The organism is Paenibacillus ginsengihumi DSM 21568 (genome assembly GCF_000380965.1).
GTDB classification, from domain to species: Bacteria; Bacillota; Bacilli; order Paenibacillales; family NBRC-103111; genus Paenibacillus_G; species Paenibacillus_G ginsengihumi.
This window is the reverse complement of sequence record NZ_KB905586.1, coordinates 1-49,030: the sequence shown is the minus strand read 5'-3', so window position 1 is coordinate 49,030 and position 49,030 is coordinate 1. Positions and strand designations below refer to the sequence as shown.

The following is a 49,030-nucleotide window of genomic DNA, read 5'->3' as shown; positions in this document are numbered from 1 at the left end:
CTATCTTGAAAATAACGCAAGGCCCGCGGCCCCTCCCAGGGCTACACCGGGCACATGAGACAACAAATCTTGCAAAAAATGCAACATTTACTGTCCTCTTCGCCCCAGAAGAAGGAGAATGTTGTATTTTGTGCAACAATTTAGGAGCGGTCGGCTTCAAATCCGGGAATATCGCCCAAATTGTTGCACTTTTTACAACATTGAGCCGCAAATAGGGGTTATCCCCCCATTTTTGTTGTACAAAATACAACATTTGCTGGCTCTCGTGGAAATAGCCCCGGTCCCGCGGCCCATTTTCATCTTCTGATGGTGCCGGACGTTTCTTTACAGCCCCGGCAAAATACCGCTGAACAGGCTCAGCACATACACTGCCGCCAGCGCGGACAGACCGGCGATAAAGCCGCCCAACGTCCACACCCGCAGCGTCTCCGTGATCGTCAGCTTGCCGAACCGGTTGACGACCCAGAAGCCGGAATCGTTCGGCAGCGACAGACCGATGCCGCCGGCGCAGATGGCCAGTCCAAGCAAAATCGGCGACACGCCCAAATCGGCGACGAGCGGCCCCATAATGCTGGAGGTCGTAACCAGCGCCACCGTCGAGGAGCCGAGGGACGCGCGCAAAATTTGCGAGAAAATAAACGCCAGGAGCAGTACCGGAATGCTCCAGCCTTGCATCGTTTCAATCAGGTAGTCGCCGATGCCGCTCTTGTTAATAACGGCCCCGAACGCCCCGCCCGCTCCGGTGATGAGAATAATCATGCCGGCCGAGCTGATCGCCTCGTTGTACAGATCGCTGTACTTTTCCGCAATGTACGGCTTGAGGAATATAACGGCGGCAAGCACGCTGATCAGCAGCGCAATATTTTTGTCGCCGACGAACTCGAAGAACGTCTGGATCGCCGTACCCGGGAACAGCATTTTGCTCACCGTATTGGCGAGGATCAGCACGATCGGCAGCAGCAGCATGCCGAACGACAGCGTCGTGCTGATCTCTTTGCGCGCGGAATTCGGCTCTGCCGCCGGCTGCTCCTCCTTATCGACATTCGCCTGAACGCGTCTGCCGATGAACATGCCGTACAGGTAGCCGCCGACGAGCGTCGCGGGAATTGCGCAGATGATGCCGTACAAGATGAACAGCCCGAGATCGGCCCCCGTATTCTCCGCCACCACCAGCGGTCCCGGCGTCGGCGCAATCATGTTGTGCGATGTAATCAGGCCGATGCCGAGAGCGGTTACAAAGGTCATCACTGCGATCCCCGTACGGGTGGCCAGACTCTTGAGCAGACCGCTCAGGATGACGAAGGCCGCGTCGAAAAAGACCGGTATCGATACAACCGTGCCGGTTATGGCGAGGCCCGCCGGCGATTTCTTGATGCCGAACAGCTTCAGCAGCGCCACGGCAATTTTCTCGACAGCGCCCGATGCTCCGAGAAACTGTCCGAAAATGACGCCAAGCCCGATCAATATGCCGACGCCGGTCAGCGTATTGCCGAATCCGGCGGTGACGACGCCCGGCACCTCCTTCAGCGGCATGCCGATGGCGATCGCCGTGCCGAAGGCGATGAAGGTGAGAGCCAGAAAAGGCTCGACCTTCCACTTGATAATGAGCAGGAACAAGAAGGCCAATGCGATAAGGAATACAACCATAAGCATAGGACCTGTCAGCATTTATGTTTCCCCCAATATGGTGTGAATAGATTTTGCAATTGACCGGCGCGGGATATTAGCGGCTTTTCTGGACAATCGTGCCGGCCAAGTTTTCATAGTATTGCACCACGCCGCAGTGGTCATCCGCCTGCTTGCCGGCTTCCTTGAGCGTCTCGAAAACATGCTTGACATGAGCGGTCAGCGGAAGCGGAACCGCGAGCGATTCGGCCGTTTCCATGACGTTCGTCAAATCTTTCAGGTTGATGTCGATGCGGCCGCCCGCCTTGAAGTTGCGTTCCACGATCATCGGCACCTTCGCGTCGAGGACGGCGCTTCCCGCCAGGCCGCCGCGAATCGCCTCATACATTTTTTCGATATCGATGCCTGCTTTAGCCGCCAGCACCAGCGCCTCGGACATCGCGGCAATGTTGACGTTGACGATAATCTGATTCGCCAGCTTGGCGGTCGCCCCGCTGCCGCTCGCGCCGACCCGGACAACGTCTTTGCCCATGCAGGCCAAAACCGGCTTCACCCGCTCGAATGCCGCTTCGTCTCCACCGACCATGATCGAAAGCGTGCCGTCGATCGCCTTCGGCTCGCCGCCGCTCACGGGAGCGTCCAGCATCGGAATTCCCTGCTCCTGCAAACGAGCGGCAATTTCCCGCACCACGACGGGAGACGTCGAGCTCATGTCCACGACGACCGACCCGGATTTTGCGCCTTGCGCAATGCCGTTATCGCCGAGAATGACACTGCGGACAATCTCGTTATTAGGCAGCATTGTAATCATAATATCGCTTTCACGGGCAACCGCTTGCGGAGAGACTTCGCTTGCCGCGCCAGCCTGCACCAGCTCGCCGACGGACTGCTCATTGATATCGTTGACGATGACAGCGTATCCATGCTTGAGCAAGTTTTTGGCCATCGGTTTTCCCATGATGCCTAGGCCAATAAAGCCTATTTTCATTTGTCGTTCCTCCCGGTATGTCAATATTGAACTGTGATCACAATCATATTGTACACAAAAACTTTAAATTTGTATACAATTTTATCGAAATTGAATACAACTTTGAAAATAACCACTTGGAACGCCTGATCTTTCGCCTTATAATTTAAGAATAGACGCCTACGACGAGCGATTCCTTTCGTTTTGTCATCGGTCGTCACCTGCGGTATTGAGATTAACCGGACTCCGGCGAGCAGCGAAGGAAGGAACGTCGAAATGAACAAACCATCGCCCCAAGCGGCGTATATTCACTGTTATGAGCAGATTCGCGATAAAATATTAAACGGCGAGCTGCCGGCCGGCATGAAGCTGGTGGAGGAGCGTTTGGCCGCGGAAATGGGAGTAAGCCGCACCCCGGTCAGGGAATCGATCCGGAGGTTGGAGCAGGAAGGGCTGATCAAGAAGAAGCGCGTAGTCAATCCGACCGACGAGGAGCTGCGGCATATTTTCCAGGTGCGTATTTTATTGGAGGGCTTCGCCGCGCGCTGCGCCGCTTCTTATATGGATGAAGCGACATTGGGCAGGCTGCAGCAGTGCATCGATATCGCCCGCAAAGGCGACGATCAAGAGACGATGCTGGCAAACAAGGAGTTTCACGACCTGATCGTGCAGTCCAGCCGCAATCCCGAAATCGTGAGCATTATCGACCGCATGCAGTCCATCATTTACTTGTTCCGCAAGGCGGTCGTCTACTACAAGCGCCCGTTCCTCATCGACGAGCACCAGAGCATTCTGGATGCGATCCGCGCCCGCGACGCAGCCAGGGCCGAACGGCTGATGCAGGAGCATTTGCAGGCGGACCTCGATTTTTATTTGCATTTGGGCCGGCGATAGGCGAATATGAAAAGACTGCTCTCGGCAGAGCGCCGCAAAGCAGTCTTAGGATAGTTTTATCAACACCACAGGCGACGACCGATGACGAGAGGTTGGTTCGTCATCGGCGCTTATCCTGGCCTGGATGACGCATGTCAACCAACGCGTATTTCGCCGAGCGAGCGGATCAATATATCCGCTTCCGGAGCCAGCGCTTCGGCCGACCCTTCATAGGTGACGATGCCGACCGCCAGGCTTCCGGCTGCCTTGGCCATCCTCAGATCGACCAAAGAATCGCCGACGACCGCAATGTCGGACGGCGCGATATCCAGCCTGTCGCACACGGCATGAACCATATCCGGGGCCGGCTTCCCGTTCTCGACCTGTTCCGGCGTAATGATGAAATCGAGCCGGTCGGCAACATCCAGCAGGCGCATGCAGGCTTGCGTACGCGGGAGCGCATCGGAGGTGACAATGCCGGCATAAATCCCCGCTTCCTTGAGCGCATGAATAACTTCCGGGGCTCCCTCCGCCCGGCGGAACGCTTGATCGAGCTCCATGTTCTTATCGGCTTCTCTGAATATTTCCTCCGCCAGCTGCTTGCACTGGACCCACGGCCAGCCTTTCAACTGGTATATCAGACCGGCGGTTATGGTGATTTCTTCCGCCGTCGTCGCGACAGCCAGCACGCCCTGATGATCGATCGATTGGTCGGTGAGCCCCATCAGACGGCTCCATGATTGCCGATGCTCGCTCCCCACCCTGGCTACGAATTCCTCTTGCCGCAAACGATCGATATAGCGCCAAAAGCAGGCCGCATCGAACAGCGTGCCGTCTTTATCGAATGCAACGCATTTGACGTTGGTTGCTTTTCCTCCAATATATACGTTCGGTTCTGTCATCCTCGTCTGCCTCCCTGTCGAAACAAAATCCGGCGGCGAATGTGCAATACCTCAGGTCAACGGCCGATGATGGGCGATTGCCCGTCACAAGAGTCTATCCATTCCATTGTACCACACATTTCAACCATGGCCATTGCGGCTTTGCCAGCAGCTTAGGCACTTCATGCGGATCAACGACCCGATCGGGAATGAAATCCATCGACAACAAGCCGTGTTCTATACATTCCAATACTTTGTTCCAAAGCGTCGGCGCGTTGGTTCGGCCATAGATCGTTACATTTTTCAAAATCACTTCTTGATGCGGAAAAGCCTTCGATTCGGCTTCCTGTAAGCCGTATAAAATGATTCTCCCGCCGACTCGCACCATGGCGACGGCTTGCCTGACCGTTTCCGAGCCGCCTACGGCATCGATGACAAGATCAAAGCCGCCATGGGCGCGGCCGGCTTTCGTACCGGCCAACTCCTGAATGCCGCCGCTTTCGGCAAAATACGCTGCGCCGCATTGTCTCAGGGCCGGTATCCGCGAGTCCAGTTTATAGGAAACCGACACCGATGCCGCCCCCATCATCCGGGCAATTTGCACGAAGTACATGGCGGCCGGTCCATCGCCGATGACGAGCACATGGTCCCCGGTCTCCACGCCAGCCGCATGAACGGCGCCGAACGGACAGACCAACGGTTCAATCACCGCCGCGGATCTATCGCTGATCGCATCAGGGATGGGGTATACGCATCGCGCAGGAGCTTTCACAAACTGGGCCCATCCTCCATCTTCATTGATGCCGAGCTCGCGGTAATGCCGGCAAAATTCCGAACGCCCGCTGCGGCAAGCGCTGCATGTCTCGCATGGAATGGCCGGGTCGATCACGACCCGGTTTCCCGCTTGCAAATGCTCGACGCCGGTACCAACCCGGTGTATCGTTCCGAATATTTCATGTCCTAAAATGTAACTGGGAGGGAACGGATATTGTCCGTTGAAAATTTCCCGGTCGGTGGCGCAAATCCCCGCATACTGCACCTTCACCAGCACTTCCTGTGCCCCGATTCGCGGAACCGGAACGTCCTCTATTCGCAAATCGCCGGCACCGTGCCACACAAGAGCCTGCATCGTTCTGGGCATCGCTTGTCACCTTTCTGCGCATCGTTCAGGCTGCAGCCATTGTCGCCTGCGAACTCCGCATCCTGCCGATCCTTAAAGGATCATGCCGATGCGCGGCTGATACGCCGTCGCCGACTCGTCATCATAGAACACCATCTCCCGGATCTCTTGTTTGGCCAGCCCGTTAAAGTCGGGAGCAAGCTCGATGCCGAGGCCGGGCTGTTCCGTCATGGACAATTTCCCGTTCGCGAACTGCAGTCTGCTGCGCAGCACATCCGAGGAGTACCATTCGTAATGAGTATCGCTGGCAAAGACAAAGTTGCGGGAGGAGGCAATGAGATGGGCATTGGCCATGGTCGCGATACCGGTTTCGGCCCAGGACCCCGTCACGCACCATATTCCGTAGCTGTTGGCCAGCTCAACAATTTGCTTCGCTTTCAACAAGCCGCCTGCCTCGGACGGGTACACGGTGAACGCCGATACGGCCCCCTTCTCGATCAGCTTGAGCGCCGAATCGAAATTGGTGCAGGATTCGTCTGCCGTGATCGGGACCGGCACGGCGCGGCTGACTGCGGCCAACCCGTCGATATCGTAATACGGCACCGGCTGCTCGACCAGCTGCAGGTCGTATTCCGCCATTTGCTTGATCGCGCGGATGGCCGTCGGCACGCTCCAGATTTGATTGGCGTCGATTCTCAACTTGACATGCGGGCCGACGGCTCGGCGAATTTCTTTGATTCGCTGCGTGTCGTAGTCCACCTCGCGGCCTACCTTGATCTTGATCTCGTCGTATCCTTGAGCCGCCAACGCTTCCGCTTCCTTGGCATTGACAAGAGGATCGTCGATGAATAAGTAGCCCGCGAAACGAACCTCCTCTCTATAAAGTCCGCCAAGAAGATTATACAGCGGCGTATTCAATATTTTCGCCTTGAGATCCAGCAGCGCGATATCGATGCCGGCGAGAGCGTAATAGCCGATTTGAGACCAATTCAAAATATACTCTTCCAGTTGGTGCAGGATCAATTCGGTTTGCATAGGATCTTTGCCGATCAAGAAGGGCTTGAATTCTTTCTCGACGACGGTTTGAATGGTCGGAATCGTCGGGCCGACGCATTCGCCGTATCCGATCAAGCCTTCGTCCGTTTTCAGCTGGATGATGAGCGCAGGCGCATTTCTACGCGTGCCGCCAGACCATTTCGCAGGCTTCTTGAACGGAATCAACACAGGCGTCGTGATCACATCGATAATTTTCATAAAAACGCTCCTTTATATCATGATGATTGTACAGCTGCGCACCTTTAGATTAATCCAGCTCATTGTAATTGTCAACAATAACAATTTTGTTTACACATTTTTGTGATTGTTGACATCAGATGTTTGGTCCGTTATTGTATTTATAGTTATGAATTCATGGAGAGTGGAGGATCGCGATGAGCTCCGAATTTCGGTTTTCGATAAAAAAGACAGATACCTTGCGCAATCAAATCTATCAGGATATTAAAGACGCCGTTATCAGCGGCAAGCTGAAGCCCGGCCAGCGGCTGCGCGAACAGGACTTATCCAGAGATATGGGCGTCAGCCGCGGCCCTATTCGCGAAGCGATTTTGCTGCTTGAACGCGAAGGACTGCTCGTCACCCAGACGCACCGCGAAACGACGGTAGCCCATGTGGAGAAGGTCGAGGTCGACCAATTGCTCAACCCGCTCCGCGTCTTGCTGGAATCTTACTGCATTCAGACGATTCTCCCCCGTCTCAATGAAGCTCATTTCAGCGATTTGGACAACATCTTGAACGAGCTGATCGAAGCATGCAAAAATTCGGACTTGAGCGCCATCGTGAAGAAAGATTTGCAAATTCACGAATACCTGGTCGCTTTGACGGAGGAGCCTTACCTCATCTCCCTCTGGTCCGGCGTCTCTTCCCGAATCGTGTTTCATTTCATCAACAATTCGCATGTTCACCAGCAGAATGACTTCTCGCAGCTGATTGATGAGCATCGCGAACTGCTGGATGCCATTAAGACCAAGGACTGGGCGATCATTGAACCGGTCTTGAGGCGGCATATCTACTAAACGAAAGCGCCCCCGAATTTCATCGGGCGGGCGCTTTGTTTTGGCATTGCCGGGAGCGCTCCTAGGTTAAGGCAGCAAGGACGCTCCCCCCATTACCGGATACATGGGAAGGCTGCGGAATGCTTCCGCATGCTGGACCCCTATTGCCATGCCCCTCATCGCGCTCGTCTTGGAGACGAATTCGATGTAATCCATGCCATATTGGTACTGAAGCCATTGATCCTGGCTCGCATGGGCGCGAATCATGCTGTTTTTCCGTTCATAGACGTCCGATATATCCACATAAAATTCAGGCTCAAAGCCAATGCCGCCCAAATTGTCCATCACAAACACATGAGGAATCCGGGCCATGGGCGGATATTCCGTCTCGATCAGCGGGACCGTCACCGGGATTCTGCAGTCCACGGCAATCTCGCCGCATATGCGGTGGTCGGGATGATAATCGTTATTCCCGTGCACGAACATCACGTCGGGGGCCGCCTTGCGAATCGCATTGATAAAGACCAGTCTCGTCTCCCTGGTATGGAACAGAAACTCGTCGTCATACCCCAGCCAGATCAAGTCCGCGCCAATGCAAGCCGCCGACGCTTCGGCCTCATTCCGGCGAACTGCAGCGATCTCCTCCTGCGACAAGACGGGAGAGCCGACATTGCCGTTCGTGGCAATCATGATGGTTACCTGGTCACCCCGCGCCGCATATTTGGCCAGCGTTCCTCCGCACAAAATCTCCACATCGTCAGGATGAGCTCCAATCGCAAGCACACGCATCCTATCTCCTCCTGCTTCTGCTTTATCCTTTATCCTTTATCCTTTGACCGATCCGCTCGTCATTCCTTCGATCATAAACCGTTGACCGAACAAATAGATTACAAGCACCGGCAATGCCGTTAAAAAAATATTGCCGAAGATATAGTTCCAATCCGTGCTGAAATAGCCATAAAACCGGTAAATATTCAGAGGCATCGTCCAATATCGGTTATCGTTCAAGAAAAACAGGGGGATTTGCGAATCGTTCCAGACATTCATGAACACTAAGATGGCAGCCGTAAACGTGATCGGTTTCATCAGTGGAAAAATGATCACGGCGAACATCCGGTATGGCCCGCATCCGTCGATCGTTGCCGCTTCGTCCATTTCTCTCGGAATGGTTCTGATAAATCCGACATAAATAAACATGGCGAACGGAATCAAAATACCGGCAAAGATCATCATAATCCCGGTTCGCGTATTCAGAAGGCTGAGCGCTTTGAGAACATTAAACGTAGTGACCAGGCTGATCGGCGCAACCATGCCCAGCAGGAAGAAGCGATACAGCGCTGACGATATCCATCCGCGCGTCCGGGCGATATAGAAGCTGAGAAGCGCAGAACAAATCAGCACAATCAAGACCGAACCGGCTGTCACAATGATGCTGTTGACGAAGCCTGGAACAACCAATCCCCGCTCAAAGACGACGCGGTAATTGTCCAGCAGGTGCAGCTCCGAAGGAAGCGTAAGGCGAAATAAACCTGCTTCCTTACTGCTTTTGACCGATGTCAGCAGCACCATGAAATAGGGAACGAGAATCGTGACGCTCATCGCCCACAAGCACACTTCCGCGATAACGCCCCATCGTCTTCGCCGGCGTTCCATTACCCGCCCACCTCCTTTTTGGTCAAATAAGAGAGCAGCGGCATCGATATGAGAATAATGAGCAGCACGAGAATCAGGTTCAAAGCCGTGCTATAACCGTAAAGTCCCTGGCCCATATATTTGTAGACCAGCGTCATTAACACTTCGGATGAATTGCCCGGCCCGCCCTGCGTCAGGAAATATACGCCTTCGAACATGCGGGCGCCGTAAATCACAGACAGCAGAACATTAATCGTAATGGCAGGCATCAACAGAGGAAGCGTTACATGCACGAATTTCGCCCAAGCGGTCGCTCCGTCGATCTCTGCAGCTTCATAATAATCGGCAGAAATATTTTGAATGCCGGCAATGTAGATCGCCATCGTAATTCCGGATGCGCGCCAAATCTCCATAAGGCAGGCAGCGTATATGGAAAGGGAGGGATCTCCAATCCAGCCGAGCGCCAAAAAATCAAGCTTCATCGAGCGCAGCAGGTTGTTGACAAAGCCGGTATGCGGATTCAGCAGCCCTTGAAAAATTAGTCCTACCGCCACAATATTAAGAATGGCCGGCGAAAAATAAACCGCGCGCAGCGCATTGCGCGACCGCATTCCCATCGTCAGGAGCACGGCCAATAGGAGCGGTATGACATTTTTTCCGATAGTAGTGATCGCTGCATACAGAAACGTATTTTTCAGTGCGATGACAAAATCGGGATTGCGCATAACCTCAGTGAACTGGGCGAGCCCGACAAACCGTATCGTTGTCTCCGTCGCGTTCCAGTCGGTGAACGAATAATAGAATCCCAGCACCGTCGGATAAATGAAAAACACGGCATAAATAACGAATGCGGGAACGACGAACATGACGGGATAATATAATGGAAGTTTTCGCCTACGCAGCGCGCGCCCTGTCTTTACTTCAGCAACGCTTGACATGCAGCCTCCCTCCGATCTCGGCCATCCGGATTTCACGGGTTCCATCCGGGAAGATTTTTCCCTTTGGCCACAATTTCCATTTTGGCATTGAGCTCCGTGAGCACCTGGGACGGAGTTTTTCTGCCCAGCATCATTTCCTGCATCATTTTCCTGGCGTCCATATCGTTCCAGGCGGCGTATCTTCCGAACATCCCCATAAAGGCTTTTCCTTCATCGATGTAACGCTGCAAATCTCCGCTGAGCATATTCGGCTTGGCATCCACATCGGCGAAGACCGAGATACCCGGAGACTTCTGCAGGTAGATCTCCTGCTGCTCCTTTGCAGCGAAGAAGCGGATAAAATTCAGCGCCTCTTCCTTGTGCGCCGCTTTCGAGTTGACCGAGACGCCTACCCCTGCGTAGAGCGAAATGGCGCCGGGCGTATCGCCGAAAGGCAAGGAGAAGAATCCCAGCTCCAGCTCCGGATATTTCGCAAGCAGCGGCTCGAGGATAAAATCGCCGGCCGGATGCATCGCGACTCGCCCGGTGCCCAGATTTTCCTGAGACATCTCAAATGTCGTAGAAATGAAATCCTCGTTGATATACCCTTGCTCCTTCAATTCCACCATTTGCTCCAGCGCCTGCTCGTATTCCTTGACCTCCGTTATTTTCAATCTGTGTGTATTCAGGTCGTGCCAGAATCGATCGGCTTCCTTGCTTCGATTCAGCTCGGCATTCGCGAACAGCTGGTGCATCATATGCGTCGTGCCGAATTCGCTTCCGTTAGCCAGCTGAATATTGACCGGAATGATCCCCGCCTGCCTGAGCTTCCCGCAGACTGCCAAAAAATCGTCCCACGTCTTCGGCACCTCGAGCCCGAGCTTGGCAAATATCGCCTTGTTGTACAACATCCCCATACCACCCGGATTCGTAACGGGCAGTCCGGTTATTCGGCCATCATTCCACTGAATCATCGTTCTTCCGCTTTCCGACAGCCGACTTGCCCAAGGCTCTCCGGTGAGATCCTCGAACCATTCCTGGGGAACGTTGAATTGGGACATGGCGATATCGTCGGTTACGAACAAATCGGGCCCTTCATCGGAAAGCATCTTGATCTTTAAAATATTTTCGTACTCGGTCGCAGGGAAGAGCTGGACATCGACCTGGTTGCCGCTGCTGAATTCGTACTGCGCGATGAAATCCTTGAGCCTATTGCTGTAATTTTCCGAAGTAATCATAAATTTCAACGTCTTCGATGCTCCCCCGCTTTCGCTGCGCTCCGAATTCCCGCCGCCGGTACAAGCGGTCAGAAGCGATGTCGCAACCAGGCCGGAAAGCACAAGCAGCTTGTTGGTACCGACTTTCATCTTGCCTACCTCCCCGTAATAATTGGAATACCGGATCATACGCTTACCAATCCAACCTTTGTCATCCCTTCGGAACCGATTATTACATGGGCCATATCCCCCCTGAATTGGCTGCGCTTTCATCCGCTTTGAACATAGTATAATTTGTCACTACTCAAATTGTCAATGTTATTGTTGACAATTAAAAAGACGAGGTGATACTATTTATGACATAGCGCTGACAGAGTCAATATAGCGCCGAATGCAACCATGCAAAACCAATTTTACTCAGGAGGTTGGGGTATGAAGAAAAGAAGCATTTACGGGCTGTTAGGCCTGGCACTGGTGCTTGCGATCACGGGATGCACCGGGACAGGAAGCTCCGGCGAAGTGGAGAGCTCCATTTTGACGAAAGTGGTTCAATCCAAAAAACTGAAGGTGGGAGTGATCCTCTCCTACCCGCCATTCGGATTCAAAGACGAGCAAAATAATCCGCAGGGCTACGATGTGGACATTGCCAAAGAATTGGCGAAATCGCTAAATGCGGAGCTGGAGATCATCGATCTGGACTCTTCCTCGCGCATCCCGGCGATAGAAACAGGGAAGGTCGATGCAGTGATAGGCAGCTTTTCGCGCACCTACGAACGCTTGCAGAAGGTCAATGTTTCCGATCCTTACTCCGCTGCCAGCGAGAAAATGCTGGTCAAGAAGGACAGCGGCATTGAACAAGTGCAGGATCTTAACAACAGGAAGGTCGCTGTCGTCAAGGGATCGACCAATCAGGCAGTGACCGAGCTGGCGCCGCAGGCTCAGCTTGCCTATTTTTCCAATTCAGCGGAATGCGTGCTGGCCGTCAAGAACGGCCAAGCGGATGCGTTCGTCGAGGATGAAAGCTTCCTCGCTTACCAGGCCAAGCTGCATCCCGAGCTCAAAGTCGCCGGCGACCCGCTCATTGCCCCGCTCTATCAAGGGATAGCCGTGCGCAAAGGAGACCAGGAATGGTTAAATTACTTGAACTTTTTTGTTTTTCAGATGAATACTCAAGGAACGAACAAGAGCCTGTACACGAAGTGGTTCGGCATTGACCCTCCTTACAAGTTGAATCCTCAGTATTAAACGATCGAGGCGGGATCTGCCGTCAACAAGGCTTGCTTCATGGCAAGGAGGTATACGGATGATTATAGACTGGTCGACTCCACTCCGGCATTGGGACTACTTCGCTGGCGGTGCTATCATGACTTTATGGCTGACCGTCGTTATTTTTCTTCTGTCATCGATCATCGGCGTGCTGCTGGCGGTGCTGCGCTATAACAAGCGCATCTACCCTCTCTATGCGATCTCGACCGTGTATGTGGAGCTGATCCGAAATACGCCTGCTCTGGTCCAGGTGTTCCTGATCTATTTCGGCCTTCCTCAATTCGGCATCAGCTTTACGCCGCTTCAAGCCGGGATTATTGCCCTGACCATAAACAACTCGGCCTATATGTCAGAAATTATCAGGGCGGGCATTGCGTCGATCCCCAGAGGACAGTGGGATGCAGGCAAGGCGCTCGGCCTGACTTATGCCCAAATGTTCAGGCATATTATTTTTCCGCAAGCGTTCAAGCATATTTTCCCGGTATCTGCGAATCAATTCATTATGGTGATCTTCAATACCAGTCTGCTGGCAATTCTCGACGTCAAAGAATTAACCGACCGCGCTTTGATCTTAAACGGACAAACTTTCCGAACCTTGGAAATATTCGTGTTCGTCACAGGACTTTATTACGCGATTTATTTTGTAGTTTCCACGTTTTCCCACTGGGTAAATCGCCGATTGTTTACATCACACGCGAAGTAAGGTGACAGCCATGGACTGGAGTGTAATCTACGAATACCGATACTTGTTGTGGAATGGATTCATTGTGACATGCAAGCTCTCGATTACAGCGATCCTCTTGGGAACGCTCGCGGGAATTGCGGTCAGCATGGCGAGAACGAGCCGGATCGCGTGGCTGAAGATACCGCTTACGGCGTATGTGCAACTGTTTCGCGGGTCGCCCCTGCTCATCCAATTGTTTATGTTTTATTTTGGCTTGTCGTACATCGGGGTCAATATCGACATTTTCAAGGCAACAGCGCTGGTGTTTACCTTATATGCCGGCGCCTACATCTCCGAAATCATCAGGGCGGGCATTGAATCGATCCCCAAGGGGCAATTCGAAGCGGCCAAAGCGCTTGGCTTCTCTTATGTTCTGCTGATGTTCAGAATCGTGTTGCCGCAAACCTTGAAGGTTTCCTTGCCGCCGCTGATCGGCTTCAACCTTACGCTGATCAAAGATAGCTCTATCGCCTCGGTCGTCGGCTATGCCGAGTTATTGCATCAAGGCAAAACGATCATGAATATGTCCGGCAAGCCTTTTGAAGTGCTGCTTTTCATCTCGCTCATTTATTTTGTCATTTGTTACCCGCTTTCCATGTTTGTAGCCTGGATGGAAAGGAGAATCTATATCCGATGATTTCGCTTCGGCATCTGAACAAATCTTTCGGTTCGCTGCAAATTCTTCATGATGTGTCGCTTCATGTCGGCAAAGGGGAGGTCGTGGTCGTCATCGGCCCAAGCGGCTCGGGCAAGAGCACGATGCTCCGCTGCATCAACCAGTTGGAAACGATGGATTCCGGCGAAATCTACCTGGACGGCCAGCCCCTTGCCGCCGCTCACAAAAATGCCGCGCGCAAGATCGGAACCGAAATCGGCATGGTGTTTCAATCGTTCAACTTGTTTCCCCATTTGACCGTTTTTCAAAATATTGCCCTCGGTCCCCGGCATGTGCGCAAGCTGAATCAACAGCAGGTCAAAGACATCGTGGAGACGCTGCTGGCGAAGGTAGGGCTGCTTGACAAGAAGGACCGCTACCCGGAGCAGCTGTCAGGTGGCCAGCAGCAGCGGATCGCGATTGCCCGCGCTTTGGCGATGCAGCCGAAAATCATGCTGTTCGATGAGCCGACATCCGCCCTTGATCCCGAGCTTGTCGGAGAAGTGTTAGCTGTGATGAAGGATTTGGCCAAAGAAGGGATGACGATGATCGTCGTCACGCATGAGATGAATTTCGCCCGCGAGGTGGCTGATCGCATTGTGGTGATGGCGGATGGCCGCATCATTGAAGAGGGCCAGCCGAACGATATTTTTACCGCCCCGCAAAACCCGCGAACCCGGGAATTTCTCAAAGCCGTTATTCAGGAATAAGACGTCCGGTGTTCGCTGATGGCAGCGCCGCAGTTGCAGCCCCTAAGCTGCGGCGCTATCCTGTTGCCCGGTGCGGCATCTTGTCTATAAGCTTGGCTCGACACGCAGCATCTTGTCGATATGCCCGGTTTGACACGCAGCATCTTGTCGATATGCCTGCTTGACACGCAGCATCTTGTCGATATGCCTGCTTGACACGCGGCATCTTGTCGATATGCCCGGTTTGACACGCAGCATCTTATTCGCCGCCCCGCTTGCCGTCGAGAAGCGAATCGTCTTCAGACGAATCGCCTTCAGACGCGGGCTTTGCGCTGCCGACCTGGCCGAAATCGGGCGCCGAAGGAAGCAGTTCTTTCAATCGATCCTGCAGATGGTCCATAAGCTCTTGAAACTGCCGCGCTTGCCTGGAGGACGGATCGGCCTTGGCCGCCTCGGCCGCTGCCGCCATCATGTAGATGACTTCAGACCATTCCTTCATCAATCCGCGCAAATGCCGCTTGCTATACTCGCCGCCGCGCGGACGTTGTCGTCCATCGTATGCCCAGCGGCGCTCCGGCCGCTCCATGTCCGACCTTCCCTGTTCGCGAAGATAGGCCCGCCCCGCTTCTGTGATATGGTACAGCTTCTTCCCGTCCGCTTCGCTGGAGCCAATCAGCTGCAGATCTTCAAGCAGCTGCAGATTAGGGTACACGGAGCCAGGGCTTGGCGAATACAGACCGCCCGTCTTCTCCTCCATCGCCTTGATCAACTGATAGCCGTGCATCGGCTCTGCCGCCAACAGCTCAAGCAGCGCGAACTTGAACCGGCCGCGTTCGAAGAAGCGCCTGCCTTCGCCCCGTCCGCCAAAACCGCCGCCGCGCGGCCAGCCATGCCGGTATCTGCGCAGCAGTTCGCGGTGCATATCCTCTCTGTCCATATCTTCTTTGTCGAACCATTTTCGCTCCGGATGATTTCCCCGCCAGGCACGGTGATTGTGAAGTTTACTCAATGTGATCACTCCTCAATACGATATATCGTTATTTTATTGCGATATATCGTATTGAGTCAATATATTTTCTGCTGAGCTGCAGGTAAAGATGTTTCGGATGGGAAAGGATTAGTAACAAGGAGAATTCAGGCGGTATACGAAGATATATAGTGTTCTATTCATATAGAATACCCATACAATAATACAATCAATTTATAGAGAGCTGCGGCATTCTTACACTGAATTCTCAATACCCGCAGGCAACGACCGATGACGAAGGAATTCATCGTCATAGGCGTCTATCTTGAAAAATTGGACGGAGCCCTCCGGCGAATTATCAAGAGAGACGCCCACGAGGATTGCGCGGCCCCATCAGAAGATGAAAATGGGCAGCGCACCCTGGGCAATTTTCGGGGAGAGTCAGCAAATGTTGTATTTTGTACAACAAAAACGGGGGGATACTCCGCATTTGCGGCTCAATGTTGTAAAAAATACAACATTTCGGGCGATGTTCCCGGGTTTGAAGCCAATCTCGCCCAAATTGTTGCACGAAATACAACATTCCCCTTCCTTTGGTGCGAAGAGGCTAGAAATTGTTGCACTTTTTGCAGGATTCGCCGCCTCATGCGCCTGGGGTGTTCCCGGGGAGGGGCAGAAACGCAGGCGCTGACGTCGAGTTCGAACGCTTACGCGGCGGGCGAGCGCTGATGCGGCACGCGGACGCTGATGCGACACGCAGGCGCTGACGTCGAGTTCGAACGCTTACGCGGCACGCGGACGTTAACGCGGCGCTCGGGGGGCCGCCGGCGGAGCACCCCCGCTTGCGGGCTTCTCCCCGCATCACGCCCTCCGGCTGCTCCGCTTCTGTGCTGCTCCGCTGCGCTACAGCAGCCGCACCGTACACTCGTGATCGAACGGCGTTACAAGATTGACGTGCACGTATCGGCAGCCGGCGGGGTGCTGATCGTCCCGCAGGACGGGCAGCCAATGCTCGTAAGCGCCGCCGGCGATTTCCAGCGCCGAATCACCCGCGGTGTACAGCGCTTTGCCGCTGCGGAGCATATGCCTGCCCTCTCCGATCTCCGCTACATCGTCGCCCGTCACCGCCCCTTCGCTGCCGAGAATAAAGGTCAGCTGAGCGCATACATCCTCCCGCTCGTCGGACCGGATGCGGATGCGCCACGCGCTGCCTTCCTCGCGGCGAAGCTCCGCCTCCAGCCGCTGCTCCTGCAGATGCGTGACCGGGCGATGCTGGTGAGGCAGCAAGTACCACGGGCTGAGCGCAGCCCGATTCGCCAGCTCCGGCAGCTCGCTCAACCGCTCGCGGGGAATGGGCCCGTGATATCCTTTGGCCAGGCGGATGGCGAGCCGATACGCTCCCGCATCGGGCCCGCCGGACAGCTCCTCGAACTGCACGATTCCTGGCGAGAACGACGTCGCCAGCTTCACCCCGAGCAGCCTCGCCTGCTTGTGCCGCAGCGAGAAGAAGGAAGGCGTCCGGGCCATGATCGTTACGCTCGTCTCCCCTTCCCGAATCCGCACGACCGGAGCGCCGAAAGCAAGATGCATGCTGCTGTGCTCGATCCGCATATGATGCCCGACGCCCTCGGCGAGATGAAGATGCTCCCGAACCGGATGCCGCCCGTTCAGCGTCACATGGTACCGTTCCGGCAGCGGAGCGCGCTCCAGGCCGCTCAGATCGGCCAATTCCGGGAACGTCATGCATCCCAGGAGCGCGTTGTTGTTGACGCCTCCGGGCTCTGCGATGAACTGGGCCGAGTAGTCCGCCATGGCAGCGAACAGCGGATTGCGGTCCATGGCCGCCATCAGCCGATAGGCCAAAAAGTAGCCGGACAAATCGGCCCTCTGCCCGAAATCTTGGCGCCCCGAATAATCGGTGACGACTTCGCCGGACGGATGCACCAAATAAACCATCATGTTCAGATTGCGCCGGACCGCATCCAGCAGCGCGGGCCTGCCCAGCACCCTGGCGGTATGATACAAGGAGATATCGCTGACCGCGTTATAGATGCCGTTGCTCCGCTCCGTCCACTCTCCGTCCGCGGTAATATCGAGCCCTTCGGCCAGCCACTCCTCGGCGCGCTCCAGCAGCTGCGGGTCTGCGAAGAGTTCGTAGAGCAGCGCCAAAGCGGCCGTGATCACCCAGCGATGGTTGGGAGTATGGCAGCCGCCCGTCATGAGAGCGGGAATCGTCCGCTGCAAAAAAAGCCGCAGCTTCCCGGCAACAGGCCCGGATTCCGGCAGCTGACCGCGCCTGAGCAGCCGATATACCTGCGCCAGCCCGCCGACCACAAAGGCTGTATCCGGCGGGGAATTGAAATTCGTCGAACCGAGCGATACGGTGCCGTCGGCATGCTGCCGGTTCAGGACGAAATCGGCCGCCCGGTCCAGCGCTTGCAGCAGCTGCGCATTCCGGTAAAAGCTGGAGGCCGGATGCAGCAGCGCGCACGCCCAGACGGCCATAACGCTGGGCGTGCCCAAATGATTCGCCCGGGCGATGCCGCTCGCCGGATCGATGATGCCGCCGTCATACTTGGAGCCAGGGTCGTTCAGCTGACGCCCCAGCCCCTCCTTCGTCCATTCGTCGTTGAGCCGAACCAATCTTTCATATGCCGGGTCCATCGGATGCGCTCCTCTCTATGGGCTGCCTCTTCCGCGCCGCCAGCTTGGCCTCAAGCAGCGCATGGCTTTCTTCAATCGCCTGGGGCTCGCAGGCTGCCTTCAGCTCGTATACCTTCACCTTGGCCGCTTCGATCGCCCCGAGGAAGCGGTCGAACAGTTCCATGTCCTTGCTGTGCACATAGGGGCACCAGTGGTCGGACAGCTCCAGCGTTTCATGAATATGCACGCCGACGATATATTGGAGTACCTCCGGCAGCTCCTGCCGGTTATCGTACAGCCCCATGCGCTCCATCATCATCGCGTGGCCGATGTCGTACCATAAGCCGACCGGACTTCCCTGCAGGCCGTCGCAGATCGCCCTCGCTTCCGACAACGTCGGAATCTGGTAGCAGCGCGATCGCGTCTCGATCCCGACAAGCACGTTCCAGCCCTTGGCGGCGGCCCGGTCGCAGGCCTCCTCCAGGCTTTCCCGAATGCGGCGCACATAGGTCGGGCTCAGCCGTTCCCGGCGCTCCAGCATCTCGCTCCACAGCTTGCGGTACTCGGGCGAATCTTTGCCCCGCTCGCGGTAGATTTTCTTTAGCTCCGCATCGATATTGCGCTCGAACGGCACCTCGCCGGGGTGGACGACGACCGCTTGCGCTCCGTAGCGATGGGCGTATTCCATGGAACGGATCAGGAGCTCCACCGCGCGCCTGCGCTTCCCGGCATCGTCGAAGCCGAGCATGACGGAATCCGTATCGTAATCCGGATCGTCCACATAAGGAAAGACGTTGTGCACGCTCGATATCCCGATCGCGCCGCGCTCTATCATCGGCTCGATCGTCTGCAGCAGCCCGTCATGTACGTTATAATTCAGCTCCACATAGCGAAAGCCCAATTCCTTGATTTCCTCCACCATATCGCTGCCGACCGTATGCCGCTTGATGTTCCAGCATGTGGAGAAAGAAAACTCCCCCTTATCCGCTCCCATCATAAATCCTCCTTCGGAATCCTCCTTCTGAATTCTCTGTCTCAAGTCCCCCTTCGAGGGTCGCGCCTTACCCTTTGACCGCGCCCAGCATAATGCCCGATACAAAATACCGCTGCAGCCACGGATAGACGAGCAGTATCGGCACCGTAGCGAACATGACGCTGGCCGCCTTCAGGCTTTCCGGCAAAAACTGCACAAGCTGCGTCCCTTCCAGCTGTATCAGGTCATTCACCATATTGTTCATCACAAGCTGGTACAGCTTGAGCTGGAGCGGATATAGATTCGGATCGGTAATATAGAACAGCGTGTCCATAAACCCGTTCCAGCGGCTGACGGCATAAAACAGGCTCAGCGTGGCGATCACCGGCATCGAGAGCGGGATCACGATCTGCCACAGCACGCGAAAATGGCTCGCTCCGTCGATCTCGGCCGATTCGTGCAGACTGCTCGGAATCGACTGAAAAAAGTTGATCAGAATAATCAGGTTGAACGGGCTGATCATCGCCGGCAAGATCAACGCCCACATCGTATTCATCAAGTGCAGCTCTTTGATCAGGATATATTCCGGAATAATGCCGCCGCTGAAAAACATCGTAATGACGATCAGCAGCATAAAAAACTTTTTGCCCCACAAATAAGACTTCGTCAGCGGATAAGCGGCAATGATCGACATCGTCATGCAAATCAGCGTAAAGCTTATCGTCAGCAGCACCGTAAATCCCATGGACCTGAGCATGGTGATGTCCTGCAGCACCTTTTTATACGCTTCGAAATTGATTTCAACCGGAAAAATCGTCACATCGCCCGACATGATCGCCCGGTTCGAGCTCAGCGATATCGAAAAAATATGAAGAAACGGGGCCAAGCACAACAGCAGGGCAATGAAGATGACCGCGATCACGATCGCATCGGCGATGCGGTTTGCGGCTTTGGCATTCATGCGCGTCAGCTCCTTTCCTGCGGATTTAGATGATGCCTTGGTCGGTCGTTTTCTTGGCGATGTAATTGGCGGACAGAATGAAGATAAGCCCGACGACAGCCTGGAAGAACCCGACCCCGGTCGCCAGCGAATACTGCGCCGATTGCAGGCCCATTTTGTATACGAAGGTGCTCAGCACCTCGGAAAACTCGCTGACGGACACATTGCCCAGCACATAGGGCCGCTCGAAGCCGATCTGCACCAGCTCGCCGAGCTTCAGAATGAGCAGGACGACGATCGTCGATTGAATGCCGGGAAGCGTCACATAGCGGATTTTGGTCCATCGCCCCGCTCCGTCCACCTCCGCCGCCTCGTACAGTTCCTTGTTGATGCCGGTCATGGCGGCAAGGTAAATGATCGTGCCCCAGCCGGCGCTGTGCCATACTCCTGTCGCGATATAGGTGACGACCCAATACATCTTGTCCGACAGCCACGGAATCGGCTCCATGCCGACGTTCATCAAGACCGTATTGACGATCCCTGTTTTCGTCGCAAACACTTGATACACAATGCCCCCGACGATAACCCAGGAAATAAAATGTGGCAGATACAGAATCGTTTGCGACAGTTTTTTGTACCAGGCGTGCCGCAATTCGTTCAGCATCAGCGCCAAAATAATCGGCGCCGGAAACGAAAAGGCGAGATCGAGAAAATTGAGCATGAGGGTATTCCGAAACGCGACGTAGAACTCCCGCATGCCGAAAATTTCCTTGAACGTATCGAAGCCGCTCCAGGGGCTGGCGTTAATGCCTTCGAACATGTTGTAATCCTTGAAGGCGATCGTCACGCCGTACATCGGTCCGTATTTGAACACCAGAAAGTACGCGATCGGCAGCACAAGCAGGACATACAGCTGCCAATGCCGCCGCAGGAAGGTGATCGCCCGTTGGTGCCGGGCCGCTTCCATCCGGCGGTCCGAGTCTGTCGCAGCGGTTGTATTCAATCGCTAGACCTCCTTACGCCTCCCCGCGCCGCGCTTCATGCACGAATCGCACTGCTCTCTAATGCATGAAGCGCGGCGGACGGACCGGCCGTTATTTTTTCATCGCCTGGTAAGCGGCTTTGCGCTCTTCCGCAATCTCTCTGCCGCCGCTGTTCATGAAGTCGCTCAGCATTTGCTCGTACGTCTTGTCGAAATCTTCCGGCTTCGCCAGCACCGATTTCACCAGCAGCTCATGATATTTGTCCAGCAGGCTGCTGCCGTACTTCACCTCGGCTTGAATCGGCTTCGGGAAGCGGACCATCGGAACCGTGTCGGTCATCGAAATTTTTCGCGCCAGCTTGCCATCTTCTATAAATTCCGGGGCCAGGTACACAACGCTCAGCAAGTCGTTTTTCTGCGCGTCTCCGAGGTCCTGCCCGTTGCTGATGATCATGAAGTCGCCGCCGATGAACATTTTATCCTTCGTTTCCTGGTTGTCGAGCAACACCGGGATGCCGTTCTCCATCTTGTGATTCTTGCCTTCATCGCCGTTGAAGATCGTGAAGTAATTATCCTTTTGGGCCATGAAATCCAGGTATTTAACGGCTTCCACCACACGCTTGCTCGACTTCGGCACCATAATGTACATGCCTGCCGGGATATATTGCGGCTTCCAATGCTTGCCGTCCGCTCCGGCGAACGGGTCGACCGGCTTCAGCTTGGCCCCAGGCACGTTCGTCTGAAGCACTCGCGCCACGCCTGGATTGGAAAGCAGCGGGTTGACCGAATCCTCGCTGAACAAGCCGACTTTGCCGTTCATGACATCCTGGTTCATCTTCTTCTTGTCTTTGTCCAGGGCGAAGTCCGGGCTTATCAGCCCTTCGTTGTACAGCTTGTTCAGGAACTGGATCGCTTCCTTATGCCCCGGCGTGAGAATCGGATAATCGCGGGAGCCGAGCTGCATCCGCAGCGTGTAGGTCTCCTCTTCGCTCAAATCGGATTTGATGAACGGCCAGATGATCGGCTCATAGGAGGCCGGCGCCAGAGCGAAGCCGAGCGGGATCAAATCTTTGCCGACGTTGCCGGGATCTTTCTCTTTAAACGCTTTCAAAGTGTTGTACACTTCCTCGGTCGTCTGCGGCACGGGCAAATTCAGCGCGTCGAGCCAGTCCTGACGAATGAAGGACGCATATTTGCCCAAGGATACGCGTCTTGCCGGAATCGCGTACTGCACTCCGTCAAACTTGCCGTATGCGAGCGTCTCTTCGCCGAGAAACGCTTTCAAATTTGGGCCGTGCTCATCGAGCACAGGGCCGAGATCGGCGAGTCCTCCCTGCTGCACATATTTGTATACGAGGTTGCTGTCGTAGGTGAACACGATGTCCGGCGCGTCTCCGCCGCTGGCCATCAGCACGTTCAGCTTCTGCACCTCCTGGGAACGCGGCACCGGAACGTACTCGATCTTAATGTTGTTCGGCGTGCCGAAATTGTCCTGCATCCACTTCGTCCAATAATTGTTCGTGGCCGATTGGCCGGCCGGCGCGCTGCCGCGGTCGAAGATCTCGACCTTGAGCGTAACCGGGCTTTTCTTCTCGCCTGTCGAAGTTCCATCAGCTCCCGTCTGCCCGGCCTGAGGCGTGCCCGAACACGCGGCAAGCACGCTGAATGTCATCATGACGCTGATCACTCCTGCTGCCGCTCTCTTGATCGTATGCTTCTGCAAGCGGATCCCGTCCCTTCTTTTTTTGTTCTTGAAATGTTGGATGATGGCCTGCATCTGAACTGCATCGGCGCCGTCTGCGCTGGTCTTGACCGCGCTTTCCCGCTGGACCGCGCCGGGCCGTATTCCCGTTATACTAGAGAACCGGCTGCCGCGGCAATAAACATGATTCGGCCGCACCAACCGAATGTCAAAGCGGCTGCGAACCTAGGGCACAAACCATTTTCAGCGGACCAATCAAATTCCGCCGCAGACGACAACTCCCGTGGCCAAGCCACGGGAGACAGGTTTTACTTACGGGGCGTTCATCATTTTCCGGTAATCTCCGGGGGTGACGCCGACGATCTTTTTGAAGGTGCGGCCGAACGAGATCGAATGGGTATAGCCTACTTTGACGGCGATGTCCTGGATGGAATCGTCCGTCTGAATCAGCAGCTCCTTGGCGCGTTCCATTCGTACATTGACCATGAAGTCCACGAATTTCATGCCGAAGGCTTCCTTGAACAGCTGGCTCATATATTTGCCGTTCAAATCGAACCGCTCGCTGATGAAGCTGAGCGACAAATCGGGGTTGGCGTAATTCTCCTCAATGTACGCTCTGATCTCGTTCATGATGCGATGATAATGCTTGGACTTGCGCAGCGTCATATATTGCTCGTGCAGCAGCTTGAGCGACCGGGTCAGCGGCAGCAGGATGTCCTCCATCGTCTCGGCCGTCGCGCAAGCCTCCTGGATCGCCGGCTTTGCCGTATGTTCCCACAGCTCTGCGATCTCCTCCGGCATCCCTTCCATGGAGCGCTGGAGAAGTCCGGTCAAATATTGGAGCAGATGCTCCATCTCCTCGCCTGTCAGAAGGTCCTGCGCCAAATATTGAGCAAGCTGGTCCACCTGAAGCTCCCAGGCGTCGTCCGCCAAGCGAAAGCCTGTGCACATCCCGTCCATCAGCTGGTAATATTTGTGCATGTCCTTGCCGCCGGCGGAAGCGCTGCGAATGTCCTCGTACCGGATGACCTGATTGCAGCCCAGTGACATTTTGTACTGCAGCGCCGAATTCGCTTCATCGAAGGATGCGGGAAGATCGGCAAGCTGTCTGACAGCGCGGCCGATGCCGGCCGTGACGGAAAAATGCAGGTTGACCGCGACCCAGGTTCTCAGCTTGTCGACGAGATCCGCCACGTTCGGGGATTTCGTCTGCTCCCCTTGATCGATGATCGCAAGCAAGGCCAAGCGGTCCGCAGTCAGCCATTCCGCCCAGACGGATTGATGGCTGCCCTGAAAAAAATCGTGGACGACATTCGACAGCGCGAATTTGAGCAGGCTCTGATCGCGGGCACTGTATTTTTGCTGGAAGTCGGCGTATTTGTCGATTTCGATAACGAAAGGGACCAGTTCGGTAAACGAAGCCTGAATGCGGAAGCGGCTCGCATTGTCCTCCCATTCTTCCCGCCCGACCGCGCTTCCCCCATCGATCAGCCCGAGGAAAAACTGCTTCCGCCGCACGATCAAATCCTCCTGGTACTGCTTCTCATACTTCTCCGTTTGATCCATCAACGACGCAAGCACCTTCTGAATAAACGAGAATTCGTCCCCGCCCTTGCTCTTGAGCGAATTCCGGTTCTGGTAAGCCTCGATTTGCCGCATGATACCTTCGATCGGCTTGTAATTGCGACGGGTGACGTAAATCGTGTACAGTATGCTGAGGAGCACAGTTCCGAGCGCAATGGCGATCCACAGGTTGGAGATGACCGACATCCAGCCGAACATCTGCCCGTGCCGTATGCCGCTGACAAAATCCCAGCCGATATAATCGGAATGATAGCGGGTAACGACTTTTCCTAATTTTTCGACATCGACCGGCCATGTGCCGTCCGCATTCAGCGATGTGTACACGTAATCTCCCCGGTACATGATGTGCATGAACGTAATGTCCCGGTTAATCATTTCTTCCAGAAACTGCATCAGCCTGTCCAGTTTGACGTTGACGACGATAAGCCCCTGCCCGCCGAACGGCAGCAGCGCCCGCCTCGTTAGCGTGATGACCTTGTCCGCCGGCTGCAGAGCAAGGTCGGTATATTCCCGAACCGACGACCACCCGGATACAGGCGGGCTGTCCAGCGCGGCGCGTATATGCGCCTGATCCGAGAACTCGTCCAAATATTCGGCTACATTGGGCGTGATGATCAGATTGTCTTCCTTGCGGTACAAATAAATCGAATGAATCAGCGCATTATCGCCCACCCACGTCCGCAGTTCGTTGGACAGATTGTAATAGTCCACTCGCACATTGTCCGATCCCTTCATCTGATAAAAATCGGTGAACATCTCATTCGTGCTGATCTGCTCCAGCGCCGCTCGCTCGATAGCCCGCAGCGAATTCTCGATGGAATGAACGACGTAATTCGTAAATACCTGGTTCGCTTTTTCCGTCTCTTTGAAGGAATACTCGGTAATCAGGGATATAGCGATAAAGAGAGTCATGCTGATGGCAAAAAACAGGATCGGGACATACGACAGGAGAAGTCGATTGTACCAGCTTTTGGTCATCTGAACGGATCTCCTTCACCATATTGAAAACGCTTGTTTTGTCGGTGTTTTCAAATTATCCCTTTTCCCGCCGGAAGTCAATATGGTGCTTTAATCCATTCATTCGTCCCTGTGCGCCGCGACATTCGGAAACCGCAAGGATAGCGTCAAGCCTGAACCGAGCTCCGAGCGGGCGTCCAGCTCAATGGCCAAATCAGAAGCCATCCTGCTCACCAGGAAGAGCCCCATACCTGTCGCTTGTCTTGTATAAGCGCCTCTTCCTCCGGTAAAGCCCTTATCGAAAATAAACGGCAAATCTTCCCGGGATACGCCAGGACCGTTATCGCTTATATGCAGAACGGTTCGATCCCCCGCTTCATCATAAACGGTCTCAAAGGTCAAAAGGGGACGGCTCCGATGCTGTGCAGCGTGCTTCGTACTGTTGGCGATGATTTGCGCGAGTATAAACGCCAATCCTTTGCGGTCGGAAATCACTTCCCTCTCCCCGCCTGCGAACTGCACCTCAAAACCGGATTCATCCAGCAGCGTCTGATGCTCTTCAACCGTTTGCCGGCAAAAGGCCAGTAAAGGAATGGGCTCGAAAATATAATCTTTATGAGCAGCCCCCAGCCTGGCAAAATACAATATTCGCTCTACGTCGCCGAGCATTTGGTCGCGAATATGAAGCATCCGTTTTCTGACCAGGGGAGACATCTCGTCGCTGCGGTTATCTAATACCAGCGTCAGCAAGGACAGAGGCTTCTTGATCTCGTGAACCCATCCTTCGATATAGCTTTCATAATCGGCAAGCCCCGTCACCTGCTCGTTCAGCTCCGTCTGATAGGATCTTAGGACGCTCCCCAATCTGCGAATTAACGGCCGGTGGGTCCTGGGAGAGACGCGGCACAGCACTTCTTCGTTCGCCTCATTCGGCTCCAGCAAAAACGCTTCAAAGGCGGCTGCCACGATGTTTTGCTTTCTCAGGCTGACGAATACAGGGAGCGGGATCGCAGCCAGCGTAAATGCCACCATCAGGCCAACCAGCGCCTTAAACGTGTCAGGGTACGCAAGCCAGGCGAAAAAAATAAACAGGAGATCCGTCGCCATTAAAATCAATAGCCATAGCTTATATGCGTGAATGCAATCATAGATGGATTGGATCCGTTTCAATGGCGCCACCTACCCTTTGAGCCGATAACCCAGACCCCTTACGGTTTCGATCTGGTTGTCCAACTGGAATTGCCGCAATGTTTTTCGCAATCGAGTGAGATTGACCTGAAGCGCATTTTCGTCGATAAATTGATCGGTCCCCCATAATTGCTCGCTCAAAGTCTTTTTGGATACAACGTCCGGTCTATTTTGCAGTAGGGCGAGTAAAATTTTCCCTTCATTAGCCGATAATAATAACGATTGAGATCCCTTGTATAAAGTAAAGGTATTGGGGTCCAGCGAAAAGCTGCCCCCGTCGATCAAGCCCGGCTGCGCTTCGAATCTTCTGAGCAGATTCCGCATGCGCGCCAGTAACCGGTCTCGATGGCATGGCTTCGTCAAATAATCGTCCGCTCCCAGATGAAGGCCGTGAAGTTCGTCCTGCAGCTTGTCTCTGGACGTCAGAATCAGGATCGGGCCAATCCCTTTGGATTTTAGGCTTCGGCATATGTCGAACCCCGATTGTTCCGGCAAGTTGATGTCCAATAAGACCAGGTCAGGCGCCAAAGCGGCTATTTGCTGAGCGATATCATGAAACTGCGTAATCGCTGCCGCTTCAAACCCTTCTTTCTGCAGTATATCCGTCAGCTCTTCTCTCATCCACGGATCATCTTCAACGACGACAATCCTTGCCACTTTGACGCCTCCTTCGCTGTGAGATGGAACGGCCCCTTACTCTATATCGGGATCGGGCTTCCAGCGCAATTGCTCGATTTCGCAGTCTGCCGTACGGGCTACCGCCGCTCCATAAATGGCCATGATGCCGACGACCATGCAGGCAAAGGCGCAAGCAACCGGATACAGCAGCGCCTTGTTCTCGATGTGATTCATCACATAGGAAGCCATCGTCTTGATGCCGACAGCTCCGCTTACGCAAGCTAGCGACAGCGGCAGCAGAAAGGTCCACAATACTTGCCGGCGCATCGATTTTTTCATTTGCTCGCGTTTGGCCCCTAGCATCGTGAGCGTCAAATAGCGCTTTCTGGTCTGCTTCATCTGGGTCAAAAATTGCAAAGCCAGCACGGTGCATGCCATTATCAAAAACAAAAAGCCCAAATACAAGACCGTATAGCTTCCGGCAACGACATAGAAGAGCTTGCGCCCGAAGTTTTGCAAATAGCTTTCAAACCGGAAGCCCGCGGATTGCAGGATGTCTCTGGCCTCCATCATCGGTTGCATTAACCCTTGCTGCTCCTGCAGCTTCTGCGGGATGCGGAAATTCCAATAGGACATGTAAGTTTCCTTATTGACGAATTGCTCGAACATCGAATCCGGGACGATAAAGGCCGAATAAATTTCTACCGAACGGTCGGCTACCAGCCCTCTCCTCGGAACCGAAGGACGCAGGTCGATGGCCTGACCATGAATGCTTATCAAACGCTGCCCCTCATTCGCGGCCTGTTCAAGGATACGATCCAGCACGGGCATCCGGTCCAGATTGTCCATAGGCACAAAATCCGGATTAAAGTATAACGCCATTTCATCCGCATGCAAGCTCAGCGGCGGTCGTCCGATCGCTTCCAAAAGTCCGTTATAGGACGACTCGGGGATCAAATAAGGCGTTCTCGCATCCAGCTCCAGGATGCCCAGCAGATTAAGCGCTTCGGGGTTTTCCAGGCTGATCGTGTACCCTTGCATTTCCCCGGATAACCATTGCTCCCGATCCTTGTCCGGCAGAGCCATGATTAGCTGCTCTCTCAGTTTGGACCAATCCACGAATGACACCAGCGCGCCCTCTTCCTGGCTCGCGGCTTTCATCCTCCCTACTTCCAGAAGGTTCAAATCCTCCACATAGGGCGCCATCGCTGCGGATGTCAGAAACTTCTCCGCTTCGGGATGAGCTCCGTTAACTGTAAAATCATATAACGAAGCGTCTCGATTATACAAGTGGCTTCCCGCGCTTAATAACGTTGAAGCCCCATTCGCTATGAGCATCATCGACAGCGCGATGAGAATCGAGGTTACGGCAACCGAGGCCGAGCGGTTCGCTATGTTCTCCTGGAACTGCCTTAACGTGAACGTGCGCAGCCCTTTCGTCGCATTCCGCTCCGAGAGGCCAGCCAGTAAACCGAGCAATTTGGCAGCTCCCCTCATCATAAGGAGCGTTCCCATGCTTCCCAGCGCCACTGCCGCAAACACAAGCAGCCCGGCAAAATCGGCAAGATGCCGCAGCGCAATCCAATAGGCGCCCCCCAGCAAGAGGCAGCCTGCCGCAATATGGAGCACATTCCCCTTCACATGCCCCACATCGGTTTTCTTATCCATTTGCTCATTTAGCAATTGATATACCTCTTGCTGAAACAGCTTTCCGCCCAGCATGGCCAGCGCCAAAAACTGGATGAACAAAAACCCGATGACGGTAAAAAACATCGCGCTGGCCGACAAGCTGAACCGATGACCGATAATGCCTTGTCCGACCCATTTGGAAACCGCCAGGCTGATGATTTCCGCCAAAAATCCGCCGATGAGCAGGCCGCCGGCGAGTGCCAGCACAGAAGTGACGAGCCCCTCTGCCAACAGTTGCACAACGAGGCGTTCCTTGCGCATGCCGAGCATGAGATACAGCCCGAACTCTTTGCTCCTTCGGTTTAATTGGTAGCGATTGGCGAATAAAATTAAGAAAAACAATAAAAATAGCGCGAAAGCATAGACAACACGCATTTCCGTCAGGAGATTATCGATTGCATGACTTTCAAACTCTCTTAAAAAGAATATAACATCTTGTTTCCCCAGCGAAAGAATGATATAAAACGAGGCGACGGCTGTGATCAGCGTGGCAAAGTAGATGAGATTCTCGTTACGGCTGCGCCTCGCATTGCGCAAAACCAACCTAGAGAACATTGGCGCTTCCCCCCCCAAGCTGAGCCAGCACCTGCAATATTCGATCGTAAAATAGCTCGCGGGACTCCTCTTGTCTGCGGCGCAGTTCATGAAAGATGACGCCATCTTGAATAAACAAAATTCTGGAGCAAAAGCTTGCCGCATTCGGGTCGTGGCTCACCATTAAAATCGTTCTGCCGCTGCTTCGGTTAATCCCGTCCAGCTTATTCATCAACGTTCTTGCCGAGCGCGTATCCAATGCTCCCGTCGGCTCATCGGCAAGAACGATATCCGGATCGGAAATCAGGCAGCGCGCGGCGGCTACCCGCTGCTTTTGTCCCCCGGACATCTGGGACGGAAATTTGTCAAGAATATCGGCAATTTCCAAAAAATCGGCCAGCTCCTGTAATTTCGCCCGCGCTTTCGCCAGCTCCATCCCGTGAATCGATACCGGCAGCAGTATATTTTCCCGGCCCGTCAAATTATCCAGCAGTTCAAAGTCCTGAAACAAATAGCCGATGCGCCGGCCGCGATATTCCGCCAAATCCTTGCTGTCGAAAGCGCTGATGTTTTTCCCGTTCAGCAGCACACGTCCGGATGTAGGCTTCATGATGGTTGCTATGCAGTTTAACAATGTCGTTTTACCGGAGCCGCTCGGCCCCATAATTCCCAGAAATTCCCCCGGAAGAATGTCAAAACTGACTCCGTTCAAAGCTTTGGTTAGATTGCTTTTCTTCCCGTAGCTTTTGTGCACATTTTGCACCTCTAGCAATTTCCCTTGCCTGATCATAGGATAACTCCCCCTCTCTCTGCTGCCGCTATCCGCCAACGATCGTCAGTCGAGCGAGCTATCCCCATTATAACCAGCGCAAAACACGAAAAATACTTACAAATGACGTAAGGAACACCGCGGCCGGGCACGCAATGGAAAAAGGGCTGCCGAAGCAGCCCGCTCATTTTTTTCGGATGTTATACTTTTGGAAATAGCCCTTGATCTCTTTGGATTCGCGATACACTCTGTAGGGCTTGCTCAATATTCTTGCCGGAAGGGATAGCAAAAATTGCTTTAGATGATTGCGATACTCCTCGGTCATCCGTGTAGGCTTCGTACGGATTCGCTTCAGCACCTCATCGTAGATTTCGTAAGAGATATCGATATTAAAATCGAGCTGTTTCCCGCACGCATTGCAGCAGACACGCGAAATTTGTTCATTCAGGTAGGTGATGGTATGCTCCGTCTCGTCCTTGCAGCGGATGCACGTCAAAAAAGTGCGAATTTGGGTTTCCTTCATCACATCACCCCAGTTTAGATCAGATACTCCGGCTAGTTCCATTATAACCGATTCCACTGAGGATTAACATGGTTTTAAACTAGCCCCGCTCAGGTTGGATTTACTCTTCTCCAAACTTGTTTTCGAATAATGCGACAATGGATTGAAGCGCGCGTTCTTCATCTTCTCCCGCAGCACTCACGAGAATTTCTGTGCCTTTCGGCGCCCCCAGCGAAAGCACGCTGATAAAGCTTTTGGCATTCGCCGTTTTCGTATCTTTTTGAAGCAAAATATCGGACTGAAACGATCCGGCGGTCTTCACGATCTCTTTGGCAGGGCGAGTATGAAGTCCCGTATGGTTGAGAACAACGACCTGTTTCGTTAACATGGAATCCGCTCCTTTACCATGAATCTAGCTGAGTAACTGCTTCACAAAATCGCGGCATTCGGCCTCCGAAAGCTTTAAAATCTCTTGCTTGACGTATGGAATCTGGGATGCGCTCATGCTCCACTCATCGATCCCCAGCCCGATCAGCAGCTTGGCCATATTCGGGTCTCCGGCCATTTCGCCGCACATCCCTACGAGCTTTCCATGCGCTTTGGCATTGCGGCAAACCATGTCGATCAATCGCAGCACAGCCAAATGCTCCGCATCGTACAAGTAGCTGACCTTCTCGTTCATCCGGTCGGCAGCAACGGTGTATTGAATCAAATCATTCGTGCCGATGCTGAAAAAATCAACCAATGGCGCGAGTTTGTCGGAAATGAGCGCGGCCGCAGGAATTTCGATCATGATCCCGACAGGGACGCCGCGCTTATAGGCTCTGCCCTGAGCCTCCAGTTCCTGCTCGGCTTCGGCCAGAAGCTCCTTAGCCTGCTCAATTTCGCGAACGCCCGAAATCATCGGGAACATGATGCGCAGATCGCCGTCCACCGCTGCCCGAAGCAGCGCGCGCAGCTGGATTTTGAAAAGAGCGGGATCTGCCAGGCAGTATCGAATGGCGCGCCAGCCAAGGAACGGATTGAATTCCTTCTCGAGCGGCAAATACGGGATCTCCTTGTCCCCGCCAATATCGAGCGTCCGGATGATGACCGGCTTTCCTTTCGCGCTTAGAACCGCCTGACGGTAGGCTTCGTACTGCTCCTCTTCCGAAGGCATTTCCGAGCGATCCATGAACAAAAACTCGGTGCGGAACAGACCGATTCCTTCACCGCCTTGCTCAAGCACAAAATGGGCTTCCTCTGGTTTTCCAATATTCCCATAAAGCTCCACACGTTTTCCGTCTATCGTTACAGCGCGCACCTCGCGAAGCGCATTCAGCTGCTCCGCCAAAGCGGCATGTTCTTTTCGCTTTTGCTCGTACTCCTGAAGCTGACGCTCGTCCGGCTGACTAAGCACGATTCCCCTGTCGCCGTCCAGCACCAGCTGCGAGCCGGCCTTGTGGCCGGCAAGCAGCTCCTCCACTCCGACGACGGCCGGGATGCCGAATGTTCTGGCCATGATCGCGGTATGACTGGTTCGGCTTCCTACCTCGGTCGCGAAGCCCAGCACCATGCTCCGGTTCATCTGCGCCGTCATGGATGGAGTCAAGTCATGCGCCAAAATAATGACCGGCTCGGCCAGCTGAGACAAGTCGATATTCCGAACCCCCGTCAGCACGTTAAGCAAGCGGTTTTCGGCGTCCCGCAGATCGGCCAGCCGTTCTTTAATGTATTCGTCTTCAATCGCTTCCAGCGCTTTCGCGTAATCGCCGAATACCTCGTGTACAGCCCAAACCGCATCTACGAGCTCGTCGTTGATTTTATTTTGGACATCCATCTTCAGCTGCGGATCATCTAATAAAAACCATTGGCCCTCCACAATTCCCGCTTCCTGTTGACTGCCTTCCGCTTCCAGACGGTTCATGAGTTCCTTGAGCTGCGATTTCGCCTGCTGGATAGCCGTTTCGAACCGTTCCTCTTCTCCGGGAGCTGCCGCTTTCGTAATCGGGGTCCGGACCAGCTGCCGCTCCTCTCGTGGAAGCAGCAGCGCGCGTCCGATCGCAATTCCCGGTGAAGCTGCAATTCCTTGCATCAGCATAGGTGATTCCCTCCAACTTCCTAATCTATCCGTCATGGGCGTCCACTTGAAAATTTGTCGGTTGGTCCGCCGACCGATGACGAGGATTCATTCGTCATAGATATCTATCTCTGCTCGTCTACTCGCGAACAAATTTAAAAACAGCCCCGGGCTTCAGTTCAGGAACATCCGCTTTCTCGACATAAATGCTGCCGGGAAGCGTTTCCGAAGTATCGCCGGTAAAGTTTAGAGTATAGTGGCCTAAATCCCGGATGGATGCGTTGGCCGTATCGCCGACGAAGATGACCCGATAACGCGTGCCGTTATACAGGAAGGTATCTCCGGCCGCAATATCCGAATGCAGCGCTCCGCCCTGGTGAACAACCGCCACATCGTGCAGTTCCTTGGGCGCCCTGACGTCAAAGAAAATAACGACATGCTCTTCGATGATAAAAGGGACATCCGTTCCGATTTCTGTAATCGTAGCTTCGTATAAGGTTCGCACCGACAACACCTCCGAGTAATATCACCGCTTTTTAGGAATACAGACCAAAGCTGCAAACATAGGCGATCAGCACGGCGATCGGCCCTGTAATCTGGCGGGAGAGCAGCACTGCGGGCACGCCGACCTCAATCGTTTCCGGCTTGGCTTCGCCTAACGTAAGACCGACGGGAACGAAATCGGCGCCGACCTGCGGGTTGATAGCGAACAAAGCAGGCAGTGCCAGCTGCGGAGGAATATTCCCCTTGCCGATCTCCGTTCCGACAAGCACGCCGACAACCTGCGCGATGACCGCTCCCGGCCCCAGCATCGGCGAAAGAATCGGAATGGCGCAGATCACGGACAGAACGAGCAGTCCGCCGATATTCCCTGCCAGCGGGGTAACGAAGTGGGCAATAATATCGCCAATCCCAGTAAATACAATGATCCCCATGATCGCGCTTACAAATGCCATGAACGGGAGAATATTTTTGAGCACCATCTCCATCGTTTCGCGTCCGGCCTGGTAAAAGACGCTGACCACATTTCCCATCACGCGGCCGATCGATACGATGAAATTGGACTTTTGAGGCTGCTTGTACATCTCCTTAGCTTTTGCTTTCGCCTCTTCTTTAATCTCCTTGACCGACCGGGTCGCTGCGGGCGCACTGGTGTGAGCTGCGGCCGCCTGGCTGTCATTGAGCAGCGAAATGCAATCTTCATGGACTCCCGATACGAAGTTCTCTTCGTTAATGAAGCGCATCAGCGGACCCGAAGGGGAGGTTTGGTGAATGTTGATAGTCATGACGCCCATCTTGGGATATACGCCGCAGCGGGCTGTGCCTCCGCAGTCGATCACGACACACGCCATTTTCTCGCTTTCGATCGAGGTGTTGAAGCCATCGACCGCTTCCGCTCCGGTCAGGTCGGCGATTCGTTGAGCTACGGGGTGAATGCCTCCGCCGGTGACGGAAACAACGTACCGCTTCGTTTCATCCGGCCGGATTACAAGTCCTGTTCCCCAACCGCCAGCGCCCTTGTTGACCTTTACCGCTTGATATACCGATTTTGTCATGAATAGTTCCCCCTACCTGTGGATTAAGCCTGAGATTCTTTTTTACGCATCATCGCTGCAGTAATCCATTCCGTAACCAATCCGCGCATCAGAATGACCAGAACGCCCACAAGGAAGAAGCGAATGGCCAGCGGCCCAAGCGAAAGACCTAGCGCCGTGATCCCGTTGGCGATGCCGAGGTAAACGAAGAGCTCCGAAGCGTTCGCATGCGGGAACAGACCGGTGATCGGATGAACGAAGGAGACGGCCGAATCGTAAAATGCAGGCTTCTGGCGCTCCGGCAGGAACTTGCCAAAACTGTAGCACATCGGGTTGGTCAGGAAGAAGACCGCCAATACAGGGAACACCGTGTACCGCAGAATGGCGTATTTCGTTGTTTTTTGGGCAAAACGATTGATTCGTTCTTCGCCGACGAATTTAATAATGGCGTTGATCACCGTAATCAAGCAAATCAAAGTAGGCACAATCCCCGTCAGCAATCCGACAAATGTTTTGCCGCCCTCATTGAACATGCCGATAAAGCCTTCGGCCAAATGAACCAGAACATCCATGTGATCTCCTCCTCGTTAGCGATTCTGTGTTTGTTGTTTGATCTGCTCTACGGCATTTTTCGCCGCATGGAACCGCGATTTATCCAGATTGAACTGTTCTAATTCGTGAATCGTCTTTCCGACAAAGTCACTCGCCTGCTTAAACCTCCCGAAAACCGTTACGCCCGTCAGCTCTTTGGCCTGTGTGACGACGCCGCTCAAATCGGTGACCAGTATCACGACTGAGCCGATTCCGAGCTTTCTTTTGGCAACCCCGACTCCCAAAAAACCACTACCTTGACCGGACATCGCACGCACGGTTTGTTGATAATGCTTGCTTTGTACGTAGCTCAGTGCAATTTGGAGAAACCACGCAACAATAAATAACAGGATTGCCGTGTTCCACCATTGCATTTTTATTCCCCCCTTAAGCGGCTCATTTACAAATGTCATCATCGTTTACATTTGTATTATAAATCGCTTTCATTTTCAGTGTCAATAAAAAAATTGACCGCTTGCCGAACAAAAAATGGCTGCATGCGCTGCAACCATGATGAACGGTATTATTTCACCAATCCTTTTATTTTATGCACCAGTTCCGCAGCGGTCTGTTCGTCTGTGATCAGCGTATCCACATACCCTCCGCGAAGCGTGGCTATGATGCTGTCTACCTTGTGCACTCCTTGCACAACGGCGATGACTTTATCCACCTGCTTCAAGTCGTCCACATTGACCCCGATGACCCGTTCGTTGATCGTATTTTTGGCTATGCTTCCGTCCTCGCAAACAAAACAGGAGTTAATATCCCCCACGACCCCGGCCGCCTTCAAGCTCTTCAATTCCTCCGCGCCGATATAGCCGATCTCTTCCATCGTCGAATCAACATAAGGATTGCCGATCCCCACGATCGCCAGATCAATCTTTTTCGCTTCTTCCAGCACGTCGGCAACCGTCGGCGTTTGCAGCAGCAGCTCGCGGAATTGCTCCGTTTCTACAATCGCTGGCGCGTACAGCGACTCGCAGTTACAGCCCAGCTTCTTGGACAGCTCGTAAGCAAGCTGATTGGAGTGAAGCTCGATGCGGTTAGAGCCCATCCCGCCAATCAGGGGAATCACTTTTAACTGCTCATGGGCTTCGTTCGGCCATTCCTTCACTATATTGGCGAGGGTTGTCCCCCATGAAATGCCCAGCTTGGTAATACTCGCATCCTTCAGCTGCTTTAGAACATAGGCAGCCGCCGCCTTGGACAGCGCATTTTTGGCCACCTCAGCGGGCATCTCGGCGGTTGGCACCACAATAACGTCAACCAGTGAAAAAGCGTTTGCAATCTCCTGCTCCAGGTTGATCGTATGCTCTGCTTCATCATGAATGATGATTTCGACCAGTCCCTCGTTCCGTGCCTTCTGCAGCCCCTTGGAAATGATCGGTCTCGATACGCCCACCTTCTTGGCAATTTCAGCCTGGGTGAGCTCGTCTAAATAATACATGCGGCTAATTTTGAGCAAAAACTTTCTTTCCTCATCCGTCATCAATATCGATCAACCCCATCCGAACTGGATTCACTTCTTTACGACGAATTATATCACATCTCGCGTAATACTGGCTTCAAAAAAATCCCGCCAATGAAGATGACAAAATCCACCTTCCCGACAAACAGTTCGGGCAAGGTGGCGGCAACGCACGGCCTATTGGCTTCGCTATACAGGTGGAACCCCGGAATGCTTCCCGGCCGCAGCTCCCCGGGAGAGGACGTCGGCCTTGTCACGCGAGCATACGTCAAGAAGGACCATAGCCGCCGTGCCTTCGAGAAGGATGCGGGCGACAGATGATATAAATGAGGGGAGCCCGAAGTCTCCCCCGTAAGATATGAACTCGATGAACGCACAGATCAAGAGTAGCGCAACTGCAGCCAGCGGATGTTTTTGGCAAAAGCCATCGCTTGTCTCGGTAACGAGCGCATCCTCATGCCCCCTGATTTTACAGACTGCCCGTTTGCAGCGCCTGATCCTGCAGCTTCCGCAGCTCCCAGATGACAGAGCTTGTCGATTGCTCGATATCGTCATACGTAATGACTTCGCCGGCTTTGATCGCGCGGGTGACCGTTTGTGCCTGCACAAGTCCAATCGGCAGCGCATTCAGCGATTTCGCTTCCGCTGCGGTCATAATTTTTCCGTACACCGTAAAGCCTCCGATGCCGTCCAGACGGTCGCCTGGCTGGAGGTCCTTCTTGGCAATCGTTACCGTTTCGGCCACAAGACCTTTCCAGGGCGCAATCGTTTGCTCGTTGTAGAAATACGCTCCGGCGACGGAAAGCGGCGTCTCCAGGCTGCACAAATGATACGGACGGAAGAGCACAAAATTCGGCCCTTGGCCCATCTTCAAATATTTCATCTCATGAACGACTTCTTCTTTGCTGGAGGTTACGATAACGAAGACGCCAGGGGCGACGCCGTTGACGTATTCGACTACGCCGGTTTTGCTTAAGATCCCGCCGTCCTGTTGGAGCCGGAGCACTTGCGCAAGCTCTTCCACCGTCGCCGATGGGCCGTGCATGCCAGGTTGATCCGGCACGAAGCCTGTCGCATTGGCAACGGCCGTCATTTCGATCATCGTTTTCGTACCATCCTGGAATGAAGCGATCATCTTCGGATTCGCGCCTACGCTAAGCGCATACTCCCGGGCTGAATCGGGCGTTGCCTGCACGTTCAGCGGGTTGTTTTTCCCTTTGCCGATAGCCAGTACCTCGAACCCGATCGCATCCGCAAAGTTGTACAGCTCCATGACGGCCCCCGGCTCGTCGCCGGCGGAGCCGGTATACACGACGCCTGCGGCGGAAGCCATCTTGTTCAGCAGCGGACCTACGGTCACATCGGTCTCAACATTCAGCATGACAATATGCTTCTTGTTTAGAATCGCCTTCCAGGCGATTTCGGCGCCGACACTCGGTATGCCGGTAGCGTCAACGATCACATCCACGTTCGGCAGCGCCAGCAGCAGCTGCATGTCATCGGTGACGACGACTTGGCACTGCTCGATCGCCCGCTCAGCCTTCTCCAGATCTCTCGTCTCGACGATCGCGTCCGCCGACACTCCCGCGAACAAATAAGCATTTTTGGCATTTTCCGGGCGCACATCGGCCGTAGCCACGACGCGCATCCCCTTCATGCTCCCAATTTGCGAAATCATCCCGCGTCCCATTTGACCGGCTCCGACCAATCCTACACGGATGAAGCCGCCCTGGCGGTGCAGCTCCAACAGCTTTTTGTTTAAGCTCATCTGAAATTCTCCCCGTTTCTGTCATGGAATATGATGACTGAATAAAAATCATAATAATGAAGCACGCTGCTTTTACATATGTCTTAATCATTTACATTTGTAATTGTAAAACACAAATCAGATCAGTGTCAACCACACGGCGATCCGAGCCAGCGGCACCCGGTAAGGCGAGCAGCTGACATAGTCCAGGCCTGCCTTATGGCAGAAATAGATCGACTGTTTATCTCCGCCATGCTCTCCGCATACGCCTGTTTTCAGGTGAGGCTTAACCGCCTTCCCCTTTGAAAGGCCCATCCTTAAATCGCATTAATGATTAACGCCCAGACCCATCCAACCGTTCACCGCTTCATATAACGATTCGGAAACCGTCGGATGCGGATGGATGAGCTGAGCCCACTCCGTCACGGTCCCCTCCAGATGCATGAAGGAGGAAGCGGTCGTAATCATTTCGGTTACGTGCGGCCCGACCATAGTTACTCCTAAAATCTCGCCATACTTTTCATCGGCGATGACTTTTACAAACCCATCGGTATCGCCCATGGATATAGCCTTTCCGTTACCGCGCAAGGCATAGGTCTGGACCTTAACGGCAGCGCCGCTTTGCCTGGCTTCCTTCTCGGTCATCCCTACACTGGCGATTTCCGGATGCGTATAAATACAGCGCGGAACGACCTTGTAATTCATCCGCTCTTGCTTTCCCGCAGCGTTAGCGGCTGCAACAAGCCCTTCGGCGCTGGCGACATGGGCAAGCTGGTACCCTCCGACGACATCGCCGATCGCGTAAATATTCGCAAGACTCGTCTCCAAATGTTCGTTAACATCGACAAAGCGTCCGTTCATCCGCAAGCCGAGCTCCTCCAGACCGGCGAGGTTCGGTACACGCCCCACAGCAACAAGCAGCTCCTCCGCGGAATGCCCGAAGGTCTTGCCATCGGAAGAAGCGCTCAGTGTAAACTGTCCGTTGCCGAATCCGACCTGCTCCACCTTCGTGCCGGTATAAAGCTCCACGCCCCGCTGCTTGAGCGCTTTGGCGAGCGCCTGCGAAGCGGCTTCGTCTTCCGTAGGCACCATGCGGTCCGCAGCCTCAACAACCGTCACCTTCGTGCCGAAGGCCGAAAAAATTGCGGCGAACTCGGCGCCGATCACCCCTCCGCCAATGATCGTCATCGACTGCGGTATCCGCTGCATTTGAAAAACAGTATCGCTCGTCTGGTAAGGAAGTCCTTCCAGGCCGGCGATCGGAGGCACAAACGGCTTCGAGCCGGTAGCCAGGATCACCTTGTCCGCCCGCAACTTACTGACGCCTGATTCCGCAGTTACCTCAATCTCGCGCGTCGGCAATACTTTTCCCCAGCCGCGGATATGACGGATTCGGTTGACCTTTAACAGACCGTCGATGCCCCCGCGAAGCGTCTTCATAACCTGCCCCTGCCTGTTCAGCATCGCATCCCAATCCAGTTCAATCGGCCCCGTCTTAATTCCATAGGCTGCCGCCTTTTTGATCGTTTCCGCCGTTTCCGCCAAATGCAGCAATGTTTTGGAAGGAATGCAGCCTCGGTTTAGGCAAGTTCCTCCCAGCTCCGCGCCTTCAATCACGACAACCGACCGCCCCAGCTTGGCTGCGCGAATGGCCGCCACATATCCGCCCGGCCCTCCGCCAATCACGGCAATATCAAAGGAATCCACTTTATTTCACCTCAGCCCGTTTATGATCAGATCAGCAGTTGATACGGCTGCTCCAACACTTGCTTCAAATCTGTTAAAAATGCCGCCGCAGGCGCGCCGTCGACTACGCGATGGTCGAAGGACAGGCTGAGCGTCATCATCGGACGCACTTTCAGCTCACCGCCGATAACAGCGGGCTTTTCCTGAATCTGACCGATCCCGAGAATCGCTACCTCCGGCTGGTTAATGATCGGTGTAAAAGAGTCTACCGCATACATGCCCAGATTGCTGACCGTGAACGAGCCGCCGCTCAAATCCTCAGGCTTCAGCCTGTTCTCGCGCGCCTTGCCCGCCAGCTCCTTCGATTTCATGACCAGCTCGGCCAGCCCCATCCGCTGCGTCCCGAACAGGACCGGCACCAGAAGCCCGTCTTTGACCGACACCGCTAAGCCGATATTCGCGTCATCCTGCAATACAACCTCATCGTTCTCCCAGCGGGCATTCAAGGTCGGATGCTTCATCAGGCAAGCGGCAACCGCCTTGAGCATCATTTCCGTGAAGGACAGGCGCAGCCCTGTCTGTTTCTCGATCACCGGCAGCAGCTCGGCACGCAGCGCCTTGGCCGCCGTCATGTCTACCGTCGTGGTGATCGTCACGTGAGGGGCCGTGTAGGCGCTTTGTGACATGCGCTGGGCAATGATTTTTCGCATGCCCTGCATTTTGATCACTCGCTTGTCCCTGGACGGCTGATTTTTCGCCGCCGCAAGCGCCCGCTCCACATCCGAACGAAGCACCTTGCCGCGTTCCCCGCTTCCTTCTATTGGAGCGAGATCGACGCCATGGTCGGAGGCGATCTTCCGGGCGAGCGGAGTCGCTCTGACCGCCGCTGCGGCTTGCTTCTGCGCCGCGGCAACGTAACTTTCCACATCGGCGCGGTGGATGCGGCCGTGCTCGCCGCTGCCCTTTACTTGCTGCAGCGCGACATGGCGATCACGGGCCGCTTTGCGCGCGGCCGGCGTTGCCCGCGGCTTTTCGCCGGATGTCGCTGCATTGGGCAGGTTCTCCGGCTCCGCAGCGGAAGCTTGATCTGAGGACGCGCCCTGCGCTTCCCCCTCGTTCGAGGACGACGCTTCTCCCCCGGAAATGTCCGGCGGAGTATCCGGTGCGGTATCTCCAGGATCGCCGATATAGCCGATGACATGGTTAACCGGAACTACCGCATCGGCTTCGAAGTATCTTTTCAGCAAAACTCCGGAATGATACGCTTCGACTTCAATATTGATTTTATCCGTCATGACTTCAAGGAGAATGTCTCCTTGCTTGACAGGGTCTCCCGGATTTTTAAACCATTGAATGATCGTGCCGGTTTCCATCGTCATGCCGAGCTTCGGCATAAATACTTCGTTTAGCATGCCTTAGGGCCTCCCTGTCGCTTACTTGAGCGTCCGTTTAACCGCGCTCACGATATCGTCGATTTGAGGTACGGCTTTCTTCTCCATGATCGGATTGTATGGAATGGGAACGTCGAGCCCTCCCAGTCTTTGAATCGGCGCATCCAAATAATCGAAAGCATCGCTTTCCATGACCTGGCTTACGATTTCGGCGCCGAAGCCGCTGCGTTTTACCGCTTCGTGTACGACGACCAAACGGCTTGTCTTCTTCACAGACTCTACGATCGTCTCTATATCGAGCGGCACCAGCGTTCTCGGATCGATGACCTCGATCTGAATCCCTTCCTTCTCCAGCAGCTCGGCCGCTTCCAAAGCCTTGTGCACCATGATCGAGGTAGCGACGACGGTCACATCCGTTCCCGCACGCTTGACATCGGCCTTGCCGATCGGCAGCGTATACGGCTCCTCGGGTACATGCCCCTTGGTTCGATACAGCAATTTATGCTCATAAAAAATAACCGGGTTATCGTCTTCAATCGCCGCCCGCAGCAGTCCTTTGGCATCATAAGCCGTAGAAGGCTGAATGACCTTCAGCCCCGGAATGTGGGTCATCCACGCTTCGAGGCTTTGCGAATGCTGCGCCGCTGCACCGGTACCCGAGCCCGCGGGGGTCCGCACCACCATCGGCACTTTCCCTTTGCCGCCGTACATGTAGCGGATTTTGGCCGCCTGGTTGACAATCTGATCCATCGCGATCGTAATAAAATCGGAAAACTGCAGCTCAAGTATCGGGCGCATCCCGGTCAATGCCGCACCGACCGCCGCACCGGCGATGGCCGATTCGGAAATCGGCGTATTGCGAATCCGTTCCGGCCCGAATTCCTCGATCATGCCTCTGGATACCCCAAAAGCTCCCCCATAGACGCCAATGTCCTCTCCCAGCATGAAAACGTCCTCGTTTTCCCGCATGATTTGGGACATCGATTCTCTAAGCGCTTCCAGATAGGTGATTTCTCTCATCATTGATTGCTCCCTCAACCCATGTATTTTGAATGATGAATTTCCAAAAGCCTTCAGGCGAACACGTCTTCGGTGATGGTGTCCGGATTCGGCATCGGACTCGCTTCGGCAAACTGGACAGCCGCTTCGATCTCTTCATATGCTTTGATCCGCAATGCCTCAAGCTGCTCCCTGGAAGCGATCTGATCCCCGATCAGCCTTGCCGCCATTTTCTCAATCGGGTCCTTTTCTTCTCGCCATTGCTGCTCTTCTTCGCGGGTGCGATATTTTTTGGCGTCGCTCTTGGAATGGCCTTTCCAGCGGTAGGTCTTCGCTTCGATTAAGGTCGGGCCTTCTCCTTGTCTCGCTCGCCGCACCGCTTCTTCTGTAACCTTCATCACTTCAAAAATATCGTTTCCATCCACGACAACTCCGGGAATACCGTATGCCTTCGACCGGTCGGCAATGTTCTCGATCGCGACCATCTCCTTGACTGGACCAGACATGCCGTATTGGTTATTTTCGCAGAAAAAGATGACCGGAAGCTTCCAGATCGCCGCCAAATTGATCGCTTCATGGAAGCTCCCCTCATTGCTGGCGCCGTCTCCGAAGAAGCAAAGGACGACATAGCCCAAATTTTTCATTTTGGAGGTAAGCGCAGCGCCGGCTGCAATCGGAATGCCCCCGCCGACAATGCCGTTCGCGCCGAGATTCCCCTTCTCCACATCGGCGATATGCATGGAGCCGCCTTTCCCTTTACAATAGCCGGTTTCTCTGCCGAACAGCTCCGCCATCATGCGGTCGGCCTGCGCACCCTTGGCGATACAATGCCCATGTCCGCGATGCGTGCTCGTGATTTTGTCCCGCTCCTCCAGAACGGCACAAGCGCCTACAGCCGTCGCTTCCTGCCCGACGCACAGGTGGGTCGTGCCATGAATCAAGCCTTTGGCAAAAAATTCGTCGACTTTCTCATCGAAATATCTAACCAGCCACATTTGGTGATAAAGCTCCAGCAGCCTTTCCGTGGATAATTGCACCCCGTCGCTGACCTTCATTGCCATATGCGAACCCTCCATTTACATTTGTTCGTATATATTACATTTGTAAATATAGTTTACTTCCGGCGTGCGTCGTTTGTCAACACCCAATTACATTTGTCAATTCATAAGTCTATCATCCCTAAACGACTCTTACAATTGTACATTTAAAATACATATGTAATCGCACATTAAAAAAGCCTGCCTAGCTGGCAGGAGACTGCCCCCCCCCGTTTTGCGAGACAGGGATCAAAACGCCTAATACGTGAAGCGGAGAGTTGTCGGAAGAGAGGAATGCTCTTTTCATAGGGGGCCAACTTGCTTTTGTCGTCGCCAGTGGCGAGGTAAACATTTCGAGAGTTCGTTGGGAACGGATTACCTGCTGGTATGAATCGGTTGGAAGAGAGTTGAACACAGGCCGACGCGAGATCGCCAAGAGGATTGAGAAGATTGCGAAGCGCCAAACAGCCATCGGCCCGCCAGTGAAAACGGAGACAATGGCTGTTTGAAAAAGCTGTGTTACATATTGTCTTTCGTGACCAGTTTGATATCGACCGGGATATATTTCTCGACGGTCTTGCCTTGCAATAGATCGGCTGCGGTCTGCACCGCCTTCCGGCCGATCAGGTCGAACTGCTGCGCGATCGTGGCGGACAGTTTGCCATCCTTGATCGCTTGCAGCGCATCTGCGCTTCCGTCGAAACCGACCACGAGAATATCTTTACCGGAACTGGAGATAGCCTCTATCGCGCCAAGCGCCATTTCGTCGTTTTGCGCGAATACCGCCTGGATGTTCGGGTTGCCCTGCAGCAAGTTTTCCATCACATTCAGGCCTTTGGTGCGGTCAAAATCGGCCGCCTGCTTGACCACGACGTTGAGCTTCGTGTCGGCCAGCGAGTGAAAGCCCTCTCCGCGTTCGCGTGCGGCCGAGGTTCCCGGAATGCCTTCCAGCTCGGCGACGACCGCTCCTTCCCCTAGCTGGTCGATGATATATTGTGCGGCCATTTTTCCTCCGACCACGTTATCCGAGGCGATCAATGAGGCGACATCGCCTTTATCGGCGGAGCGGTCAATGGTAATCACGGGGATTCCGACCAGGTTGGCCGTTTGCACCGCCGTTGAAATAGCCGAGGAATCGGTGGGATTGATCAGCACGGCATCGACGCCTCTTTGGATCAGATCCTCGACGTCGTTGTTTTGCTTGGCCGAATCGTTTTGCGCATCGACGACAATCACTTCAAACCCCTGTTTTTTTGCTTCCTGTACGACCATATCCTTTAAGTACACGAAGAAAGGGTTGTTTAGGGTGGACATGGATAGTCCAATCCTGACATCCTTCAGTTCCTCGCCGGACTTCGCCTTAGCCCAGGACGGCGGCTCAAGCGAACAACCGTTAAGAAACATCAGGAGCAGTGCGGCTATAAGCAGATGAGTGATTTTGTTCATGTCCCAGTCCCCCTATGCGGCTTTCTTCCGGTCCATGAGAACCGCGATGGCGATAACGACACCTTTAACGACTGCTTGATAAAATGAAGACACGCCCAGCAGATTCAATCCGTTGTTCAATGTGCCGATGATCAGGGCGCCGACCAATGTTCCGACAATCCGCCCGCGCCCGCCGGACAGGCTAGTTCCGCCGAGAACGACCGCGGCGATGGCGTCAAGCTCATAGGAGCTGCCGGCGGTCGGCTGGGCCGAGTCGAGCCTGGAGGTAAGGATGCCCCCGGACAACGCCGCCAGAAAGCCCGCTAACGAGTAAACCATAATTTTGACGCGCTGGACTTTAATTCCGGATATCAGCGCCGCTTTCTCATTGCCGCCGATCGCGTAGATTTTACGGCCGAACGAGGTTTTGTTCAGCAGGACCCAGAGCAGGGCGAACATGATCGCCATGGTAACGGCCGGAACGGGAATCCCCAGGAAGTAGCCCCGCCCGAACAACTGGAATAGCCAATCGTCTCCCAGTCCCGTAATCGGATTGCCCTCGGTAAAGACCATGGTTAGCCCCCGATAGATGGTCATTGTGGCCAAAGTGGCGATAAACGGGGCCATTTTTCCCTTGGTGACCATGATGCCGTTCACGGCACCCAGCCCGGCTCCCAAAATACAGCCGGCCGAGATCGCGATGAGAGGCGGCGTACCGGAGACGAGCATACTTGCCATGATCGCGCTGGACAGCGCGAGGGTAGAGCCGACCGATAGGTCAATTCCGCCCGTCAGAATGACGAAGGTCATGCCGAAGGCGATCAGTGCGTTGATGGCCACCTGGCGCAGCAGATTCAGAATATTAAGCGGTTCCAAAAAAGCCGGATTCAAGATGGTTACGATGATCACCAGAATAATGAGCCCCAGCATCGGTCCCAGACTTGGAATGGCGGAAGAGACAGTGCTTCGATATGAAGTTGCCTTGATCTCATTGCTTGGCATGCTCATTTTATTTCCCTCCTGCGGCAAATGTCATAATTTTCTCCTGAGTAGCCTCCCGGCTTGTCAATTCTCCGGCAATCCGCCCTTCGTGCACCACCAGAATCCTGTCGCTCATACCGAGCACTTCCGGTAGCTCGGAGGAGACCATGATTATAGCGACGCCTCGCTCTGTCAGTTCGTTCATCAACTGATAAATCTCGCGCTTTGCACCGACGTCGACGCCTCTTGTCGGTTCATCGAGGATAAGCACTTTGAGCCCGATACCGATCCATTTGGCGATAACTACCTTCTGCTGATTGCCTCCGGACAAGTTCTTGACCGGCGTCTCGATCGACTCCGTCTTGACTTGCAGACGATCTTTCAGCATTTCGGCAAAAGCCTTCTCCGCTTTATCGTTAATCCATCCGTTTTTTCCGAAGCTGAACAAATTGGGGAGCGCCATGTTTTCCCTAACGGAAAATTCCAGGACGAGCCCTTCATCCTTTCGGTCTTCCGTAACGAAACCGATTCCATACTTGACTGCATCCGACGGACTTTGAATGCGCACAGGCTTGCCGTCAAGACGAATTTCGCCGGAATCAAGCGGATCAAGACCATACAAAGCCCGCATAATTTCCGTCCGGCCTGCGCCCATCAAACCGGAAATGCCGAGAATTTCCCCGGAATGCACGAAGAAATTAACCTGCTCAAAAACACCTTTCCTGGAGGCGTTCTTGATCTCCAGGACAACCGGGCCTGGGGAAACCTCGCGCCGGGGAAAGCGGTCGGTTAATTCCCGGCCGACCATTTTTCGCACGACCTCGTCGAAACCGGTTTCGGGAATCGCCTTCGTGTCGACCGTGCAGCCATCGCGCATCACCGTGATCCGGTCGCAAATTTCAAAAATTTCTTCCATCCGGTGCGAGATATAAACGATGGAGACGCCGTTTGATTTAAGCGCCCCGATCACCTCGAACAATGTGCGGATTTCCCTTTCCGTCAGCGCCGAGGTCGGTTCATCCATGATAATCACTTCGGCTTTGGTCATCAACGCCTTGCAAATCTCGATCATCTGCTGCTGTCCCACTGAGCAGTTCCCGGCGAGCTGGTCCAGGGGAAGCGAGAGGGAGAGCTTGCTCATCTGCTCCTCTGCTAACGCTTTCATTTTTCCGGAATTTAAAAATCCCCATCCATAGGTGTGCTCTTTACCGACAAACAGGTTCTCCAGCACGGTCATATCCGGCCAAATATTCAGTTCCTGGTGAATAAAGGCAATCCCGTAGTCTTCCGCTTCCCGCGGGTTAGAGAAGGAGACTTCCTTCCCGTCAATGATAATGGAACCGGCGTCCCGTGTGTGAATTCCGGTCAAAATATTCATCAGCGTCGATTTCCCGGCTCCGTTCTCGCCCATCAGGGCATGAACTTCCCCTTCGAGCAGTTCAAAATCCACGCCGGCCAGCACACGGTTGGCGCCAAAAGATTTATGAATGCCCTCCATTTTAATATGCACCCATGATCACCTCTTGGTTTTGAGCGATTTCGCCGCCGCTTTCATAAATTAGAATTTTTACTAAACAAAACTAAACTAATCAAAACATCTCATGCCGCTATTTACTTCCACCCCGTATAATTATCGGCTTGAAGTTATCCTAACACCCAAATAAAGCGGTGTCAATATCCATTTTTGCTTAAAATATGCTTTTCCAAACTAAATGTTTATTAAACAATATATCATAATAACTAAACATAAATTCATACGAAGTAGATTTAAACATGAAAATGCTGTCCGAATAACTGACCGTTTTGGGGGATTCATCACTTGTCGGATTGGGCGCCGAGGGAGAGACCGTTGGGAAAGTACATCTGGAGACTTCGCCGATGCTCATGGCGCCGAACGTAATCGCGGAAGCTCGAATGCCGCTTAAGCCGATTTCTTTATATTCCAACATGATTTTCCAAATCAGAAAAAGCAAAAATCGAAAGGTTGCAATGCCAGATTGCGGATTATTTTGGAGATGAACAGTAAATGAAAAAGAAAAGGGCATCTGTTGTCGGATGCCCCCTTGTTTGCCTTATGAACCCCTCAAAAAATAACCTTCCAGTTTTCCTCGCCTTCGGGATTCCATTCAATGCACTTTAGATGATAACCTGCATTTCGGACGACCTCTGCCGCTTTATGCAGAAATCCTATACCTTTGAGTGGAATTTCGTACTGAGAGCAAAGTAAGATGTCAATCTCGCGGCCTTTAAATTCGGGGTAATCGCTGTATAGCTCGCCGCTTTCAATGTAGGAAAGATAAACATTGATCTTTTCTTGCAGTTCATAAAGATGCTGCATTTCATCGGTCCAATCATGCTTATCCACCATCGTTAAAACAACATGCCCTGTTTCTTTATCTGTACCGATTTTATCGATCGTATCCAAATCGCGGATGCCCATCTTATCATCCTTTTTCTAACCACTTTTATCTAAAGATAAATGTAGCGCTATGTTATTCTTCTAAGGCTTGAGGCAGTCTTGTTCCTAAAAGAAACATCGAGACCGACCATCTGGTCTTTCCTTCCCCTCCCTATTGATCCCCTGCATCTCCCGTTGCAACCTCTTCCACCGTGATTGGCGACACCATTCCAAATCGCATAGTCATCTGTTCCAATAAGAGGAAATCACAGCACCGATCATTTAGCTTGGGTTGTTTTTTACTCCTTATGATTTGATATAGTCGTTTGGCTTTTTTCTTAATGAATTCCTCGTTTGCCCTAATAAACAACATTTGTTTTGTTAGCAATTGGCGATATTTCGGGTCCGATTCACTCGCAATATCAATCGGAATAATCGCTGAGGGAAAAATGGGAATCATGTTATTCAAGTTTATGACTCCCAATTTTCCATCATCGATTTTGACAACATCTGGTGCCTTATCCGAAATCCATTGATGTTTGGGCTTAGGAGAAGATAAGGGAGCATAATACGAATGACCATTCACTTCAAGGACAATTCCAACAAACTTTCTTCTTTGAGTCGAATCTTTGCTTACCGATTGATCAAATTGACGCAGGTAGTCTAAATATGCTGATTGGACCCCGCATATCTTAATCGTTTTGCTCATCCTAACTCTCCCAAAAACGAAAGGTAGCGAAAAATCGCTACCTTCGACATACTTTTTTCGTTCCTCACTTATACGGTAGAGGATCTCCGGCTTTTTTCGTTCCTCACTTATACGGTAGAGGATCTCCGGCTTTTTTCGTTCCTCACTTATACGGTAGAGGATCTCCGGCTTTTTATGGAAAACACTTCATTTTCTCATTTATTATTGTAAGAAGGGTTTAAAAATCTGTCAAGCAATGATCCCCAAAAAATCACCTTCCACGGTGTTTTTCCTTTGCTTTTTTTCGCTTGATTTCTCTCTTATATTCCTTGAGTGCTTCCCGTCTGTCTCTGCGCAGA

The 49,030-nt window shown here is 53.6% G+C and carries 46 protein-coding genes and 1 pseudogene; 8 read left to right on the top strand and 39 right to left on the bottom strand.

The genetic code is table 11. From position 1 onward, the window contains the following. On the top strand, window positions 1–215 hold a 215-nt coding region (locus tag F591_RS32365; RefSeq protein WP_211217601.1), incomplete at its 5' end, for a hypothetical protein. A 109-nt stretch (window positions 216–324) separates the two neighbouring features. Here F591_RS32365 and F591_RS0117975 read toward each other — a convergent pair. Both F591_RS0117975 and garR read right to left on the bottom strand, forming a co-directional pair. Continuing rightward, the gene (locus F591_RS0117975) at window positions 325–1,668 is read right to left on the bottom strand and encodes a GntP family permease (protein WP_019536008.1); all 1,344 of its coding nucleotides are present in this window, start codon (window positions 1,666–1,668) and stop codon (window positions 325–327) included. A 55-nt stretch (window positions 1,669–1,723) separates the two neighbouring features. Beyond that, a complete protein-coding gene (garR, locus tag F591_RS0117970; RefSeq protein WP_281166710.1) occupies window positions 1,724–2,638 on the bottom strand; it encodes a 2-hydroxy-3-oxopropionate reductase in 915 nt (304 codons plus the stop codon). 231 nt (window positions 2,639–2,869) lie between these two features. On the opposite strand from garR, the gene F591_RS0117960 reads away from it, so the two are divergent. Next, window positions 2,870–3,487 carry a GntR family transcriptional regulator gene (locus F591_RS0117960; RefSeq protein ID WP_019536005.1) on the top strand — a complete coding sequence of 206 codons (618 nt, stop codon included), beginning with the start codon at window positions 2,870–2,872 and terminating at the stop codon, window positions 3,485–3,487. A 134-nt stretch (window positions 3,488–3,621) separates the two neighbouring features. Here the strand turns inward: F591_RS0117960 and F591_RS0117955 are convergent, their stop codons facing one another. From F591_RS0117955 to F591_RS0117945, 3 genes are all read right to left on the bottom strand, one after another. Further along, entirely contained in the window at window positions 3,622–4,368 is a 747-nt protein-coding gene (locus F591_RS0117955) for an HAD family hydrolase (RefSeq protein WP_019536004.1), read from the bottom strand. Between the two features lie 94 nt (window positions 4,369–4,462). Continuing rightward, on the bottom strand, window positions 4,463–5,488 hold the full coding sequence (locus tag F591_RS0117950; RefSeq protein WP_019536003.1) for a zinc-dependent alcohol dehydrogenase: 1,026 nt from the start codon (window positions 5,486–5,488) through the stop codon (window positions 4,463–4,465). A gap of 72 nt (window positions 5,489–5,560) precedes the next feature. After that, entirely contained in the window at window positions 5,561–6,721 is a 1,161-nt protein-coding gene (locus F591_RS0117945; RefSeq protein ID WP_019536002.1) for a mandelate racemase/muconate lactonizing enzyme family protein, read from the bottom strand. Window positions 6,722–6,897: 176 nt separating this feature from the next. Here F591_RS0117945 and F591_RS0117940 point away from each other — a divergent pair, with 176 nt between their 5' ends. Beyond that, window positions 6,898–7,539, top strand: coding sequence for a GntR family transcriptional regulator (locus F591_RS0117940; protein ID WP_019536001.1), 642 nt, complete (start codon window positions 6,898–6,900; stop codon window positions 7,537–7,539). Between the two features lie 66 nt (window positions 7,540–7,605). Here F591_RS0117940 and F591_RS0117935 read toward each other — a convergent pair whose 3' ends face one another. The 4 genes from F591_RS0117935 to F591_RS0117920 are packed head-to-tail and all read right to left on the bottom strand — an operon-like array spanning window position 7,606 to window position 11,434. Continuing rightward, complete coding sequence (locus tag F591_RS0117935; protein ID WP_019536000.1) at window positions 7,606–8,307, bottom strand: PIG-L deacetylase family protein; 702 nt, start codon at window positions 8,305–8,307, stop codon at window positions 7,606–7,608. A 36-nt stretch (window positions 8,308–8,343) separates the two neighbouring features. After that, a complete protein-coding gene (locus F591_RS0117930) occupies window positions 8,344–9,171 on the bottom strand; it encodes a carbohydrate ABC transporter permease (protein WP_019535999.1) in 828 nt (275 codons plus the stop codon). Further along, window positions 9,171–10,088 carry a carbohydrate ABC transporter permease gene (locus tag F591_RS0117925; RefSeq protein WP_051109218.1) on the bottom strand — a complete coding sequence of 306 codons (918 nt, stop codon included), beginning with the start codon at window positions 10,086–10,088 and terminating at the stop codon, window positions 9,171–9,173. The genes F591_RS0117930 and F591_RS0117925 overlap by 1 nt, the downstream gene beginning before the upstream one ends. Window positions 10,089–10,120: 32 nt before the next feature. Then, window positions 10,121–11,434 (bottom strand): ABC transporter substrate-binding protein, encoded by a 1,314-nt coding sequence (locus F591_RS0117920; protein ID WP_040741996.1) that lies wholly within the window; start codon window positions 11,432–11,434, stop codon window positions 10,121–10,123. Window positions 11,435–11,716: 282 nt separating this feature from the next. Between F591_RS0117920 and F591_RS0117915 the strand changes: the two genes are divergently transcribed. Genes F591_RS0117915 through F591_RS0117900 form a run of 4 tightly spaced genes read left to right on the top strand, consistent with a single transcriptional unit; the run spans window position 11,717 to window position 14,639 of the window. Further along, window positions 11,717–12,529, top strand: a complete 813-nt coding sequence (locus F591_RS0117915; RefSeq protein WP_019535996.1) for a transporter substrate-binding domain-containing protein — start codon at window positions 11,717–11,719, stop codon at window positions 12,527–12,529. Between the two features lie 58 nt (window positions 12,530–12,587). Then, window positions 12,588–13,253, top strand: a complete 666-nt coding sequence (locus F591_RS0117910) for an amino acid ABC transporter permease (protein ID WP_019535995.1) — start codon at window positions 12,588–12,590, stop codon at window positions 13,251–13,253. A gap of 10 nt (window positions 13,254–13,263) precedes the next feature. After that, a complete protein-coding gene (locus tag F591_RS0117905) occupies window positions 13,264–13,911 on the top strand; it encodes an amino acid ABC transporter permease (RefSeq protein WP_019535994.1) in 648 nt (215 codons plus the stop codon). Beyond that, the gene (locus F591_RS0117900; RefSeq protein WP_019535993.1) at window positions 13,908–14,639 is read left to right on the top strand and encodes an amino acid ABC transporter ATP-binding protein; all 732 of its coding nucleotides are present in this window, start codon (window positions 13,908–13,910) and stop codon (window positions 14,637–14,639) included. Before F591_RS0117905 ends, F591_RS0117900 begins: the two co-directional genes overlap by 4 nt. 238 nt (window positions 14,640–14,877) lie before the next feature. On the opposite strand, the gene F591_RS0117895 is transcribed toward F591_RS0117900, so the two are convergent. After that, window positions 14,878–15,636: a PadR family transcriptional regulator gene (locus F591_RS0117895; RefSeq protein ID WP_425414364.1), complete on the bottom strand. Its 759-nt coding sequence runs from the start codon at window positions 15,634–15,636 to the stop codon at window positions 14,878–14,880. Window positions 15,637–15,876: 240 nt separating this feature from the next. On the opposite strand from F591_RS0117895, the gene F591_RS33420 reads away from it, so the two are divergent. Beyond that, entirely contained in the window at window positions 15,877–16,314 is a 438-nt protein-coding gene (locus F591_RS33420) for a hypothetical protein (protein WP_156829607.1), read from the top strand. A 174-nt stretch (window positions 16,315–16,488) separates the two neighbouring features. Here F591_RS33420 and F591_RS0117890 read toward each other — a convergent pair whose 3' ends face one another. The 29 genes and pseudogenes from F591_RS0117890 to F591_RS0117745 all read right to left on the bottom strand — a co-directional run bounded on the left by F591_RS0117890 (window position 16,489) and on the right by F591_RS0117745 (window position 48,692). Then, entirely contained in the window at window positions 16,489–18,249 is a 1,761-nt protein-coding gene (locus F591_RS0117890; RefSeq protein WP_019535991.1) for a hypothetical protein, read from the bottom strand. Next, entirely contained in the window at window positions 18,233–19,222 is a 990-nt protein-coding gene (locus F591_RS0117885) for a sugar phosphate isomerase/epimerase family protein (RefSeq protein ID WP_019535990.1), read from the bottom strand. Before F591_RS0117885 ends, F591_RS0117890 begins: the two co-directional genes overlap by 17 nt. 67 nt (window positions 19,223–19,289) lie before the next feature. Continuing rightward, entirely contained in the window at window positions 19,290–20,162 is an 873-nt protein-coding gene (locus F591_RS0117880) for a carbohydrate ABC transporter permease (protein ID WP_019535989.1), read from the bottom strand. Window positions 20,163–20,187: 25 nt separating this feature from the next. Next, on the bottom strand, window positions 20,188–21,108 hold the full coding sequence (locus F591_RS0117875; RefSeq protein ID WP_026326706.1) for an ABC transporter permease: 921 nt from the start codon (window positions 21,106–21,108) through the stop codon (window positions 20,188–20,190). Between the two features lie 127 nt (window positions 21,109–21,235). Next, window positions 21,236–22,900 carry an extracellular solute-binding protein gene (locus F591_RS0117870; RefSeq protein ID WP_019535987.1) on the bottom strand — a complete coding sequence of 555 codons (1,665 nt, stop codon included), beginning with the start codon at window positions 22,898–22,900 and terminating at the stop codon, window positions 21,236–21,238. A 237-nt stretch (window positions 22,901–23,137) separates the two neighbouring features. After that, a complete protein-coding gene (locus F591_RS28390) occupies window positions 23,138–25,387 on the bottom strand; it encodes a helix-turn-helix domain-containing protein (RefSeq protein ID WP_019535986.1) in 2,250 nt (749 codons plus the stop codon). 99 nt (window positions 25,388–25,486) lie between these two features. Continuing rightward, window positions 25,487–26,536 carry a sensor histidine kinase gene (locus F591_RS0117860; protein WP_019535985.1) on the bottom strand — a complete coding sequence of 350 codons (1,050 nt, stop codon included), beginning with the start codon at window positions 26,534–26,536 and terminating at the stop codon, window positions 25,487–25,489. Between the two features lie 9 nt (window positions 26,537–26,545). Continuing rightward, a complete protein-coding gene (locus F591_RS0117855; protein WP_019535984.1) occupies window positions 26,546–27,211 on the bottom strand; it encodes a response regulator transcription factor in 666 nt (221 codons plus the stop codon). Between the two features lie 36 nt (window positions 27,212–27,247). Next, window positions 27,248–29,416 (bottom strand): FtsX-like permease family protein, encoded by a 2,169-nt coding sequence (locus tag F591_RS0117850; RefSeq protein WP_026326704.1) that lies wholly within the window; start codon window positions 29,414–29,416, stop codon window positions 27,248–27,250. Further along, a complete protein-coding gene (locus F591_RS0117845) occupies window positions 29,406–30,185 on the bottom strand; it encodes an ABC transporter ATP-binding protein (RefSeq protein ID WP_019535982.1) in 780 nt (259 codons plus the stop codon). The genes F591_RS0117850 and F591_RS0117845 overlap by 11 nt, the downstream gene beginning before the upstream one ends. A gap of 163 nt (window positions 30,186–30,348) precedes the next feature. Continuing rightward, a complete protein-coding gene (locus F591_RS0117840; RefSeq protein WP_019535981.1) occupies window positions 30,349–30,687 on the bottom strand; it encodes a hypothetical protein in 339 nt (112 codons plus the stop codon). A gap of 100 nt (window positions 30,688–30,787) precedes the next feature. Then, the gene (locus F591_RS0117835; RefSeq protein WP_019535980.1) at window positions 30,788–31,054 is read right to left on the bottom strand and encodes an HPr family phosphocarrier protein; all 267 of its coding nucleotides are present in this window, start codon (window positions 31,052–31,054) and stop codon (window positions 30,788–30,790) included. Between the two features lie 24 nt (window positions 31,055–31,078). Next, window positions 31,079–32,746 carry a phosphoenolpyruvate--protein phosphotransferase gene (ptsP, locus tag F591_RS0117830; protein WP_019535979.1) on the bottom strand — a complete coding sequence of 556 codons (1,668 nt, stop codon included), beginning with the start codon at window positions 32,744–32,746 and terminating at the stop codon, window positions 31,079–31,081. A 118-nt stretch (window positions 32,747–32,864) separates the two neighbouring features. After that, complete coding sequence (locus F591_RS0117825) at window positions 32,865–33,230, bottom strand: PTS glucitol/sorbitol transporter subunit IIA (RefSeq protein ID WP_019535978.1); 366 nt, start codon at window positions 33,228–33,230, stop codon at window positions 32,865–32,867. Between the two features lie 31 nt (window positions 33,231–33,261). Further along, the gene (gene srlE, locus F591_RS0117820) at window positions 33,262–34,281 is read right to left on the bottom strand and encodes a PTS glucitol/sorbitol transporter subunit IIB (protein ID WP_019535977.1); all 1,020 of its coding nucleotides are present in this window, start codon (window positions 34,279–34,281) and stop codon (window positions 33,262–33,264) included. 23 nt (window positions 34,282–34,304) lie between these two features. Continuing rightward, entirely contained in the window at window positions 34,305–34,832 is a 528-nt protein-coding gene (gene srlA, locus F591_RS0117815; RefSeq protein ID WP_019535976.1) for a PTS glucitol/sorbitol transporter subunit IIC, read from the bottom strand. Window positions 34,833–34,847: 15 nt separating this feature from the next. Beyond that, window positions 34,848–35,225, bottom strand: coding sequence for a transcriptional regulator GutM (locus F591_RS28385; protein WP_019535975.1), 378 nt, complete (start codon window positions 35,223–35,225; stop codon window positions 34,848–34,850). 149 nt (window positions 35,226–35,374) lie between these two features. Next, window positions 35,375–36,340, bottom strand: a complete 966-nt coding sequence (locus tag F591_RS0117805; RefSeq protein WP_019535974.1) for a sugar-binding transcriptional regulator — start codon at window positions 36,338–36,340, stop codon at window positions 35,375–35,377. 448 nt (window positions 36,341–36,788) lie between these two features. Beyond that, a complete protein-coding gene (locus F591_RS0117795) occupies window positions 36,789–38,087 on the bottom strand; it encodes an NAD(P)H-dependent oxidoreductase (RefSeq protein WP_019535972.1) in 1,299 nt (432 codons plus the stop codon). Between the two features lie 117 nt (window positions 38,088–38,204). Beyond that, window positions 38,205–38,369 (bottom strand): annotated as a pseudogene (locus F591_RS30560) (putative PEP-binding protein); the annotation flags it as partial. 24 nt (window positions 38,370–38,393) lie between these two features. Beyond that, the gene (gene lpdA / locus F591_RS0117790) at window positions 38,394–39,773 is read right to left on the bottom strand and encodes a dihydrolipoyl dehydrogenase (RefSeq protein WP_019535971.1); all 1,380 of its coding nucleotides are present in this window, start codon (window positions 39,771–39,773) and stop codon (window positions 38,394–38,396) included. 26 nt (window positions 39,774–39,799) lie between these two features. Next, a complete protein-coding gene (locus F591_RS0117785) occupies window positions 39,800–41,164 on the bottom strand; it encodes a dihydrolipoamide acetyltransferase family protein (RefSeq protein WP_019535970.1) in 1,365 nt (454 codons plus the stop codon). A 21-nt stretch (window positions 41,165–41,185) separates the two neighbouring features. Then, window positions 41,186–42,163, bottom strand: a complete 978-nt coding sequence (locus F591_RS0117780) for an alpha-ketoacid dehydrogenase subunit beta (protein WP_019535969.1) — start codon at window positions 42,161–42,163, stop codon at window positions 41,186–41,188. Between the two features lie 53 nt (window positions 42,164–42,216). Further along, window positions 42,217–43,203, bottom strand: a complete 987-nt coding sequence (locus F591_RS0117775) for a thiamine pyrophosphate-dependent dehydrogenase E1 component subunit alpha (RefSeq protein ID WP_019535968.1) — start codon at window positions 43,201–43,203, stop codon at window positions 42,217–42,219. A 495-nt stretch (window positions 43,204–43,698) separates the two neighbouring features. After that, on the bottom strand, window positions 43,699–44,625 hold the full coding sequence (gene rbsB, locus F591_RS0117770; protein WP_019535967.1) for a ribose ABC transporter substrate-binding protein RbsB: 927 nt from the start codon (window positions 44,623–44,625) through the stop codon (window positions 43,699–43,701). A gap of 12 nt (window positions 44,626–44,637) precedes the next feature. Beyond that, window positions 44,638–45,606 carry an ABC transporter permease subunit gene (locus F591_RS0117765; RefSeq protein WP_026326701.1) on the bottom strand — a complete coding sequence of 323 codons (969 nt, stop codon included), beginning with the start codon at window positions 45,604–45,606 and terminating at the stop codon, window positions 44,638–44,640. A gap of 7 nt (window positions 45,607–45,613) precedes the next feature. Continuing rightward, on the bottom strand, window positions 45,614–47,095 hold the full coding sequence (locus F591_RS0117760) for a sugar ABC transporter ATP-binding protein (protein ID WP_019535965.1): 1,482 nt from the start codon (window positions 47,093–47,095) through the stop codon (window positions 45,614–45,616). A 573-nt stretch (window positions 47,096–47,668) separates the two neighbouring features. Then, complete coding sequence (locus tag F591_RS28380) at window positions 47,669–48,025, bottom strand: DUF6572 domain-containing protein (RefSeq protein ID WP_019535963.1); 357 nt, start codon at window positions 48,023–48,025, stop codon at window positions 47,669–47,671. 130 nt (window positions 48,026–48,155) lie between these two features. Next, on the bottom strand, window positions 48,156–48,692 hold the full coding sequence (locus tag F591_RS0117745; RefSeq protein WP_019535962.1) for a type III toxin-antitoxin system ToxN/AbiQ family toxin: 537 nt from the start codon (window positions 48,690–48,692) through the stop codon (window positions 48,156–48,158). Between the last annotated feature and the right edge of the window lie 338 nt (window positions 48,693–49,030).

Excerpts from the sequence above, each read along its gene's own strand:
- F591_RS0117975 (WP_019536008.1), bottom strand. The coding sequence starts at position 1,668 with ATGCTGACAGGTCCTATGCTTATGGTTGTATTCCTTATCGCATTGGCC.
- F591_RS0117960 (WP_019536005.1), top strand. The coding sequence starts at position 2,870 with ATGAACAAACCATCGCCCCAAGCGGCGTATATTCACTGTTATGAGCAG.
- F591_RS0117955 (WP_019536004.1), bottom strand. The coding sequence starts at position 4,368 with ATGACAGAACCGAACGTATATATTGGAGGAAAAGCAACCAACGTCAAA.
- F591_RS0117950 (WP_019536003.1), bottom strand. The coding sequence starts at position 5,488 with ATGCCCAGAACGATGCAGGCTCTTGTGTGGCACGGTGCCGGCGATTTG.
- F591_RS0117945 (WP_019536002.1), bottom strand. The coding sequence starts at position 6,721 with ATGAAAATTATCGATGTGATCACGACGCCTGTGTTGATTCCGTTCAAG.
- F591_RS0117940 (WP_019536001.1), top strand. The coding sequence starts at position 6,898 with ATGAGCTCCGAATTTCGGTTTTCGATAAAAAAGACAGATACCTTGCGC.
- F591_RS0117935 (WP_019536000.1), bottom strand. The coding sequence starts at position 8,307 with ATGCGTGTGCTTGCGATTGGAGCTCATCCTGACGATGTGGAGATTTTG.
- F591_RS0117930 (WP_019535999.1), bottom strand. The coding sequence starts at position 9,171 with ATGGAACGCCGGCGAAGACGATGGGGCGTTATCGCGGAAGTGTGCTTG.
- F591_RS0117925 (WP_051109218.1), bottom strand. The coding sequence starts at position 10,088 with ATGTCAAGCGTTGCTGAAGTAAAGACAGGGCGCGCGCTGCGTAGGCGA.
- F591_RS0117920 (WP_040741996.1), bottom strand. The coding sequence starts at position 11,434 with ATGAAAGTCGGTACCAACAAGCTGCTTGTGCTTTCCGGCCTGGTTGCG.
- F591_RS0117915 (WP_019535996.1), top strand. The coding sequence starts at position 11,717 with ATGAAGAAAAGAAGCATTTACGGGCTGTTAGGCCTGGCACTGGTGCTT.
- F591_RS0117910 (WP_019535995.1), top strand. The coding sequence starts at position 12,588 with ATGATTATAGACTGGTCGACTCCACTCCGGCATTGGGACTACTTCGCT.
- F591_RS0117905 (WP_019535994.1), top strand. The coding sequence starts at position 13,264 with ATGGACTGGAGTGTAATCTACGAATACCGATACTTGTTGTGGAATGGA.
- F591_RS0117900 (WP_019535993.1), top strand. The coding sequence starts at position 13,908 with ATGATTTCGCTTCGGCATCTGAACAAATCTTTCGGTTCGCTGCAAATT.
- F591_RS33420 (WP_156829607.1), top strand. The coding sequence starts at position 15,877 with ATGACGAAGGAATTCATCGTCATAGGCGTCTATCTTGAAAAATTGGAC.
- F591_RS0117890 (WP_019535991.1), bottom strand. The coding sequence starts at position 18,249 with ATGGACCCGGCATATGAAAGATTGGTTCGGCTCAACGACGAATGGACG.
- F591_RS0117885 (WP_019535990.1), bottom strand. The coding sequence starts at position 19,222 with ATGGGAGCGGATAAGGGGGAGTTTTCTTTCTCCACATGCTGGAACATC.
- F591_RS0117880 (WP_019535989.1), bottom strand. The coding sequence starts at position 20,162 with ATGAATGCCAAAGCCGCAAACCGCATCGCCGATGCGATCGTGATCGCG.
- F591_RS0117875 (WP_026326706.1), bottom strand. The coding sequence starts at position 21,108 with ATGGAAGCGGCCCGGCACCAACGGGCGATCACCTTCCTGCGGCGGCAT.
- F591_RS0117870 (WP_019535987.1), bottom strand. The coding sequence starts at position 22,900 with ATGCAGGCCATCATCCAACATTTCAAGAACAAAAAAAGAAGGGACGGG.
- F591_RS28390 (WP_019535986.1), bottom strand. The coding sequence starts at position 25,387 with ATGACCAAAAGCTGGTACAATCGACTTCTCCTGTCGTATGTCCCGATC.
- F591_RS0117850 (WP_026326704.1), bottom strand. The coding sequence starts at position 29,416 with ATGTTCTCTAGGTTGGTTTTGCGCAATGCGAGGCGCAGCCGTAACGAG.
- F591_RS0117845 (WP_019535982.1), bottom strand. The coding sequence starts at position 30,185 with ATGATCAGGCAAGGGAAATTGCTAGAGGTGCAAAATGTGCACAAAAGC.
- F591_RS0117840 (WP_019535981.1), bottom strand. The coding sequence starts at position 30,687 with ATGAAGGAAACCCAAATTCGCACTTTTTTGACGTGCATCCGCTGCAAG.
- F591_RS0117835 (WP_019535980.1), bottom strand. The coding sequence starts at position 31,054 with ATGTTAACGAAACAGGTCGTTGTTCTCAACCATACGGGACTTCATACT.
- ptsP (WP_019535979.1), bottom strand. The coding sequence starts at position 32,746 with ATGCTGATGCAAGGAATTGCAGCTTCACCGGGAATTGCGATCGGACGC.
- srlE (WP_019535977.1), bottom strand. The coding sequence starts at position 34,281 with ATGACAAAATCGGTATATCAAGCGGTAAAGGTCAACAAGGGCGCTGGC.
- srlA (WP_019535976.1), bottom strand. The coding sequence starts at position 34,832 with ATGGATGTTCTGGTTCATTTGGCCGAAGGCTTTATCGGCATGTTCAAT.
- F591_RS28385 (WP_019535975.1), bottom strand. The coding sequence starts at position 35,225 with ATGCAATGGTGGAACACGGCAATCCTGTTATTTATTGTTGCGTGGTTT.
- F591_RS0117805 (WP_019535974.1), bottom strand. The coding sequence starts at position 36,340 with ATGACGGATGAGGAAAGAAAGTTTTTGCTCAAAATTAGCCGCATGTAT.
- F591_RS0117795 (WP_019535972.1), bottom strand. The coding sequence starts at position 38,087 with ATGAGCTTAAACAAAAAGCTGTTGGAGCTGCACCGCCAGGGCGGCTTC.
- F591_RS0117785 (WP_019535970.1), bottom strand. The coding sequence starts at position 41,164 with ATGCTAAACGAAGTATTTATGCCGAAGCTCGGCATGACGATGGAAACC.
- F591_RS0117780 (WP_019535969.1), bottom strand. The coding sequence starts at position 42,163 with ATGAGAGAAATCACCTATCTGGAAGCGCTTAGAGAATCGATGTCCCAA.
- F591_RS0117775 (WP_019535968.1), bottom strand. The coding sequence starts at position 43,203 with ATGGCAATGAAGGTCAGCGACGGGGTGCAATTATCCACGGAAAGGCTG.
- rbsB (WP_019535967.1), bottom strand. The coding sequence starts at position 44,625 with ATGAACAAAATCACTCATCTGCTTATAGCCGCACTGCTCCTGATGTTT.
- F591_RS0117765 (WP_026326701.1), bottom strand. The coding sequence starts at position 45,606 with ATGCCAAGCAATGAGATCAAGGCAACTTCATATCGAAGCACTGTCTCT.
- F591_RS28380 (WP_019535963.1), bottom strand. The coding sequence starts at position 48,025 with ATGGGCATCCGCGATTTGGATACGATCGATAAAATCGGTACAGATAAA.
- F591_RS0117745 (WP_019535962.1), bottom strand. The coding sequence starts at position 48,692 with ATGAGCAAAACGATTAAGATATGCGGGGTCCAATCAGCATATTTAGAC.